Origin of the sequence: Haemophilus sp. HMSC066A11 (assembly GCF_001811665.1) — a bacterium.
Taxonomy (GTDB): domain Bacteria; phylum Pseudomonadota; class Gammaproteobacteria; order Enterobacterales; family Pasteurellaceae; genus Haemophilus; species Haemophilus influenzae.
Genome location: NZ_KV805856.1, coordinates 213,474 through 270,476, shown reverse-complemented (window position 1 = coordinate 270,476; position 57,003 = coordinate 213,474). Strand labels below are relative to the sequence as shown.

Annotated in this window: 59 protein-coding genes, 1 tRNA gene, 2 pseudogenes and 1 other annotated feature (1 of these 63 cut by a window edge); of the genes and pseudogenes, 43 read left to right on the top strand and 19 right to left on the bottom strand. The window is 37.5% G+C overall.

Annotated features, from left to right (window positions below; all coding sequences use genetic code 11):
• Nucleotides 1-11 carry the 3' end of a Cu(I)-responsive transcriptional regulator gene (cueR, locus tag HMPREF2813_RS02545; RefSeq protein WP_005648963.1) on the top strand. 376 nt of this gene lie to the left of the window's left edge, so the window shows 11 of its 387 coding nt (coding positions 377-387); its start codon lies beyond the left edge, outside the window; it ends in the stop codon at nucleotides 9-11.
• 13 nt (nucleotides 12-24) lie between these two features.
• On the opposite strand, the gene metJ is transcribed toward cueR, so the two are convergent.
• On the bottom strand, nucleotides 25-342 hold the full coding sequence (metJ, locus tag HMPREF2813_RS02540; RefSeq protein WP_005631186.1) for a met regulon transcriptional regulator MetJ: 318 nt from the start codon (nucleotides 340-342) through the stop codon (nucleotides 25-27).
• A 247-nt stretch (nucleotides 343-589) separates the two neighbouring features.
• On the opposite strand from metJ, the gene rho reads away from it, so the two are divergent.
• Complete coding sequence (gene rho, locus HMPREF2813_RS02535; protein ID WP_005648966.1) at nucleotides 590-1,852, top strand: transcription termination factor Rho; 1,263 nt, start codon at nucleotides 590-592, stop codon at nucleotides 1,850-1,852.
• A gap of 53 nt (nucleotides 1,853-1,905) precedes the next feature.
• Here rho and HMPREF2813_RS02530 read toward each other — a convergent pair whose 3' ends face one another.
• From HMPREF2813_RS02530 to HMPREF2813_RS02515, 4 genes are read right to left on the bottom strand one after another with little or no spacing between them, the layout of a single operon-like run.
• A complete protein-coding gene (locus tag HMPREF2813_RS02530; protein WP_014550482.1) occupies nucleotides 1,906-2,598 on the bottom strand; it encodes a prepilin peptidase in 693 nt (230 codons plus the stop codon).
• Nucleotides 2,595-3,812 carry a type II secretion system F family protein gene (locus HMPREF2813_RS02525; protein WP_014550481.1) on the bottom strand — a complete coding sequence of 406 codons (1,218 nt, stop codon included), beginning with the start codon at nucleotides 3,810-3,812 and terminating at the stop codon, nucleotides 2,595-2,597. The genes HMPREF2813_RS02530 and HMPREF2813_RS02525 overlap by 4 nt, the downstream gene beginning before the upstream one ends.
• Nucleotides 3,809-5,203, bottom strand: coding sequence for a GspE/PulE family protein (locus HMPREF2813_RS02520; protein ID WP_011271972.1), 1,395 nt, complete (start codon nucleotides 5,201-5,203; stop codon nucleotides 3,809-3,811). The genes HMPREF2813_RS02525 and HMPREF2813_RS02520 overlap by 4 nt, the downstream gene beginning before the upstream one ends.
• The gene (locus HMPREF2813_RS02515; RefSeq protein WP_011271973.1) at nucleotides 5,200-5,649 is read right to left on the bottom strand and encodes a prepilin-type N-terminal cleavage/methylation domain-containing protein; all 450 of its coding nucleotides are present in this window, start codon (nucleotides 5,647-5,649) and stop codon (nucleotides 5,200-5,202) included. The genes HMPREF2813_RS02520 and HMPREF2813_RS02515 overlap by 4 nt, the downstream gene beginning before the upstream one ends.
• 114 nt (nucleotides 5,650-5,763) lie before the next feature.
• Between HMPREF2813_RS02515 and ampD the strand changes: the two genes are divergently transcribed.
• The 6 genes from ampD to ruvX all read left to right on the top strand — a co-directional run bounded on the left by ampD (nucleotide 5,764) and on the right by ruvX (nucleotide 11,161).
• Complete coding sequence (gene ampD, locus HMPREF2813_RS02510; protein WP_014550480.1) at nucleotides 5,764-6,324, top strand: 1,6-anhydro-N-acetylmuramyl-L-alanine amidase AmpD; 561 nt, start codon at nucleotides 5,764-5,766, stop codon at nucleotides 6,322-6,324.
• Between the two features lie 622 nt (nucleotides 6,325-6,946).
• The gene (corC, locus tag HMPREF2813_RS02505; protein WP_005656283.1) at nucleotides 6,947-7,846 is read left to right on the top strand and encodes a CNNM family magnesium/cobalt transport protein CorC; all 900 of its coding nucleotides are present in this window, start codon (nucleotides 6,947-6,949) and stop codon (nucleotides 7,844-7,846) included.
• Between the two features lie 22 nt (nucleotides 7,847-7,868).
• Nucleotides 7,869-9,398, top strand: a complete 1,530-nt coding sequence (lnt, locus tag HMPREF2813_RS02500) for an apolipoprotein N-acyltransferase (RefSeq protein ID WP_080348255.1) — start codon at nucleotides 7,869-7,871, stop codon at nucleotides 9,396-9,398.
• Between the two features lie 49 nt (nucleotides 9,399-9,447).
• Complete coding sequence (rsmE, locus tag HMPREF2813_RS02495; RefSeq protein ID WP_005656289.1) at nucleotides 9,448-10,185, top strand: 16S rRNA (uracil(1498)-N(3))-methyltransferase; 738 nt, start codon at nucleotides 9,448-9,450, stop codon at nucleotides 10,183-10,185.
• Nucleotides 10,182-10,742: a YqgE/AlgH family protein gene (locus tag HMPREF2813_RS02490; protein ID WP_005656292.1), complete on the top strand. Its 561-nt coding sequence runs from the start codon at nucleotides 10,182-10,184 to the stop codon at nucleotides 10,740-10,742. The genes rsmE and HMPREF2813_RS02490 overlap by 4 nt, the downstream gene beginning before the upstream one ends.
• A complete protein-coding gene (gene ruvX / locus HMPREF2813_RS02485) occupies nucleotides 10,742-11,161 on the top strand; it encodes a Holliday junction resolvase RuvX (protein ID WP_005648994.1) in 420 nt (139 codons plus the stop codon). Before HMPREF2813_RS02490 ends, ruvX begins: the two co-directional genes overlap by 1 nt.
• 49 nt (nucleotides 11,162-11,210) lie before the next feature.
• Here the strand turns inward: ruvX and rdgC are convergent, their stop codons facing one another.
• A complete protein-coding gene (gene rdgC, locus HMPREF2813_RS02480) occupies nucleotides 11,211-12,119 on the bottom strand; it encodes a recombination-associated protein RdgC (protein WP_014550477.1) in 909 nt (302 codons plus the stop codon).
• Nucleotides 12,120-12,184: 65 nt separating this feature from the next.
• Between rdgC and proC the strand changes: the two genes are divergently transcribed.
• The 4 genes from proC (at nucleotide 12,185) to HMPREF2813_RS02460 (ending at nucleotide 15,550) form a co-directional block, all read left to right on the top strand.
• A complete protein-coding gene (gene proC, locus HMPREF2813_RS02475; RefSeq protein ID WP_014550476.1) occupies nucleotides 12,185-13,000 on the top strand; it encodes a pyrroline-5-carboxylate reductase in 816 nt (271 codons plus the stop codon).
• Nucleotides 13,000-14,166 carry a 3-phenylpropionate MFS transporter gene (locus tag HMPREF2813_RS02470; RefSeq protein WP_014550475.1) on the top strand — a complete coding sequence of 389 codons (1,167 nt, stop codon included), beginning with the start codon at nucleotides 13,000-13,002 and terminating at the stop codon, nucleotides 14,164-14,166. Before proC ends, HMPREF2813_RS02470 begins: the two co-directional genes overlap by 1 nt.
• Nucleotides 14,167-14,196: 30 nt before the next feature.
• The gene (xerD, locus tag HMPREF2813_RS02465; protein ID WP_048946765.1) at nucleotides 14,197-15,090 is read left to right on the top strand and encodes a site-specific tyrosine recombinase XerD; all 894 of its coding nucleotides are present in this window, start codon (nucleotides 14,197-14,199) and stop codon (nucleotides 15,088-15,090) included.
• Between the two features lie 172 nt (nucleotides 15,091-15,262).
• On the top strand, nucleotides 15,263-15,550 hold the full coding sequence (locus HMPREF2813_RS02460; protein WP_005659998.1) for a DUF5339 domain-containing protein: 288 nt from the start codon (nucleotides 15,263-15,265) through the stop codon (nucleotides 15,548-15,550).
• 51 nt (nucleotides 15,551-15,601) lie between these two features.
• Here the strand turns inward: HMPREF2813_RS02460 and ruvB are convergent, their stop codons facing one another.
• From ruvB to aspS, 6 genes are all read right to left on the bottom strand, one after another.
• Nucleotides 15,602-16,609, bottom strand: coding sequence for a Holliday junction branch migration DNA helicase RuvB (ruvB, locus tag HMPREF2813_RS02455; protein ID WP_005686749.1), 1,008 nt, complete (start codon nucleotides 16,607-16,609; stop codon nucleotides 15,602-15,604).
• Between the two features lie 7 nt (nucleotides 16,610-16,616).
• Nucleotides 16,617-17,231 carry a Holliday junction branch migration protein RuvA gene (gene ruvA, locus HMPREF2813_RS02450; protein WP_014550474.1) on the bottom strand — a complete coding sequence of 205 codons (615 nt, stop codon included), beginning with the start codon at nucleotides 17,229-17,231 and terminating at the stop codon, nucleotides 16,617-16,619.
• A 62-nt stretch (nucleotides 17,232-17,293) separates the two neighbouring features.
• The gene (gene ruvC, locus HMPREF2813_RS02445) at nucleotides 17,294-17,866 is read right to left on the bottom strand and encodes a crossover junction endodeoxyribonuclease RuvC (protein WP_011961738.1); all 573 of its coding nucleotides are present in this window, start codon (nucleotides 17,864-17,866) and stop codon (nucleotides 17,294-17,296) included.
• 46 nt (nucleotides 17,867-17,912) lie between these two features.
• Nucleotides 17,913-18,653: a YebC/PmpR family DNA-binding transcriptional regulator gene (locus tag HMPREF2813_RS02440; protein ID WP_005649034.1), complete on the bottom strand. Its 741-nt coding sequence runs from the start codon at nucleotides 18,651-18,653 to the stop codon at nucleotides 17,913-17,915.
• Between the two features lie 159 nt (nucleotides 18,654-18,812).
• On the bottom strand, nucleotides 18,813-19,289 hold the full coding sequence (gene nudB, locus HMPREF2813_RS02435; RefSeq protein WP_005686755.1) for a dihydroneopterin triphosphate diphosphatase: 477 nt from the start codon (nucleotides 19,287-19,289) through the stop codon (nucleotides 18,813-18,815).
• Between the two features lie 21 nt (nucleotides 19,290-19,310).
• Nucleotides 19,311-21,077, bottom strand: a complete 1,767-nt coding sequence (gene aspS / locus HMPREF2813_RS02430) for an aspartate--tRNA ligase (protein ID WP_014550472.1) — start codon at nucleotides 21,075-21,077, stop codon at nucleotides 19,311-19,313.
• 218 nt (nucleotides 21,078-21,295) lie between these two features.
• Here aspS and HMPREF2813_RS02425 point away from each other — a divergent pair, with 218 nt between their 5' ends.
• The 8 genes from HMPREF2813_RS02425 to priC all read left to right on the top strand — a co-directional run bounded on the left by HMPREF2813_RS02425 (nucleotide 21,296) and on the right by priC (nucleotide 26,846).
• Nucleotides 21,296-21,814, top strand: a complete 519-nt coding sequence (locus tag HMPREF2813_RS02425) for an isoprenylcysteine carboxyl methyltransferase family protein (protein ID WP_005649040.1) — start codon at nucleotides 21,296-21,298, stop codon at nucleotides 21,812-21,814.
• A 52-nt stretch (nucleotides 21,815-21,866) separates the two neighbouring features.
• Complete coding sequence (cmoA, locus tag HMPREF2813_RS02420; RefSeq protein ID WP_014550471.1) at nucleotides 21,867-22,592, top strand: carboxy-S-adenosyl-L-methionine synthase CmoA; 726 nt, start codon at nucleotides 21,867-21,869, stop codon at nucleotides 22,590-22,592.
• Between the two features lie 92 nt (nucleotides 22,593-22,684).
• Nucleotides 22,685-22,921, top strand: a complete 237-nt coding sequence (locus HMPREF2813_RS02415) for an antitoxin (protein WP_005656316.1) — start codon at nucleotides 22,685-22,687, stop codon at nucleotides 22,919-22,921.
• Entirely contained in the window at nucleotides 22,918-23,322 is a 405-nt protein-coding gene (locus HMPREF2813_RS02410; RefSeq protein WP_005659980.1) for a type II toxin-antitoxin system VapC family toxin, read from the top strand. The genes HMPREF2813_RS02415 and HMPREF2813_RS02410 overlap by 4 nt, the downstream gene beginning before the upstream one ends.
• Nucleotides 23,323-23,388: 66 nt before the next feature.
• Entirely contained in the window at nucleotides 23,389-23,796 is a 408-nt protein-coding gene (gene gloA / locus HMPREF2813_RS02405; RefSeq protein ID WP_014550469.1) for a lactoylglutathione lyase, read from the top strand.
• A gap of 73 nt (nucleotides 23,797-23,869) precedes the next feature.
• Nucleotides 23,870-24,559 (top strand): ribonuclease T, encoded by a 690-nt coding sequence (gene rnt, locus HMPREF2813_RS02400; RefSeq protein ID WP_005659978.1) that lies wholly within the window; start codon nucleotides 23,870-23,872, stop codon nucleotides 24,557-24,559.
• Between the two features lie 95 nt (nucleotides 24,560-24,654).
• Nucleotides 24,655-24,776 (top strand) — a sequence feature (His leader region).
• A 97-nt stretch (nucleotides 24,777-24,873) separates the two neighbouring features.
• Nucleotides 24,874-26,226 carry a Na+/H+ antiporter family protein gene (locus tag HMPREF2813_RS02395; protein ID WP_014550468.1) on the top strand — a complete coding sequence of 451 codons (1,353 nt, stop codon included), beginning with the start codon at nucleotides 24,874-24,876 and terminating at the stop codon, nucleotides 26,224-26,226.
• Nucleotides 26,227-26,258: 32 nt separating this feature from the next.
• Nucleotides 26,259-26,846, top strand: coding sequence for a primosomal replication protein PriC (gene priC, locus HMPREF2813_RS02390; RefSeq protein WP_014550467.1), 588 nt, complete (start codon nucleotides 26,259-26,261; stop codon nucleotides 26,844-26,846).
• Nucleotides 26,847-26,897: 51 nt separating this feature from the next.
• Here priC and HMPREF2813_RS02385 read toward each other — a convergent pair.
• Nucleotides 26,898-26,987: transfer RNA gene (locus HMPREF2813_RS02385), tRNA-Ser, on the bottom strand.
• A 210-nt stretch (nucleotides 26,988-27,197) separates the two neighbouring features.
• The gene (efp, locus tag HMPREF2813_RS02380) at nucleotides 27,198-27,764 is read right to left on the bottom strand and encodes an elongation factor P (RefSeq protein WP_005544066.1); all 567 of its coding nucleotides are present in this window, start codon (nucleotides 27,762-27,764) and stop codon (nucleotides 27,198-27,200) included.
• 37 nt (nucleotides 27,765-27,801) lie between these two features.
• Here efp and epmB point away from each other — a divergent pair, with 37 nt between their 5' ends.
• The 14 genes and pseudogenes from epmB to HMPREF2813_RS02310 all read left to right on the top strand — a co-directional run bounded on the left by epmB (nucleotide 27,802) and on the right by HMPREF2813_RS02310 (nucleotide 42,903).
• Nucleotides 27,802-28,818 (top strand): EF-P beta-lysylation protein EpmB, encoded by a 1,017-nt coding sequence (gene epmB, locus HMPREF2813_RS02375; RefSeq protein WP_005686766.1) that lies wholly within the window; start codon nucleotides 27,802-27,804, stop codon nucleotides 28,816-28,818.
• A gap of 98 nt (nucleotides 28,819-28,916) precedes the next feature.
• The gene (gene oapA / locus HMPREF2813_RS02370; RefSeq protein ID WP_014550466.1) at nucleotides 28,917-30,248 is read left to right on the top strand and encodes an opacity-associated protein OapA; all 1,332 of its coding nucleotides are present in this window, start codon (nucleotides 28,917-28,919) and stop codon (nucleotides 30,246-30,248) included.
• 59 nt (nucleotides 30,249-30,307) lie between these two features.
• The gene (locus HMPREF2813_RS02365; protein WP_005686770.1) at nucleotides 30,308-30,712 is read left to right on the top strand and encodes an MliC family protein; all 405 of its coding nucleotides are present in this window, start codon (nucleotides 30,308-30,310) and stop codon (nucleotides 30,710-30,712) included.
• Between the two features lie 2 nt (nucleotides 30,713-30,714).
• Nucleotides 30,715-31,425, top strand: coding sequence for a DNA repair protein RecO (recO, locus tag HMPREF2813_RS02360; RefSeq protein WP_005686772.1), 711 nt, complete (start codon nucleotides 30,715-30,717; stop codon nucleotides 31,423-31,425).
• Nucleotides 31,425-32,732, top strand: a pseudogene (gene rlmD / locus HMPREF2813_RS02355) (23S rRNA (uracil(1939)-C(5))-methyltransferase RlmD); the annotation flags it as partial. The gene recO and the pseudogene rlmD, both read left to right, overlap by 1 nt.
• 338 nt (nucleotides 32,733-33,070) lie before the next feature.
• Entirely contained in the window at nucleotides 33,071-34,498 is a 1,428-nt protein-coding gene (locus HMPREF2813_RS02350; protein ID WP_005686774.1) for an Eco57I restriction-modification methylase domain-containing protein, read from the top strand.
• A gap of 14 nt (nucleotides 34,499-34,512) precedes the next feature.
• A complete protein-coding gene (locus tag HMPREF2813_RS02345) occupies nucleotides 34,513-36,798 on the top strand; it encodes a sensor histidine kinase (protein ID WP_014550464.1) in 2,286 nt (761 codons plus the stop codon).
• Nucleotides 36,799-36,813: 15 nt separating this feature from the next.
• Complete coding sequence (locus tag HMPREF2813_RS02340) at nucleotides 36,814-37,431, top strand: hypothetical protein (protein ID WP_005632180.1); 618 nt, start codon at nucleotides 36,814-36,816, stop codon at nucleotides 37,429-37,431.
• Nucleotides 37,432-37,436: 5 nt separating this feature from the next.
• Nucleotides 37,437-38,018: an HNH endonuclease gene (locus HMPREF2813_RS02335; RefSeq protein WP_005632178.1), complete on the top strand. Its 582-nt coding sequence runs from the start codon at nucleotides 37,437-37,439 to the stop codon at nucleotides 38,016-38,018.
• A gap of 220 nt (nucleotides 38,019-38,238) precedes the next feature.
• Nucleotides 38,239-40,470: a GTP diphosphokinase gene (relA, locus tag HMPREF2813_RS02330; RefSeq protein WP_041174600.1), complete on the top strand. Its 2,232-nt coding sequence runs from the start codon at nucleotides 38,239-38,241 to the stop codon at nucleotides 40,468-40,470.
• A gap of 14 nt (nucleotides 40,471-40,484) precedes the next feature.
• Entirely contained in the window at nucleotides 40,485-40,841 is a 357-nt protein-coding gene (locus HMPREF2813_RS02325; protein ID WP_014550462.1) for a diacylglycerol kinase, read from the top strand.
• Nucleotides 40,842-40,923: 82 nt separating this feature from the next.
• The gene (gene mog / locus HMPREF2813_RS02320) at nucleotides 40,924-41,517 is read left to right on the top strand and encodes a molybdopterin adenylyltransferase (protein ID WP_014550461.1); all 594 of its coding nucleotides are present in this window, start codon (nucleotides 40,924-40,926) and stop codon (nucleotides 41,515-41,517) included.
• A gap of 1 nt (nucleotide 41,518) precedes the next feature.
• Entirely contained in the window at nucleotides 41,519-41,857 is a 339-nt protein-coding gene (glnB, locus tag HMPREF2813_RS02315) for a nitrogen regulatory protein P-II (RefSeq protein ID WP_005627040.1), read from the top strand.
• Complete coding sequence (locus HMPREF2813_RS02310; protein ID WP_014550460.1) at nucleotides 41,857-42,903, top strand: AI-2E family transporter; 1,047 nt, start codon at nucleotides 41,857-41,859, stop codon at nucleotides 42,901-42,903. The genes glnB and HMPREF2813_RS02310 overlap by 1 nt, the downstream gene beginning before the upstream one ends.
• A 40-nt stretch (nucleotides 42,904-42,943) precedes the next feature.
• On the opposite strand, the gene priA is transcribed toward HMPREF2813_RS02310, so the two are convergent.
• A complete protein-coding gene (gene priA, locus HMPREF2813_RS02305; RefSeq protein WP_014550459.1) occupies nucleotides 42,944-45,136 on the bottom strand; it encodes a primosomal protein N' in 2,193 nt (730 codons plus the stop codon).
• 84 nt (nucleotides 45,137-45,220) lie between these two features.
• Here priA and trmB point away from each other — a divergent pair, with 84 nt between their 5' ends.
• The 9 genes from trmB (at nucleotide 45,221) to HMPREF2813_RS02260 (ending at nucleotide 52,742) form a co-directional block, all read left to right on the top strand.
• On the top strand, nucleotides 45,221-45,961 hold the full coding sequence (gene trmB / locus HMPREF2813_RS02300) for a tRNA (guanosine(46)-N7)-methyltransferase TrmB (protein WP_042601804.1): 741 nt from the start codon (nucleotides 45,221-45,223) through the stop codon (nucleotides 45,959-45,961).
• 84 nt (nucleotides 45,962-46,045) lie between these two features.
• Nucleotides 46,046-46,390 (top strand): YggL family protein, encoded by a 345-nt coding sequence (locus HMPREF2813_RS02295; RefSeq protein WP_005691779.1) that lies wholly within the window; start codon nucleotides 46,046-46,048, stop codon nucleotides 46,388-46,390.
• Between the two features lie 205 nt (nucleotides 46,391-46,595).
• On the top strand, nucleotides 46,596-47,126 hold the full coding sequence (napF, locus tag HMPREF2813_RS02290; protein ID WP_042601802.1) for a ferredoxin-type protein NapF: 531 nt from the start codon (nucleotides 46,596-46,598) through the stop codon (nucleotides 47,124-47,126).
• A complete protein-coding gene (locus HMPREF2813_RS02285) occupies nucleotides 47,119-47,400 on the top strand; it encodes a chaperone NapD (RefSeq protein ID WP_005688960.1) in 282 nt (93 codons plus the stop codon). The genes napF and HMPREF2813_RS02285 overlap by 8 nt, the downstream gene beginning before the upstream one ends.
• 36 nt (nucleotides 47,401-47,436) lie before the next feature.
• The gene (gene napA, locus HMPREF2813_RS02280; protein WP_042601800.1) at nucleotides 47,437-49,920 is read left to right on the top strand and encodes a nitrate reductase catalytic subunit NapA; all 2,484 of its coding nucleotides are present in this window, start codon (nucleotides 47,437-47,439) and stop codon (nucleotides 49,918-49,920) included.
• 53 nt (nucleotides 49,921-49,973) lie between these two features.
• Complete coding sequence (gene napG / locus HMPREF2813_RS02275) at nucleotides 49,974-50,813, top strand: ferredoxin-type protein NapG (protein ID WP_014550455.1); 840 nt, start codon at nucleotides 49,974-49,976, stop codon at nucleotides 50,811-50,813.
• Nucleotides 50,813-51,676, top strand: coding sequence for a quinol dehydrogenase ferredoxin subunit NapH (napH, locus tag HMPREF2813_RS02270; RefSeq protein ID WP_011271996.1), 864 nt, complete (start codon nucleotides 50,813-50,815; stop codon nucleotides 51,674-51,676). The genes napG and napH overlap by 1 nt, the downstream gene beginning before the upstream one ends.
• Before the next feature lie 5 nt (nucleotides 51,677-51,681).
• Entirely contained in the window at nucleotides 51,682-52,125 is a 444-nt protein-coding gene (locus HMPREF2813_RS02265) for a nitrate reductase cytochrome c-type subunit (RefSeq protein WP_005649106.1), read from the top strand.
• Between the two features lie 14 nt (nucleotides 52,126-52,139).
• Nucleotides 52,140-52,742 carry a cytochrome c3 family protein gene (locus HMPREF2813_RS02260; protein WP_005649107.1) on the top strand — a complete coding sequence of 201 codons (603 nt, stop codon included), beginning with the start codon at nucleotides 52,140-52,142 and terminating at the stop codon, nucleotides 52,740-52,742.
• A 159-nt stretch (nucleotides 52,743-52,901) separates the two neighbouring features.
• Here the strand turns inward: HMPREF2813_RS02260 and adk are convergent, their stop codons facing one another.
• The 4 genes and pseudogenes from adk to HMPREF2813_RS02240 form a co-directional block, all read right to left on the bottom strand.
• Nucleotides 52,902-53,546 carry an adenylate kinase gene (gene adk, locus HMPREF2813_RS02255; RefSeq protein ID WP_005669073.1) on the bottom strand — a complete coding sequence of 215 codons (645 nt, stop codon included), beginning with the start codon at nucleotides 53,544-53,546 and terminating at the stop codon, nucleotides 52,902-52,904.
• Between the two features lie 84 nt (nucleotides 53,547-53,630).
• Complete coding sequence (locus HMPREF2813_RS02250; protein WP_041175040.1) at nucleotides 53,631-54,908, bottom strand: MFS transporter; 1,278 nt, start codon at nucleotides 54,906-54,908, stop codon at nucleotides 53,631-53,633.
• A 141-nt stretch (nucleotides 54,909-55,049) separates the two neighbouring features.
• Nucleotides 55,050-56,066: a UDP-glucose 4-epimerase GalE gene (galE, locus tag HMPREF2813_RS02245; RefSeq protein WP_015701587.1), complete on the bottom strand. Its 1,017-nt coding sequence runs from the start codon at nucleotides 56,064-56,066 to the stop codon at nucleotides 55,050-55,052.
• A gap of 172 nt (nucleotides 56,067-56,238) precedes the next feature.
• A pseudogene (locus tag HMPREF2813_RS02240) lies at nucleotides 56,239-57,003 on the bottom strand (alpha-2,3-sialyltransferase); the annotation flags it as partial.

The window sequence follows — 57,003 nt, the reverse complement described above, 5'->3', positions numbered from 1 at the left end:
TGAACGGATAAGTGAAAAGTGCGGTTAATATTCCCAGCTTTCTGGATCGACACCTAATTCACGCATAAGCACTTTGGCATCTTCAGGGATTTCATCATTACGCTCTTTCATTAAATCTGCATCGGTGGGTAAAGGTTGTCCTGTGAATGCGTGTAAGAATGCTTCACAAAGCAATTCACTGTTAGTTGCGTGACGTAAACTTTTTAATTGGCGGCGAGTGCGTTCATTCGTCAAAATTTCCAGTACTTTAATGGGAATAGATACTGTAATTTTTTTTACTTGCTCACTTTTTTTGCCGTGTTCTGCATAAGGGCTGATATATTTTCCGTCCCAATTCGCCATAATTTCCCTTAAGTGCTTATTGATAACCTTACAAATTGTCCGTATTCTAATTAAAAATCAAATAAATAACAATCTAGACGGCTAAACTTCCAAAATAAGTTCTTAAAAAAAGTGCGGTAATTTTTTATATTAAATGCTAATAAAAGCTAGACAGCGTAGGGTTTTAGTGGTAATTTACGCGCCATTCAAAGGGTGCAAGCCCACCATTCGAATAATCAATTCTTATTAATTCCAACATTTATTCATTATGCATTTAACAGAACTTAAAAATACGCCTGTTTCTGATCTTGTGAAACTCGGCGAGGAGCAAATGGGCTTAGAAAATTTAGCTCGTTTGCGTAAACAAGATATTGTCTTTGCAATCTTAAAACAGCACGCCAAAAGTGGCGAAGATATTTTCGGCGGTGGTGTGTTAGAAATTTTACCAGATGGTTTTGGTTTCCTTCGTTCTGCCGACAGTTCCTACCTTGCAGGCCCTGATGATATCTATGTTTCCCCAAGTCAAATTCGCCGTTTTAATCTTCAAACTGGTGATAAAATCGAAGGTAAAATTCGTCCACCAAAAGAAGGCGAACGCTATTTTGCACTTTTAAAAGTTGATCAAGTTAATGATGACAAACCTGAAGTGTCCCGTAGCAAAATCTTATTTGAAAACTTAACGCCATTACATGCTAACTCTCGTTTAAGAATGGAGAGAGGCAATGGCTCAACAGAAGATTTGACTGCCCGTATTTTGGATTTAGCATCCCCAATTGGTAAAGGTCAACGTGGTTTGATTGTTGCTCCGCCAAAAGCAGGTAAAACCATGTTGCTGCAAAATATTGCGCAAAGTATCACGCATAATTATCCTGATGTAGAGCTTATCGTGTTATTGATTGATGAACGCCCAGAAGAAGTGACAGAAATGCAACGTTCAGTAAAAGGCGAAGTGATTGCTTCTACTTTTGATGAACCCGCAACTCGTCACGTTCAAGTGGCTGAAATGGTAATCGAAAAAGCGAAACGTTCTGTAGAACATAAAAAAGATGTGGTCATTTTGCTTGATTCTATTACTCGTTTAGCGCGCGCTTACAATACAGTCACTCCAGCTTCAGGTAAAATTTTGTCTGGTGGTGTGGATGCTAATGCGTTGCATCGTCCAAAACGTTTCTTTGGAGCTGCACGTAATGTGGAAGAAGGCGGCAGTTTAACGATTATTGCAACAGCACTAGTTGATACTGGTTCGAAAATGGATGAAGTTATTTTCGAAGAATTTAAAGGTACAGGTAATATGGAATTACACCTTTCTCGTAAAATTGCAGAAAGACGCGTATTCCCAGCCATTGACTTTAAACGCTCTGGTACTCGTAAAGAAGACTTACTCACAACAGCGGACGAATTACAAAAAATGTGGATTCTTCGTAAGATTCTTAATCCAATGGATGAAGTGGATGCAATGGAATTCTTGATTGATAAGCTGATGATGGCGAAAACCAACGAAGAGTTTTTTGAAGTGATGAAACGTTCGTAAAAGTAACCGCACTTTTATGAAGAACAAGGGGAAAATATTATGTTTTCCCCTTTTTAATATCCGTAATATTTGACGAAATAAATGATGACAGCTGATAAGTTCATAAAAGGGGCAAAAGGTATAAATTCTTTTTTCTTTTTATGAATAAGCGAAAAACATATTCCAAGAACTGAGGCTAATAATAAAAAGTGCGGTAAGGTTTCTAAATGAATAAAACTTCCTAATGCCATTGCTAGCCAATAATCTCCCCGTCCAAAGGCTTCTTTTCCGTAATAGAATTTTGCAATCCAATAGATTGCGTAGAAAACAATAAAAAAACTTGCCGCACTTTTTATGCTTTCAGATAACGTAAGCAATGAAAAATTATTGTCTGCTCCAAATAAACCGATTGTAAGTAGCCATAAACAGAGTGTAGTAGAAATAAGTTGATAGTGCCAATCAAGATAACTGATTGCCCAAAGGATAAGAAGTGTGAGCCCTAGCCATATAGCGAAAGTAGAGTCCTTGAAGGCAATTTGTAAAAATATAAATTCTACCCCAACATTTAAAAAATACCTCAAAATATGACCGCACTTTTTTTGTTGAATAGAGGAAACGCTAGGCTGAAATGACAGAAAGTTTTGTGGAAATAATTCAATATAAGTCGCATAAATCTCTTGCTGTAAACGGGTAATAAAACCAGATAGGTAGAACCACAATGCGATCCCTAAGATACCGCCTAATAAAAACATTGTGAAGTAAATCATTGAATAACAGAGCCCATATTAAAGATAGGTAAATACATTCCCATCATAATAATTCCAATCAGACTGCCGATAATTACCATCATTAATGGTTCTAGCATTTGTGAGAGTAAGTCAATTTGATGATTAAGTTTTTCTTGGTAATTATCCGCAATATGCTCTAGCATCAAAGCGAGTTTTCCGCTTTGCTCGCCAATTTGTAACATTTGTTGTGCTTCCATCGGGAAAAGATCGCTACTTACACTATCAGAAAACGCATAGCCTTGAGAAACCCATTGTAAAATTGACCGGACTTCTTTATCTAATATGATGTCATTTACAAGCGTCTTGGTTTGCCACGTTTGTGTGCGAGGGAGAAAACTGTCTAGTGCTTGATTAAGCGGTACGCCAGCCTGTAACATAATTTGTAAACTGTGACTAAAGTTCACTAAACGTGAAAGTTTTTGAATTGTGCCAAAAATAGGCGTGATAGAAATAAGTTGATTTTTCTTTTGATGAAACCAAGTCTGGCGTTTTAGATAAAAGTAATAAAATAGAACAAAACTCAAAGCGAAAAATAGCAAAATGCCAATATTTTGCTTAAGAAAATTGGATATAGAGAGCAATATTGCAGTTATTGTTGGTAATTCGGCATTGTTGCCACTGTACATTTCAGCAAATTGAGGTACGATAAAAAGCAGTAATGCGAGTGTCAATAATAGAGAAATTCCCAATACCATTGAGGGATATAACATAATTTTCTGTAATTTGCGTTGTAAAGCCAAAGATTGACTACGGTGCGTGGCTATTTTTTTACAAACTACGGCAAGTTTTCCTGTCATTTCTCCCACTTGAATCAGTTGAATTTCTTGTTGTGTGAGATATTTTCCTTGTTGTTCAATGGCTTGTGAGAATGCTAAGCCAGATTCAATGGATTGAAGCAGTCGTTCAAGCCATTTGTTGAGCATAATTTGAGTACAATTTTGTTGCAAAATTTGTAGGCTGTTTTTTAACGGAATTACGGACTGTAGCAATGTCGCTAATTGATTGAGTAATTCACTGATTTCTGAATTTTTGGGTTTTGCCCCAAATTGCCAGTTTTGTTGTAATTTGATGTGAGTAAGCCCGCGGCTTATTAACTGAAAGTGCGCTTGTTGTTTCGTATCCGCAATAATTGAGCCTTTTTGTTTCTGATTTAATGCGTTACTACCTTGATAATAAAAGAGTTTTTTAGTCATGAGTTTTTACCTAACACACGTTCAATTTCTTTCTCATCTGTTATGCCTTGGCTAACTTTTTCCAAACCACTCTCTCGTAAATTCTCAAAATCCGTTTGATAGCCATTCTGTTGCCAATGTAGAAATTGATACACGCCGATTCGCCCTCGATAACCTTGATGGCAATCACAAGAATTTATTAAATTTCCACCGCACTTTGGACAGATTTTTCGTACAAGACGCTGTGCAATGACGAGTAGTAAACTGTTTTCAATTTCATGTTGTTGAATACCGAGTTGTTGTAAGCGAGAAATGGCAGATATTGCATCATTGGTATGTAAAGTTGAAAGCACCAAATGTCCCGTTTGAGCGGCACGTAGTGCAATCCTTGCACTTTCTTCATCTCGAATTTCACCTAGCATAATGATGTCGGGATCTTGACGTAAAAAAGCACGCAATAGACGGCTAAAATCTAATCCAATCTGCGGATTAATTTGGCTTTGAATAATACCATCAAGTTCAATTTCAATGGGATCTTCAGCGGTCATAATATGTTTATCAGGCGTATTTAGCCACTGAAGTGCGGTGTAAAGCGAGATACTTTTCCCACTTCCTGTGGGGCCGGTTACTAAAATTAATCCTTGTGGCTGGCTAAGTGAGCGTTGAAATGCTTGTTGCTGATTTTCGGTCATACCCAGTTCAGCAAAGCTAAGTTCTACAGGTTTATTTTGTTGCGCTCGCAACACGATTTTTTCGCCCCAATGGGTTGGTAAGGTTGAAAGGCGAAAATCAAGAATATCGGAAAAAGTGGTTTTAAATTGAAATCGTCCATCTTGTGGAAGTCGATTTTCACTAATATCTAATTTAGCCAGTAATTTTAAGCGTGAAATAATACGATTGGCGAATATTTTGCTTATTAAGGGTTGTGGTTGTAAAACACCATCAATTCTAAACCGCACTTGAAACTGATCAGCCAAGGTTTCTAAATGAATATCAGAGGCATTTTTTTGTAAGGCAGATTCAAAAATCTGATTAAGTAAGCGGATAACAGGTTCATCATCTTCTTGTTCAAAATGGGTTTCTTGATGTTGATAGAATTTAACTTGCTCTTCCACTTGCATTTGGTGCGGAGTAAGTTGTTGTAACAGTTCTTTGAGTTGGCTGCTTTCTAACAAAATTGGTTCGACAGGTTTTCCTGTTATAAACGCAATGGTTTCACAAGCTGAAAGATTGGAGAGAGAATCAACCCCTAGCCAAAGACGATTATTTTCTTCTTTAAGTGGCAAAGCAAAATACCGCAAGAGCAAGGATTGTTGCTGCTGATTGCGTTCCCATAAATCTGGCGAGATCGTAAAGATCTCGCCATTTTGAGCGGTTACACGCTGAGTATGAAGTAAAGCATAGCTCGTCATTGTGTGACACTTCCGCAAAAATTTGCTGGAAATAAAGAGGCATCCGTTCCTTTGCAAGTTGTTGTCCAAGTTACACCTGTTGCAGCATTACCTGTAGCTTGCAAAATATATTCCATATTTGCCAATGTGCCATCCCCTTTTACTGTTATTGCACCGTTGCTTGTTGTCACTGATTTTACATAGCCTTTTGCTGTGGTTATATCTGCTGCAATACCATTTTTTCCACCCGTACAGTTTGTTGTTTCATTTGTGCTATATACACATAATTCCACATCAGCCTTATAAGGCGCTGACGCTTGCAGTAATTCAGATACCGCTGCTTTTTTAGTATAATTTTGATAAGAGGGAATTGCGATAGTGGCTAAAATAGCAATAATTGCAATCACAATCATTAGCTCTATTAATGTAAACCCTTTTTTCAAGGTTTGCTGTGTTGTTAGTTTCATTCATTTTCCTTTTATTAAGCCTTTGTTAGCGACGACATTGTGAAAAGGAAAAATTTGTTTGTAAAATTGACCGCACTTTTTCTGCGATCCTGATCGTAAAAAAAGGAAAAAAGTATGCAAAAACTAAAAGATATTGAACAAGGTATATTGGATTGTCGGCAAATTCAGTCACCTCACTTCGATAAACGCCCAAATCCACAGGATATTTCCTTATTGGTTATTCATTATATTAGTCTGCCACCAGAACAATTTGGCGGCGGATATGTGGATGATTTTTTTCAAGGAAAATTAGATCCTAAGATCCATCCTTATTTTGCAGAAATTTATCAAATGCGTGTTTCAGCACATTGTTTGATCGAACGAAATGGGCGAATTACGCAATATGTCAATTTTAATGATCGCGCTTGGCACGCAGGCGTATCTAATTTTCAAGGACGAGAAAAATGTAATGATTTTGCCATTGGAATTGAGCTGGAGGGGAGTAATGAACAGCCTTTTACCGACGCTCAATATTTTTCATTGCAAGAGCTTACTAACGTAATAATGAAAAGTTACCCGAAGATTACGAAAAATCGAATTGTTGGACATTGCGATATTTCGCCAGGACGTAAGATCGATCCTGGTCAATATTTTGATTGGGAACGTTATTTATCCAGTGTAAAACAAACTGTATAAAAATTAAACATCAAATTTTGATGTATTCTGTGTATTATAAATACGTTCACTCTTTTAATTTTAACTAGTTGAATTAAAAGGAATAAATTTAAATCTGAAATTTTATTAAAAAAGTTAATTTGAGTTATACAGCATTATAGATTTTCTCAACCACAATTTTATCCACAGAAATATTGAATAACTCAAAGAGATGATAAAAAGATCTTTTGTGAATAAAACTGTTTTAAAAATTGTATTTTTTTACCGCACTTTCTTCCATTTTTGAATGTGAAAAGTGCGGTTTATTTTTGTTTAAGACCTTTTGGTTGGAAATAACCCTATTTATTTTGAAGTTTGATGTGATAAGGATCTTTGCCTGTTTTTACGAGATCAATTCACAATCAGAAATCCGTTATTCACAATGTTATCCACAACATAGGTACTTTTCGTCATATAAACAAAATAAGAATATTTTGTTGTCTAGAATTTTCCCCTCTCCGTAAAATTGTGTATTCTTAACCGCACTTTAGGTTCAAACCCAATGTGCGGTTATTTTTATTGATTTTCCTCTTTTCGCTTTTTGCGATTTTTTCTAAAATGTGATACTTTTTCGCCGTCAATAAGACATCAAACACAAATCAATATGAACGACGAACAGCAAAATTCAAACCAACCTGAAAATACGAAAAAGCCTTTTTTCCAATCTTTATTCGGTCGCTTTTTTCAAGGCGAACTAAAAAATCGTGAAGAACTTGTGGAAGTGATTCGCGATTCAGAACAAAACGATTTAATTGATCAAAATACGCGTGAAATGATTGAAGGCGTGATGGAAATTGCGGAACTTCGTGTTCGTGATATTATGATTCCTCGTTCACAAATTATTTTTATTGAAGATCAACAAGATTTAAATACTTGTTTAAACACAATTATTGAATCCGCACATTCTCGTTTTCCTGTGATTGCCGATGCCGATGACCGCGATAATATCGTGGGCATTTTGCACGCAAAAGATTTATTAAAATTTTTACGTGAAGATGCCGAAGCGTTTGATTTATCTTCATTATTGCGCCCCGTCGTGATTGTGCCAGAAAGCAAAAGAGTGGATCGTATGTTAAAAGATTTTCGCTCTGAGCGTTTCCATATGGCCATTGTGGTGGATGAATTTGGTGCAGTGTCAGGGCTTGTTACCATTGAAGATATTTTGGAACAAATTGTTGGCGATATTGAAGATGAATTTGATGAAGAAGAGATTGCGGATATTCGTCAGCTTTCTCGTCATACTTATGCTGTGCGTGCACTCACCGATATTGATGATTTCAATGGGCAATTTAATACGGATTTTGATGATGAAGAAGTGGATACCATTGGCGGTCTGATTATGCAGACTTTTGGTTATTTACCAAAACGTGGGGAAGAAATTATTTTGAAAAATCTTCAATTTAAAGTGACTTCTGCAGATAGTCGTCGATTAATTCAACTTCGCGTGACAGTGCCAGATGAACATTTGGCAGAAATGAATAATGTAGATGAAAAATCTGAATAGGATTTTATTATCAATTAAATTTATGAATAAATATTTAACTTATTTTATTGCTTTTATATCGGGTTTAGTCGGTGTTTTTGCCTTTTCGCCATTTGATTATTGGCCTTTAGCCTATGTGTCTTTACTCGGTTTACTTTATGTCGCTAAAAATCCTAAAAAATCCACCGCACTTTTATCCACTTTCTTGTGGGCGATGGGATTTTTCTGCTTTGGAGTAAGTTGGCTTAATGTTAGTATCCATCAATTTGGCGGTGCGTCTTTAGGGGTAAGTTATTTCCTTGTCGGTTTGCTTGCGGCTTATCTTGCCCTATATCCAATGCTTTTTACCTATTTAGTTCAGCGTTTCAAAGTGCAAAGTGCGGTAATTTTTGCCGTGATTTGGACATTGACAGAATTTTTACGGGGTTGGATTTTTACTGGTTTTCCTTGGCTTCAATTTGGTTATACACAAATTGACAGCCCATTTTATGGTATCGCCCCGATTTTTGGGGTAACAGGATTGACATTCTTTACCCTTTGGGCAAGTGCGGTCATTTTTAATCTCGTTTCCTCTTTGTTTAAAACGAAAAATTTTAAATTAGTTTTAGCGAATGCTTTGTTATTGATTATTGTAGGGGGATTAAGTGCTTATTCATCGCGAATTCACTTTGTAAAATCTGTTGAAAATAAGGCAATTTCAGTCACGCTTGCGCAAGGCAATATTGAACAAAATCTTAAATGGGATCCTAATTATTTCTATTCTACTTTGGCAATTTATCAAAAATTAATCGCAGAAAATCTTGGTAAAACCGATTTAATTATTTTGCCTGAATCAGCCTTGCCAACCCTTGAAAATACAATTACACCATTTTTTGAAAAATTAGAGCATGCTGCTAAAGAAACTAAAACGGAGATTATGATTGGAACGGTATTCCAAGATACAAAATCTGGTAAGTTATTAAATTCAATTATGACTACTGGAAACCCAGATTTTCCTTATAAACCAGATACGCCAAATCGTTATAATAAACATCATCTCGTGCCTTTCGGGGAATATGTTCCGCTAGAAAGTATTTTACGACCGCTTAATTCAGTGTTTAATTTACCAATGTCAGCATTTCAAAGTGGAGAGGCTGTTCAACCCTCTTTAATCGCAAAAAAACGTGCTTTTTCGCCAGCAATTTGTTATGAAATTATTTTCGGCGAGCAAGTGCGACAAAATTTGAAACAAGATACGGATTATTTGCTCACCTTATCTAATGATGCGTGGTTTGGCGATTCTATTGGGCCTTGGCAACATTTACAGATGGCAAGAATGCGCGCTTTAGAATTAGGCAAACCGCTTATTCGTGCAACAAATACGGGGATTTCAGTTTTTGTTGATGCGCAAGGTAAGGTATTAGCACAAGCCCCGCAATTTATTGAAACAACTTTGACTTATAAAATTGCACCTGCGGAAGGCAAAACCCCTTATTCTGTGTTAGGAAATATGCCTTTGTATGCTTTATCTTTATTGTTTTTACTCTTGCACAGTATGATGGCGTTTATTCGTCGTAAGATGAATATCTTATAAAAACACCAGTTAAAATGACCGCACTTTTTCATTCATATAAATAAACATTATGCGCATACCAAGAATTTATCATCCAATATCCCTTGAAAATCAAACTCAATGTTATCTTTCAGAAGATGCGGCAAATCACGTTGCTCGAGTGTTAAGAATGACAGAAGGCGAACAGCTTGAACTCTTTGATGGTTCTAATCATATTTATCCAGCAAAAATTATTGAGTCAAATAAAAAGTCCGTAAAAGTAGAGATTTTGGGGCGTGAGCTTGCGGATAAAGAATCCCATTTAAAAATCCATTTAGGACAAGTGATTTCTCGCGGAGAACGAATGGAATTTACTATTCAAAAATCCGTAGAATTAGGGGTAAATGTGATTACGCCATTATGGTCAGAACGCTGTGGCGTAAAACTTGACGCAGAGCGGATGGATAAAAAAATCCAACAATGGCAAAAAATTGCGATTGCAGCTTGTGAGCAATGCGGTCGTAATAGCGTACCAGAAATTCGTCCCTTAATGAAATTGCAAGATTGGTGTGCAGAAAATGATGGTGCATTGAAATTGAATTTACATCCACGCGCGCACTATTCTATTAAAACCTTACCGACTATTCCTGCTGAGGGTGTTCGTTTATTAATTGGCTCGGAAGGTGGATTATCAGCACAAGAAATTGCCCAAACTGAACAGCAAGGATTTACTGAAATTTTATTAGGAAAACGTGTTTTACGCACTGAAACTGCATCACTTGCAGCGATAAGTGCATTGCAAATTTGTTTTGGGGATTTAGGCGAATGATGGAATTACAAGGAAAATTTTTGATCGCAATGCCACATTTAGACGATTATTTTAATCGCACGGTGGTGTTTATGTGTGAGCATAATGAACAGGGTTCAATGGGTTTGGTAATTAATCAGCCGACAGATTTAAGCATTGCGGAACTTTATTCAAAACTCAATTTTATGATGAAAAATGACCGCACTTTTGGTAATGAAATGGTGGTTGCGGGTGGCCCTGTGCATACAGAAAGAGGGTTTATTTTACATAAGAATACGCTTAATGCTTTTCAACATACTTACAAAGTCACAGAGGAACTTTCAATGACAACCTCCGCTGATGTGGTGGAAACGCTAGGTTCAACTTTTGCACCTGAAAAATATCTTGTTGCGCTAGGATGTTCAAGCTGGGGGGCTGGTCAGTTAGAAAAAGAAATCAGAGATAATGCGTGGTTGGTGGTGTCATCTAACGATCAAATTTTATTTGATATGCCCTATGAAGATCGTTATGCTGCAGCCAATCAGTTACTTGGTATTCATCCTTATAATTTTGCGTTAGCGCAAGTAGGGCATAGTTAATGGGAATTACCGCTCTGGCTTTTGATTTTGGCACTAAAAGTATCGGTTGTGCCATAGGACAAAGTATTACTGGTACAGCACAGGCCTTACCCGCTTTTAAGGCGCAAGATGGCATCCCAAATTGGGAAGCGATCGAAAAATGTTTGAAAGAATGGAAACCAGATGTTGTCATTGTTGGTCTTCCTTTAAATATGGACGGAACAGAACAAGATCTCACTCTACGTGCTCGTAAATTTGCAAATCGTTTACAAGGTCGTTTTGGCGTTAATGTTCATTTACAAGATGAACGATTAACCACCACGCAAGCTCGTAGTGAGATTTTTGAACGTGGTGGTTTTAAAGCATTAAAAAAAGGTAAAATCGATGGAGTGTCAGCTTGTTTAATTTTAGAGAGCTGGTTTGAATACGCTGAATATTAGATTAACATTGTAAAAATAAACTTCATTTTAGAATGATTAAAGCGCGATTTTATAATCTCGCTTTTTCGCCACCAAATTCATCTAATAAATTTTCGGTGAGTTTGGCTAAAATACCAGTCATCAGTACAAAATCTGCATCGAAACGCTGTGCAAAATCTTCTTTCAGAATATCATCATTTTTTTCCCGTACAGTATCTGCAAATTTTAAACGTTTGAGGGTGCAATCTTCGTTAAAAACGAAAGTTAAGGTATCCTCCCATTCTAAGGCTAATTTACTTACTACTTTTTTGCCATCTTGCAGAAGAGCGAGAATTTCTTCATTTTCTAAAGGTTGTTTTTTACAACGGATAACGCTGTCTTCCTGACTGCCACGAAGCTCGGCTTCTTCTAATGCAAGTAACCAATGCGGTAAAGTATCTTGAAGGATCCAATTGGTTAAAATCGTGCTGGGTTCATTAGCAAAGGCTAAAGGCACGACAGGGAGCGAACCTAAGGATTTACGCAGTAATGCGAGCGCATCTTCCGCGCGTTTACTTGATGCGGCATCAACATGAACAAGATTATTTTCCGTATCAATCCATAGCGCCGTATGCTGATTTTTACTAAACGCACGAGGCAATAAATTCATCACGACATCATCTTTTAATGTTTGTTTTTCTACCTTTTTAAGTTTGCGATTTTCTTTTTGTTCAAGGCTTTCAATGCGGTCATCTAATTCACGTTTGACCACATTTGCCGGCAAGATTTTTTCTTCTTTTTTGGCGATTAATAGAATTTGTTTTCCAACAGAAAAATAGAGTAAATCAGAACCTCTTAATGGAGCAGACCAGCCAAATTTACTTTGATCTTGAGCGCCGCAAGGATGAAATTGACAATCTTCCAGTTGAGTTTGTAGCTGTGCAAGATCCCAATCTAGGGGTTTAGTCAGTCTATAAGTCATTAAATTTTTGAACCACATCGTAACACTTCCTTCAATATAGGGTAGAATGTGCGGTATTATAGCCCATAAAAGTAGGAAAAACGATGCAACACAAATTGATTGCCTTTATTGGTGGCGGCAATATGGCACAAGCTATTATTCTTGGATTATTGAAACAAGGTTATCCTGCCGAGCAAATTATTGTGAATGATCCGAATGAAGAAAAAAGAGCATTTTTTGCCAATCTTGGCGTGGCAACTTCAGAAAATAATGTGGAAAGCGTAATTAAAGCGGAAGTTGTATTGCTTGCGGTAAAACCTCAAATGATGGCTGAAGTTTGTTCGCCACTAAGTGCGGTGGATTTTTCCGATAAATTGTTAATTTCCATTGCTGCGGGTATTTCAACTGAACGCTTGAACGCATTAATTCCAAGCCTAAAATCGATAGTGCGCGTCATGCCAAATACGCCCGCATTAGTGGGCGAAGGTATGGCGGGTTTATTTGCACCGAAAAATACGAGTGAAAATTACCGCACTTTTGCACAAGACTTATTGGGAGCAGTGGGAAGAACGGTTTGGGTGAATGATGAAACTCAAATGCACGCAGTCACTGCCGCGTCAGGAAGTAGCCCAGCCTATTTCTTTTTAATGCTGGAAGCGATGCAGAAAGCCTTAATCAAAATGAATATAGATGAGAAAACTGCCCGTGAATTAGTCCAGCAAGCCATGCTTGGTGCAGCCAAAATGGTGACAGAAAATCCGCAAATTGCGCTTTCAACTTTACGAGAAAATGTCACCTCGAAAGGTGGCACCACTGCGGCAGCGTTAGCAGTATTTGACGCACAACATTTTAATCAAACAATAGAGCAAGCTATGCAGGCTTGTTTGTCTCGTTCACAAGAAATGGAAACTTTATTCTGATGCAAGTTCGTCCTTTTTATTGGCTCGCACTGAGCTTTCTGGGTTACTACTGCGCTTATGGCGTGTTTTTGCCGTTCTTCCCCGCATGGTTGAAATCGCAACAATATGGTGAAGAAATGATTGGTTTGGTGATCGGGAGTGCTTATATTTTCCGATTTGCGGGCGGATTATTTTTTTCATCGCTGATTAAAAAAGCCAATCATATTATTAGTTCCTTACGCCTATTGGCGTTAGCATCGGCCATTATTATGGCGGCTATGAGTTTAGTTGCACATAATTTTTGGTTGTTGTTTATTGCTATCGGTTTGTATGCTTCTGTGAATTCAGCAGGAATGCCGATTGGGGATTCGTTAGCATCCACTTGGCAACGCCAAATCGGCTTGGATTACGGCAAAGTCCGTTTGATTGGTTCTTCTGCCTTTATCCTTGGCGTGGTGGTTTTTGGTGGAATGATTGGCTGGGTTGGCGAGCAAAATATCGTGTGGATTTTAACCGCACTTTTATCTTTCTATACCATCATTCAGCTTTTAAAACCCACCATTCCCCCAAAAGATGAAATACCTGAAGATGGCGTTCAAAATGATGTTGGTTTTATTGCTTTACTGAAAAATCCGATGACATTACGAGTCATGGTTGCAGTGGGACTGATTCAAGGCTCTCATGCGGCTTATTATGTTTATAGCACGATTTATTGGACAAGCATTGGGATCTCCGTTTCACAAACTAGCTTACTTTGGGGAATTGGGGTATTGGCAGAAATCGTATTATTTTTCTTCTCTCGTCGCTTATTTCAAAATATTTCTATCAGTGTGCTGCTTTATATTTCTGCGTTTGCGTGCGTTGGACGCTGGGCTGTAATGGGATATATTGAAGATTTTTGGTTGATATTCTTATTGCAACTTATACATAGTTTTACTTATGCCGTTTGCCATTATGCGATTGTTCGCTATATCACCACGCAACCGCAAAGCCATATTGCGAAGTTACAAGGTTTGTATAATGGTTTATCCAATGGTGTGCTCATTGCCATTTTCACCGCGATTGCTGGCATGATTTATCCAACTTCGCCAGCGATGACATTTGTATTTATGAGTATCATCGCGGCGGCTGCATTTTTTGTGATTCCACGCAAGTTAAATGCCTTTTTGATTGTTCAGCATAAATAGGACGCATCGCTTTCCTTGTAGAAAAGTAATATGAAAAATCTTGCACTTATTGATTTGTTCCTTAACGAATATTGGATTGAAAAAGGGCTTTCAGAAAATACCGTTCAATCTTATCGTTTGGATTTAACCTCACTTTGTGATTGGTTGGATAAAAACGACTTGTCTTTGGAAACCTTAGATGCTGTTGATTTACAAGGTTTTCTGGGTGAACGTTTGGAGAAAGGTTACAAAGCCACGAGCACTGCGCGAATGTTAAGTGCAATGCGTAAACTTTTCCAATATTTATATCGGGAAAAATATCGAGTGGATGATCCAAGTGCGGTGCTAAGTTCGCCTAAATTACCCAGTCGCTTGCCAAAATATTTAACCGAGCAACAAGTGTCAGATTTGCTCAATACGCCAGATGTTGAAGTCCCTTTGGAATTGCGTGATAAAGCAATGTTAGAGTTGCTTTATGCGACTGGGCTTCGTGTCACGGAGTTAGTTTCGCTTACGATTGAAAACATGAGCGTGCAACAAGGCGTGGTGCGAGTGATTGGTAAAGGGAACAAGGAACGTATTGTGCCAATGGGGGAAGAAGCTGCTTATTGGGTTCGTCAATTTATGCTTTATGGTCGTCCTGTTCTCTTAAATGGGCAGAGTTCTGATGTTGTGTTTCCAAGTCAGCGCACACAGCAAATGACTCGTCAAACTTTCTGGCATCGTGTAAAACATTATGCCATTCTCGCGGATATTGATGCTGATGCACTTTCTCCTCACGTTCTTCGCCATGCTTTTGCCACCCATTTAGTGAATCACGGTGCGGATTTACGCGTGGTGCAAATGTTGTTGGGGCATACAGATTTATCTACAACACAGATTTATACTCACGTGGCAAAAGAAAGATTGAAACGATTGCATGAAAGATTTCATCCTAGAGGATAATTTCGGGGTAAATTTTTATAGTTTTAAAGATTGATTGTGGATTTCTTATTGATTAATTAATTTGACACGCATCACAAATTTTGAATAAAAAATTAGACAGCTCAAGCATATTTTGCTATCTTGCGAAGAATTTCGACATTTGTTCTATCGAAAAGTAATTTTGGATTCTAAAATGAAAAAAATCACGCTTTTTTTTACCGCACTTTTATGCTTATTTTCAACTTCTGTTTTAGCCGAATCTAATTCAATGCCTAAACAATGTGAACAACTATTTAAAGAAACAGAGAATTTGATTGCCCAAGCAGAAAAACAACCTGGAACCCACATTCAAGTAAATAAAATCAAAAGTAAACTAAACCAAAGCAAACAACAAATTCTTCAAATGGAATTAGCGACTCAGTTAAAAAGTTGTGAAGTGGGTTTAGCAAAATTAAGTAATTTGAAAAGTTATAGTGAGTAATTAAAAAAGCCTTATTGAGTACAATAAGGCTTTTTTAGTGGTTAAATTTATCTAGTCTGATAATTTCTGCAAACCAAAATGACGATAAGTTTGTGATGTTGCAATACGACCTCTCGGCGTTCTTTGTAAAAAACCCTGTTGAATCAAATAAGGCTCTAACACATCTTCAATGGTATCACGTTCTTCGCCAATTGCAGCAGCAAGATTATCTAGCCCTACAGGGCCACCATCAAAACGCTCAATAACTGCAGACAACAACTTTCTATCTAAATAATCAAATCCAGCATCGTCTACATCTAGCATTGAAAGTGCTTGTTTTGCCACCTCTACAGAAATTACTCCCCCATTACGCACATCTGCATAATCACGCACACGTCGTAATAAACGGTTTGCAATTCGAGGCGTGCCTCGTGAACGACGAGCCACCTCGAAAGCGGCTTGTTGTTCTAATTCAAGATTTAAACAGCCCGCACTTCTTGCAACGATAGATGTTAAATCTTCTACAGAATAAAACTCCAAACGTTGCACAATACCAAAACGATCACGCAATGGAGAAGTCAAAGAACCCGCTCTAGTGGTCGCGCCAACCAAAGTAAAAGGGGGCAAATCTAATTTAATGGAACGAGCAGCGGGTCCTTCGCCAATCATAATATCCAACTGATAGTCTTCCATTGCTGGATAAAGGACTTCTTCAATAGCAGGGGAAAGTCGATGGATTTCATCAATAAATAACACATCATGCGGTTCAAGATTGGTTAGCATTGCAGCCAAATCGCCCGCTTTTTCTAACACAGGCCCTGACGTCGTACGAATATTCACGCCCATTTCATTTGCCACAATATTAGCAAGCGTTGTTTTTCCCAAACCAGGAGGGCCAAAAATCAATAAATGATCTAAGGCATCTTGACGTAGTTTGGCTGCCTTGATGAAGATATCCATCTGCTCGCGTACTTGCGGCTGCCCAACATAATCCGCTAATAGTTTAGGACGAATAGCACGGTCAATAACATCTTCATCAACCTTAGCTTGCCCGCTAATAATTCTATCTGCTTCAATCATATTTTTCCTACAATGCGGCTTTTAATGCTTCACGAATAACTTGTTCACTGGTTAATGCAGGTTTAGCAACGCGTTTTACCATTTTTTCTGCTTCTACAGGTTTATAACCTAAAGCAATCAAGGCTGAAATTGCTTCATCAGATGAACTTTCCGAGTGGGATTCAATAGATGGGGATAATGGAATATGCGTACTTTCTACAAAGAAATCGCTTTGTTTTACGCCTTTAAATTTACCTTTGAGTTCAACTAACAAACGTTCAGCTGTTTTTTTGCCAACACCTGGAATTTTAGTGAGTTTAGAAAGTTCTTCTCTCTCTATTGCATAGGCAAATTGTTCGACCGACATGGCGGATAAAATCGCTAAGGCTAATTTAGGCCCCACCCCATTTGTTTTAATTAATTCACGAAATAAAGTGCGGTCTGTTTTCTGGGCAAATCCAAAGAGTAAGTGAGCATCTTCACGAACAACAAGATGGGTGAATAAAGTTGTTTCTTGTCCAATTTCTGGTAAATCATAGAAACTCGTCATAGGCAAAAGCAATTCATAGCCTACGCCTTGCACATTAAGTAAAATTTCTGGAGGTTGTTTTTCTAAAAGAATGCCTTGTAAGCGACCGATCATAATTCTTCCGAATGATAAAAAACTTAACGCATAGAATAAAATAAAACTGGACGAACATCCAGTTAAATTTTTAATCTAAAGCGTCCTCGGCTATATCTGGTCTTTAAAAGTGCGGTCATTTTTTCTTGCGTTTCTGTCATTTTCACAGAATTGGCAATATGCAAAGAGTGTTGAATAGAATGCGCGTGTGTAATCGCGATAGCCAACGCATCCGCAGCATCGGTTTGAGGTTTATCAGACAACTTCAAAATACGAGTCACCATTTCTTGCACTTGCACTTTATCTGCGGAACCAATGCCCACCACTGTTTGTTTTACTAAACGTGCGGCATATTCAAAAACAGGTAGATCATGATTTACTGCAGCAACAATCGCCGTACCGCGAGCCTGCCCGAGTTTCAAAGCAGAATCCGCATTCTTAGCCATAAACACTTGCTCAATCGCAAACATATCTGGTTGAAATTGCGTGATGATTTCAGTTACTCCAGCATAAATGCGTTTCAAACGGGTTGGTAAATCTTCAACTTGAGTACGAATTGCACCACTACCGAGATATTCTAAATGTCTTCCTGTTTGACGAATCACACCGTAGCCAGTTACGCGAGAGCCTGGGTCAATACCTAAAATAATGCTCATAATTTCTATAAAAAATGGGTAATTAAATTACCCATTTATTGCATTATTAAAGTTGAGATGCCACTTCGTCACAGATTTCTCCGTTGTGATATACGTTTTGTACGTCATCACAATCTTCCAACATATCAATTAAACGAAGTAATTTTGGTGCAGTTTCAATATCAAGATCAACGGTTGTTGATGGAATCATCGTTACTTCAGCTTCTTGTACTTTAAAACCAGCTGCTTCAATGCCATCGCGCACTGAACCTAAATCTTCCCAAGCAGTATAGATTTCAAATGAACCATCATCTTGTGGTTGAATATCATCAGCACCCGCTTCGATTGCCGCTTCAGTTAAGGCATCTTCATCCGCTTCTGCGATTAAGATTAAACCTTTTTTGCTAAATAAATAACCCACAGAACCTTCTGTTCCCAAGTTACCACCACATTTAGTAAAACTTGGGCGCACTTGTGAGATCGTACGGTTTGCATTATCACTTAAACATTCCACCATAACCGCTGTACCACCTGGACCATAACCTTCATAGATTTTGGTTTCCATATTGGTGTCATCGCCACCACCTACGCCACGATCAATAGCGCGGTTGATAGTATCGCGCGTCATATTATTGCTAAGTGCTTTATCTACTGCTGCACGTAAACGCGGGTTAGCACTCACATCGCCACCACCAATTTTAGCTGCGGTAACAAGTTCACGAATTAATTTAGTAAAAATTTTACCGCGTTGTGCATCTTGTGCTGCTTTGCGGTGTTTAATATTAGCCCACTTACTATGACCTGCCATTTTATTTCCTTCTGTTTTGATCTTATTGATCTTGATTTAATTAAACGTTTTGACCTAGGCTAGGTATAGCCTAGGTTAGTAAAAGTGTTACCCCGTTGGGAGTGGATGTAGCTTTTCCCAAAAGAGAACCGCTATCACCATAATTAGCTGTGATTATACTTACCTACGGAGATTAAAAAGATATTTTTTAATAGCTTCCGCATTATTCTGGGATTTCGTCATTTCTACTGCTTTTTTCGCCGATATCCAGCAAAAATCTAAATGCTCACTCAATACTGGCATAAATTCTTTTTCCACCTCACACAAAAACCAATGTTCTTTGCAATGAGTAATATTCGGTGCGTATTTATAGCGGAAATGTGGAAAAATTTCAAATTCTATGCTCTCATTGCAATCAAAAAGTGCGGTGGAATTTTCCGAAATTTCTAACCGCACTTCTTCCCATAGCTCACGAATTGCTGTTTTTTTTGGTGTTTCACCACTTTCAATGGTGCCAGTAACAGACTGCCAAAAATCAGGATCATCTTGGCGTTGGAGCATTAAAACTCTGTTTGTATCTTTAGTGTAAATTACAACGAGAACAGATTGATTATTTTTGTATTGCATCATTAAAAATGCGGTCAAATCTGACCGCACTTCATTCCTAATATTTCAAACTTATTCTGCTTTAACGACAGAAATTGCCAACTCTTCCAACGCTTGCGGATTTGCAAAACTCGGGGCTTCTGTCATTAAGCACGCTGCTGCCGTAGTTTTAGGAAAAGCAATCACATCACGGATATTTTCAGTGCCTGTTAAAAGCATGGTTAAACGGTCTAAACCAAATGCTAAACCAGCATGCGGTGGAGTACCAAATTTTAACGCATCTAATAAGAAACCGAATTTCTCTCGTTGTTGTTCTTCGTCAATACCAAGAATACGGAACACAGTTTGTTGCATTTTCGGATCAAAAATACGCACAGAACCACCACCCACTTCGTAGCCGTTGATGACCATATCGTAAGCATTGGCTACCGCACTTGTTGGATCAGCCTCTAATTGCTCTGGGCTGAAATCTTTTGGTGAAGTGAATGGATGGTGCATTGCTGCAAGATTACCTTCTTCATCACGTTCAAACATTGGGAAATCAATGACCCAAAGCGGTTTCCATTCGTCTAAACGAGTTAAGCCAAGATCACGACCTAATTTCAAACGTAACGCGCCCATTGCATCAGTGGTAGTTTGCCATTTGTCTGCACCGAAGAATAAAATATCGCCAGTTTGTGCATTCACACGTTCTGCTAACGCTTTCCATACCTCTTCATTTAAGAATTTCGCAATCGGACTTTGCACGCCTTCAAGACCAGCATTAATATCGTTTACTTTTGCCCAAGCCAAGCCTTTTGCACCATAAATACCAACAAATTGTGTATATTCATCAATTTGTTTACGAGTAATTTCTGCACCATTTGGTACTCGAATGACTGCAACACGGCCATTTGGATTGTTTGCTGGCTCATTAAATACTTTAAATTCAACATCTTTGACAATATCTGCTACATCTACCATTTCTAATGGGTTACGCAAATCTGGCTTATCAGAACCGAAACGACACATTGCTTCTTGCCAAGTCATCACTGGGAACTTACCTAAATCCACACCGATGGTATCAAGCCATAAGCCGTGCACCATACGTTCCATAATTTCGCGGACTTCTGGCGCAGTTAGGAAAGAAGTTTCCACATCGATTTGAGTAAACTCAGGCTGACGGTCTGCTCGCAAATCTTCATCACGGAAACATTTTACGATTTGATAATAGCGGTCAAAACCAGACATCATTAAAAGCTGTTTGAAAAGCTGTGGTGATTGCGGCAATGCATAGAATTTGCCTTTATGCACACGGCTTGGCACTAAATAGTCACGCGCACCTTCTGGCGTTGCTTTGGTAAGCATTGGGGTTTCAATATCAAGGAAACCATTATCATCCATGAAACGACGCACAAAGCTGGTGATTTTTGCACGAGTTTTCAAACGTTGAGCCATTTCTGGACGACGTAAATCTAAATAACGATATTTTAAACGTTGTTCTTCAGTATTGTTTTGGTTAAAGTCGAGAGGCAACACATCAGAAGCATTGTAAACACGCAATTCTTTCGCTAACACTTCCACTTCACCTGTTGCCATATTTTTATTGATTTGGTTTTCAGGACGCGCAATCACTTCACCTTTAATTTGAATACAAAATTCATTACGTAACCCAGCAGCCGCTGTCAATGCATCTTGATATTTCGGATCAAAACAAACTTGCACAATGCCATCACGATCACGCATATCAATAAAAATCAAGCCACCTAAATCACGACGGCGGTGAACCCAACCGCTTAATGTTACATCTTGTCCGATATTGTTACGGTTTAATGCTCCGCAATAATGTGTACGCATCATTTCAAAATCCTTTGTACTCTTTTAATTATGCTCAAAAATCTGTCGCAATTATAGCGGAAAACCAAGAGAGATAAAAAGTTTATTTATGCTGACAAATCAATCAAAAAAGCAAAGAAAAGTAATAAATGTTCAAAATAAAGGCTTTTTTGTGCCATATCATCAGATTTTTTGTTATATTATGCGGCTTGTTGAGATTAAATTACGTTAAGGATAACCACATGTTATTTATCAATATTACTTTTGCCTGTATTTTAGCGATCCGTTTTTACAGTCTGTCTATTTCAATTCGTCATGAAAAAGCACTCATTGCAAAGGGTGCAATACAGTATGGTAAACGCAATTCCACACTGTTGTCCATTGCCCATGTTGCATTTTATTTTGCGGCGATCATTGAGGCTAATAAGCAAAACCTGTCATTCAATAGCACTTCACAAATAGGGTTGGCAATTTTAATTTTTGCTATTGCAATGCTATTTTATGTGATTTATGAGCTAAAAGAGATTTGGACAGTAAAAATTTATATTTTACCAGAACATCAAATTAATCGCTCTTTCTTGTTTAAATACGTACGTCACCCAAATTATTTCTTAAACATCATTCCCGAATTAATTGGCTTATCGCTTTTCTGTCAGGCTAAATATACCGCATTGGTTGGACTACCTATTTATTTGCTTATCTTAGCCGTGCGTATTAAACAAGAAGAGAGTGCCATGTCGCATTTATTTCCTAAATCATAATTTATAAATTTCTTCTAAAATAACGACTCTTTCTCTCTGCCTTTAACACATTATGGTAAAAGATACTCTATTTTCTACCCCCATTGCTAAATTGGGGGATTTCATCTTTGACGAAAACGTTGCTGAAGTCTTTCCAGATATGATTCAACGCTCCGTACCTGGCTATTCCAACATTATTACGGCAATCGGTATGCTGGCAGAACGTTTCGTCACGGCTGATAGTAACGTTTATGATCTAGGTTGCTCACGAGGAGCTGCCACACTTTCTGCACGTCGAAATATTCATCAACCCAACGTAAAAATTATTGGTATCGATAATTCTCAACCGATGGTTGAACGTTGTCGCCAACATATTGCGGCATATCATAGTGAGATACCAGTAGAAATTCTCTGTAATGATATTCGCCACGTTGAAATTAAAAATGCCTCAATGGTCATTCTCAACTTCACCTTGCAATTTTTACCGCCTGAAGATCGCGTGGCATTGCTTATCAAAATCTATGAAGGTTTAAATCCAAATGGCGTGCTCGTGTTATCAGAAAAATTCCGTTTTGAAGATACTAAAATTGATCATTTACTCATTGACTTGCACCACCAATTCAAACGTGCCAACGGTTATAGCGAACTTGAAGTGAGTCAGAAACGTACCGTACTTGAAAATGTGATGCGTACAGACTCTATCGAGACACACAAAGTGCGGTTAAAAAACGTAGGATTTTCACAAGTAGAACTTTGGTTCCAATGCTTTAATTTTGGTTCGATGATTGCAGTTAAATAAAACAACGGTAATTTGATCTTCTTGCTTGCATACAGCAATTGAAATGATTAGTATATACTTATTAAATGCACAGTATATACAGGAGGGTAAATATGCTTGCTAAAGTGTTTCAAAGTGGTAACAGCCAAGCTGTTCGGATCCCGATGGACTTTCGTTTTGACGTCGATACCGTAGAAATTTTCCGAAAAGAAAATGGGGATGTGGTATTACGCCCAGTTTCTAAAAAAACAGATGATTTTCTTGCGTTATTTGAAGGATTTGATGAGACCTTTATTCAAGCACTTGAAGCGCGTGATGATTTACCGCCTCAGGAGCGAGAAAATTTATGATTTATATGTTAGACACCAATATCATTATTTATTTAATGAAAAATCGCCCCAAAATTGTTGCCGAACGAGTATCACAATTATTGCCTAATGATCGCTTAGTTATCAGCTTTATTACTTATGCTGAACTTATTAAAGGCGCCTTTGGTAGTCAAAATTATGAGCAATCAATACGAGCAATAGAATTACTTACTGAACGAGTAAATGTACTATATCCCAATGAACAAATCTGTTTACATTATGGCAAATGGGCAAATACACTCAAAAAACAAGGGAGACCTATCGGAAATAATGATCTATGGATTGCTTGTCACGCATTGAGTTTAAATGCTGTTCTTATTACACATAATGTAAAAGAATTTCAGCGTATTACAGATCTTCAGTGGCAAGATTGGACAAAATAGATAATTCTGATTTTTTATTTTACTTATGACATAATCTGTTTAACTCAACTAAAAAAGGACAAACCGATGCAAATTTTACACACTATGTTACGCGTGGGCGATTTAGATCGTTCAATCAAATTTTACCAAGATGTTTTAGGTATGCGTTTATTACGCACCAGTGAAAACCCAGAATACAAATATACGCTGGCTTTTTTAGGTTACGAAAATGGCGAAAGTGCGGCAGAAATTGAATTAACATACAACTGGGGCGTAGATAAATATGAACACGGCACTGCATATGGACATATCGCTATCGGCGTAGATGATATTTATGCGACTTGTGAAGCCGTTCGCACGAGCGGTGGTAACGTTACTCGCGAAGCAGGGCCAGTTAAAGGTGGCTCAACCGTCATTGCTTTTGTTGAAGATCCCGATGGTTATAAAATTGAATTTATCGAAAACAAAAGTACTAAATCTGGTTTAGGCGACTAAAGTGCGGTCAATTTTTATTGTATTTTTAATAACGTAGGGCTTCCTACGTTATTTTATTTTTAAGAGATAGATTATGTCCGATTCTCAAGAAATCCCTTATCACAACCAATTAAAAAATCGCTTTCGTGGCTATTTCCCCGTCATTATTGATGTTGAAACTGCAGGTTTTGATGCAAAAAAAGATGCGTTACTCGAACTAGCCGCCATCACATTAAAAATGGATGAAAACGGTTATTTACATCCTGATCAGAAATGCCATTTTCATATCGAGCCTTTTGAAGGCGCAAATATTAATCCAGAATCCTTGAAATTTAATGGTATTGATATTCACAATCCACTACGTGGCGCGGTGTCTGAACTTGATGCAATCACGGGATTATTTCAAATGGTGCGTCGAGGACAAAAAGATGCGGATTGCCAACGTTCTATCATTGTGGCGCACAATGCCGCTTTTGACCAAAGCTTTGTGATGGCCGCCGCTGAACGTACTGGCGTAAAGCGTAATCCCTTCCATCCTTTTGGCATGTTTGATACCGCAAGTTTAGCAGGATTGATGTTTGGTCAGACTGTTCTCGTTAAAGCCTGTCTTGCTGCAAAAATTCCATTTGATGGGAAACAAGCCCATTCAGCGCTATATGATACCGAACGCACGGCGAAATTATTCTGCTATATGGTCAATCATTTAAAAGATTTAGGTGGCTTCCCACACATTGCTTCTGAACTAGAACAGGAAAAAACAACTGAAAAAGAGACCGCACTTTAAGAAAAAATAAAAAACTGGTTGCAATCGTTTTATTTTTCCAGTAGTTTAAAAGCAATTCTTATTTGGAGATAAAAAATGAACATTATCCGTCGTCACCATCATCACCATTCAACTGAATAATCTTTCAGGTTTTTGGTGTGCTTGGAAGATTTCTTCCGAGCTGACAGGATAATAAAAATCTTACCCCTCGGAAGGCAACTTTCGAGGGGTTTTGTTTTATTTACGATATAGGAGGCATTAATTTAGCGTTATTCTTTATTCAATAAAAATTTTAAAGTAAAGTATTTATCATTTAATTTACAAGGAAAAACACAATGTTATCAAACCCTGTTGTTATCTCAATCATCGTTTTGCTGGCACTTAGTTTGCTACGCATCAACGTTATTATCGCACTGGTGATTGCTGCGCTTACCGCAGGATTTATCGGTGATTTAGGTTTAACTAAAACCATCGAAACCTTTACAGGTGGCTTAGGTGGCGGTGCTGAAGTCGCAATGAACTATGCAATGCTTGGTGCGTTCGCCATTGCTATTTCTAAATCAGGTATTACTGATTTAATCGCTTATAAAATCATCACAAAAATGAATAAAACACCAACTGCTGGCAATTTAACTTGGTTCAAATATTTCATTTTTGCGGTGTTGGCATTGTTTGCCATATCTTCTCAAAACTTACTTCCAGTGCATATTGCCTTTATTCCAATCGTTGTACCACCGCTGCTTTCAATCTTTAACCGTTTAAAAATTGATCGCCGTGCAGTAGCTTGCGTACTTACATTTGGTTTAACTGCTACCTATATGTTATTACCAGTGGGCTTTGGAAAAATCTTTATCGAAAGTATTTTAGTTAAAAACATTAATCAAGTAGGTGCGACCTTAGGTTTACAAACAAATGTAGCGCAAGTTTCTTTAGCAATGTTGTTACCTGTTATTGGAATGATTTTAGGCTTACTCACAGCCGTATTTATTACCTACCGTAAACCACGTGAATACAATATCAATGTTGAAGAACCAACAACTAAAGATATTGAAGCTCACATTGCTAATATTAAACCAAAACAAATTGTTGCAAGTTTAATCGCGATTGTCGTGACCTTCGCGACACAATTAGTCACAAGTTCAACTATCATTGGCGGTTTAATTGGCTTAATTATTTTCGCACTATGTGGCATTTTCAAACTAAAAGAAAGCAACGATATTTTTCAACAAGGCTTACGCTTAATGGCAATGATTGGCTTTGTAATGATTGCTGCTTCAGGTTTTGCAAATGTGATTAATGCCACCACTGGCGTAACAGATTTAGTACAAAGCCTAAGTTCTGGTGTTGTGCAAAGTAAAGGTATTGCCGCATTATTAATGCTTGTCGTTGGTTTATTAATTACAATGGGTATTGGATCATCATTCTCTACAGTACCGATTATTACATCAATTTACGTACCACTCTGTTTATCTTTTGGTTTTTCTCCGTTAGCAACAATTTCTATTGTAGGTGTAGCGGCGGCTTTAGGAGATGCAGGTTCGCCCGCATCAGACTCAACATTAGGCCCAACATCAGGCTTGAATATGGATGGCAAACACGATCACATTTGGGATTCTGTTGTACCTACCTTTATTCACTATAATATTCCATTATTGGTATTCGGCTGGATTGCAGCAATGTACCTTTAACGATTATAATCCCCCACTTGGGGGATTTTTTTATGACTGTTCAACAACTTATCCAACGCTTAGATCAAAAAGTTCAACAACTTTATCAGAGCAACTTGCCACAAGAAGAAAAAATCTTCGCCAAATTTGACCGCACTTTATTTAGTGAAAACGGACAAACTGTTGCCTTTTATCTAAAGGAAATTAATCAAACCCTTGATAAAATAAAATCCCTACAATCTGAAAATCCTGATCATTACATCTTCATTACCAAACGCTTACTTGCCCAATGTACTGCGCTATCAGAAGCACTCACGCATAAAAATAAGCCTTTTATCATTAACACGAACTCCATTCCACCGCAGTCGCAAAAAAAATCTCAACATAGCATTCATAAATTACCACCAAGAGAACGCCTAGAAAAATATTACGAAGCACGAGAACAATTGAATAATCTTTATCGACAGCATAAAGATTTAGCACAAGCTGAAAAAAATAATGATGAAAAAATACGTTATGCTCAACTTGCAGAAGTTTATAAAAAACGCCAGCAAAAATGCCAAGATGCAATCGATCTTTTAGAAGAATATTTGGTGTTTAAAGAAGAAGTGGAAAACCGTGAAAATACGGAAAACAAATGATTAGAAATAAAAAAACTAATTCTTCCGAATTAGTTAGCTCGTAAAAATTGATGGCGGAGGAATAGGGATTCGAACCCTAGGAGGGCGTAAACCCTCGCCGGTTTTCAAGACCGGTGCCTTCAACCACTCGACCATTCCTCCGTGATTTAATGCGCGTGAATAATACGTTCTCTAATAAAAACCGTCAAGTAGAAATAATCTCATTTTTATCAAGTGATTATTTTTACCACAGCTTATAAAAAATGCCTTTCCTATTTATGAACGGAAAGGCATTTTTATTGAATGAATTTCAGTGCTTTTTATTACTACAATATATCGCAGAAATTAACCGCACTTTTGTCATCTAAACAATTATTTTACGCGAGAGACGTATTCGCCAGAGCGGGTATCAACTCTGATAACTTCGCCGATTTGGACGAAAAGAGGCACTTTTACGACTGCACCAGTGCTTAATGTTGCAGGTTTACCGCCAGTGCCTGCGGTATCGCCTTTAAGACCTGGGTCTGTATCGACGATTTCTAATTCAACAAAGTTTGGTGGCGTAACAGTAATTGGCGCACCATTCCATAAAGTCACGATACAATCTGCTTGGTCTAATAACCATTTTTCTGCATCACCTACGGCTTTTGCATCTGCAGAGTACTGTTCAAATGTTTCTGGGTGCATAAAGTACCAGAATGCATCGTCTTTGTATGAATAAGTTAAGTTAAGATCCATAACATCAGCCGCTTCAACCGAAGTGCCAGATTTAAAGTTTACATCTAATACTTTGCCTGAAATTAATTTACGAATACGAGTACGAGTGAATGCCTGACCTTTGCCTGGTTTTACAAATTCATTTTCAACGATGACACAAGGTTCACCGTCTTGCATAAATTTTAGACCTGGTTTGAAATCACTGGTAGTATATGTAGCCATATTTGAAATATCCTAAAAATGAGAGATGGTTTGAAAAGTGCGTATTTTAACCCAAGAACCCGTCATTAGAGAAGAACAAAATTGGCTCACAATTCTAAAAAATGCCATTTCAGATCCTAAATTATTGCTAAAAGCCTTAAATTTACCAGAAGATGATTTTGAGCAATCCATTGCTGCGCGGAAACTTTTTTCTCTTCGTGTGCCACAACCTTTCATTGATAAAATAGAAAAAGGCAATCCGCAAGATCCCCTTTTCTTGCAAGTGATGTGTTCTGATTTAGAGTTTGTGCAAGCGGAGGGATTTAGTACGGATCCCTTAGAAGAAAAAAATGCCAATGCGGTGCCAAATATTCTTCATAAATATCAAAACCGCTTGCTCTTTATGGCAAAAGGCGGTTGTGCGGTGAATTGTCGTTATTGCTTCCGCCGACATTTTCCTTACGATGAAAACCCAGGAAATAAAAAAAGCTGGCAACTGGCGTTAGATTACATTGCGGTGCATCCTGAAATTGAAGAAGTGATTTTTTCAGGTGGCGATCCTTTAATGGCGAAAGATCACGAATTAGCGTGGTTAATAAAACATTTGGAAAACATACCGCACTTACAGCGTTTGCGTATTCACACCCGTTTGCCTGTTGTGATTCCGCAACGGATTACTGATGAATTTTGCACTTTATTAGCAGAAAGTCGTTTGCAAACAGTTATGGTGACACACATTAATCATCCGAATGAAATTGATCAAATTTTTGCTCATGCGATGCAAAAATTAAATGCCGTGAATGTCACGCTTTTGAATCAATCTGTTTTGCTAAAAGGCGTGAATGATGATGCGCAAATTCTAAAAATATTGAGCGATAAACTTTTTCAAACAGGCATTTTGCCTTATTACTTGCATTTGCTGGATAAAGTGCAAGGGGCGAGCCATTTTCTGATTAGCGATATTGAAGCTATGCAAATCTATAAAACCTTGCAATCTCTGACATCTGGCTATCTTGTTCCTAAACTTGCACGAGAAATTGCGGGCGAGCCAAATAAGACTTTATACGCAGAATAAGATCCGATAAAATACACATAATTTTTTCGCCGCACTTTTGGGCTTCTCAATTTTGTGGCTAATTAATATGAATAAGAACAAGCATCAGAGGCAATCCAGTGAATTCTATGGATAAAAATGAACAATCATCTCAAAATGAATTAGATTTAGGGCTTAGTCAAGAGCCAATTACACCAAAGAAAACAATTCAGCCAAGTTCGTCAATTTTAGGTAAAACAAAAGGGTTATTTGCCAAAAAAAATCACGTGCAAACTAACTTTCAGCAACGTAAAGAACCTACTTTTGGCAATTCATCAACGCAAGAAAATGATCCTTTAATTCCGAGTGAAAATTTGAAAACAGTGCAAAAGCCTGTTCTTCAAACTTCTTCCACAGAAGAAAATATTTCTGCGGTTGATGAAGAAATCAGTGCTGAAAATAACGCGGATGAACCCGTCGAAAAGGCTGAAAAACCTATTTTAGCTCAACCAGAAAAATGGAAAATATTACAAGTATTGCCAGCAAAACATCGCCGTTTATTTATGGCTATTTTTGTGTTGGTGATTTTATTGATTATTTTCTTCGCATTAAAACCAAGTTCTGACACCGTTGAGTCTTTTACTCAATCTAACAGCAATGAAATTCCTGTGCAGTTCCAATCGTTAGATCAAAGTCAGCCAGTGGAAACCACGATTTTAGATAATCCTCCTGCACAAAATCAAATGGCTGCAGAGCAAGCCAACCAACCTGAATCTGCGCCAAAAGCAGAGGAAGCGGCGAATAATACGACGGCTCAAAACCAATCAGTAGAAAATACGCCAATGCAACAAAATGTTGTTCAAGCTCCAAGTCAAATGCCAAATGAAATGGCTGCGGCATCTGTTATGCCTATGCCACCAGCTCAAGCGGAACAACCTCAAATGCAACCTGTACAAACGCAAGCAGAACAGCCAAAACCAACCGTGCCTGTTCAGCCGATGAAAAAAGCGGTAGAGCCACAAGTTGTGCATAAAGATACAGCGAAAAAAGAAGTGAAAGTGGCAGAGAAAGCACAGGCTCCATCAAAAGCAACGGAACAAAGCGTCGCTAAAACCGCAGGAAAAGCACCGATTGTTGAAGCCAAACCTGTTCAAGTTAAAAAAGAAAAGAAAGTTCAAATCGTTGATGCAAAACCTGTGAGTAAATCTACAGCTTCTCGCCTTGCTGCAAAAACATTAACTGTGCCGAAAGGTGTTTCACTGATGCAAGTCTTCCGTGATAATCAACTTAATATTTCCGATGTAAACGCAATGAGCAAAGCGGCAGGGGCGGGAAATGTTTTAAGTAGCTTTAAATCTGGCGATAAAGTAACGGTATCTGTGAATAATCAAGGGCGAGTAAATGAAATGCGTTTATCTAATGGCGCGCGTTTTGTTCGTCAGTCTGATGGTTCTTATCAATATAAAAAATAATTTTTTGGGCGAGCAATCGCCCCTTTTTCTTTTTAAGTTCTTTTCTCAAGGTAGGATTTATGTTGAAAAAAACATCTCTTATTTTTACCGCACTTTTGCTGGTTGGCTGTGCACAAAATGCGAATGTGACAACGCCCCAAGCGCAAAAAATGCAAGTAGAAAAAGTGGATAAAGCCTTACAAAAAGGCGAAGCTGACCGATATTTATGTCAAGATGATAAAGTTGTTCGTGTTGTACACGCCACGCATAAAAAATACAAAAAAAATTTGCATTATGTTACCGTCACTTTTCAAGGCGTATCAGAAAAACTAACCTTAATGATTTCTGAACGTGGAAAAAATTACGCTAATATTCGTTGGATGTGGCAAGAGCGTGATGATTTCAGTACGCTAAAAACAAATCTTGGCGAAATTTTAGCAACGCAATGTGTGTCACAAACAAGTGAACGCTTATCTGGACAATAATCGTGCAAAGCGAACTTCAACGTGGTTTTGTTTTGCATCGTCGCCCTTATAGTGAAACGAGCTTATTGGTGGATTTATTCACTGAAGAAAGTGGACGTTTAACCGTGATTGCAAAAGGGGCGCGCGCAAAGCGTTCATCTTGGAAATCGGTTTTGCAACCTTTCACACCTTTATTGTTGCGTTGGACGGGAAAAAGCACATTGAAAACCCTCACTAAAGCTGAACCCGCCGCAATTACACTGCCTTTACAACAAATCGCCCTTTATAGTGGATTTTATGTAAATGAATTACTCACTCGTGTTATTGAGTCTGAAACTCCAAATCCTGCGCTTTTTCAACATTATTTAAAATGCTTAACTGGCTTGGCAACGGAAACTAACGTTGAGCCAACGTTGCGTCTTTTTGAATTTCAACTTTTACAAATTCTCGGTTACGGCGTGGATTTTCTGCATTGTGCTGGTTCTGGCGAGCCAGTGGATTTCTCAATGACATACCGTTATCGTGAGGAAAAAGGTTTCGTTGCGTCTTTAGTGAAAGATAATCTCACGTTTTACGGTAGAGATTTGTTAGCCTTTGAAGCCCTTGATTTTTCCGATGATGCGGTACGTCAAGCAGCAAAACGCTTCACTCGTATTGCGCTGAAACCTTATCTTGGCGATAAACCATTAAAAAGCCGAGAGTTATTCACTCAAAATATTTTACTTTTAAAATAATGGTTCTTCTTTATACCCCAAAGCAAAAAACAAACAATGTTCAAACCATTACGGCTGATATTCTTGATTTAGATTATCAAGGTTTAGGCGTGGCGAAAATTAATGGTAAAACTTGGTTTATTGAAAATGCGCTGCCGCACGAAAAAGTGGAATGTCGTATTCTGGAGGATAAACGCCAATATGGGCATGCTACGGCAAAAAAATGGCGAGTAAAAAGTTCTGAACGTTTAGAACCTAAATGTGCTCATTTTATGCGTTGTGGTGGTTGCCAAGGACAGCATATTCCTATTGAAATGCAGAGAAAAGCGAAAGAATCTGCATTGTTTAAACGATTAAGCAAATTACAGTCAGAACCGATTTCATTTCAACCTATGATTTGCGGCGATGCTTGGGCGTATCGTCGTCGTGTGCGTTTGAGTTTATGGTTTAATCCAAACACAAAACAAATCGACATGGGCTTTCGTCAGAAAAATACCAACGATTTAATACCCGTTCAATCTTGCGAAGTAGCAGAACCTGCAATTAATTATTTACTGCCTAAATTAACCGCACTTTTAGAAAAATTTTCAGCACCGAAACAGCTTGGGCATATTGAATTGGTGGCTGCCGATAATGGCGTCGCAATGTTGTTACGTTACACGAAAAACCTTGCGGAAATTGACCGCACTTTATTGCTCAAATTTGCTGAACAAGAAAAGTTAATGCTGTTTTTACAAAGCGACAAAGGCATTGAACAAATCTATGGCGATGCGCCTTATTATCAATTTTCTGATGGCATAAAATTACATTTTGATATTCGTGATTTTATTCAAGTAAATCGTGCATTAAATGAACGTATGGTCAATACAGCGTTGGATTGGCTTGAATTGAGCCAACAAGATTGCGTGCTAGATTTATTTTGCGGCATGGGAAATTTTACGCTTCCTCTTGCCAAACGCGTGAAAAGTGCGGTAGGAATTGAAGGCGTTTTTGAAATGGTACAAAAAGCGGCGCAAAATGCCGCAAGAAACCAAATCAAAAATATTGAATTTTTCCAAGCCGATCTTGACCAATCCTTTGTTGAACAACCTTGGGATAATCAGTCGTTCAATAAAATTTTGCTTGATCCTCCACGCAGTGGCGCAGCTTTCGCGTTAAATGCTTTGTGCGAGCTGAAAGCAGAGAAAATTTTATATGTGTCTTGTAATCCTGCAACATTAGTGCGCGATGCGGAAATTTTATGTGATTTTGGCTACAAGATTGAAAAAAGTGCGGTGATAGATATGTTCCCTCATACGGGGCATTTGGAGACGGTAGTACTATTGTCCAAACTCGATGTCGATAAGCATATAGATGTTGAAATTAAGCTGGATGAGCTTGATTTGACAAGTGCTGAAAGCAAGGCTACTTATGCACAAATCAAAGAATATATATTGGAAAAATTCAATTTAAAGGTTTCGACACTCTATATTGCACAGATTAAAAAGAAATGTGGTATTGAATTAAGGGAGCATTATAATAAATCAAAAAAAGAGAAACAAGTTATTCCACAATGCACACCGGAAAAAGAGGAAGCTATCATGGATGCTTTAAGGCATTTTAAGATGATCTAATAGAAAAGATACTAATTCAAGTTAAAAATTATATGGTAAAGGAGAGTGAATGTATGGAAAGTATTAATGTTGAATGTCAGGTATTTACTCCTCGCAATATTGTCATTGAGATATTAAATCAAGCTGGATATATAGAAAAGCTATATGGGAAAAAGGTCCTAGAAAATTCTTGTGGTGATGGAGCTTTTCTCGTTGAAATTGTTGATAGATATATAGTAGATTGCTTAAAACAAAATTTTACTAAAAATAAGATAATCTATGGATTGGAAAATGATATATATGGAAATGAAATAGATGAAAAACACAAAACAAATTGTATAGATAATTTAAATAAGGTAGCACAAAAATATAACATTGATTATGTTAAATGGAATATTGTTCAGAATGATTTTTTGAAAAGCTTTATTAGTGAAAAATTTGACTTTATTATTGGAAATCCGCCGTATATAACATATTCAGATCTGAATAAAACTACAAGATCTTTTATTAAAAAAAATTTTACAGTTTGTTCAGAAGGGAAACCAGACTATTATTATGCTTTTATTGAAAGATCTATTAAAGCATTAGCAGATGATGGTAAATTGGCTTATCTGATTCCTAATAACATTTTTAAGAATAGATTTGCAGATAGATTGCGCGTTTTTATGTTACCTCATTTATCAGTAATAGTTGATTATACAACAGAAAAACTATTTGAAAATAAATTAACTTCGTCTGCTATTATTATTTGTAATGGTACACAGCACAATAACGATATCCGATATGTAGATAAGGTGAAAAAGCGAGAAATAAAAATGCATAAAAATAATTTAACGCATAAGTGGATTTTCAGAAAAAAAGAAGTTGCTAAAGAAAACAAGAAAAGAAAATTTGGTGATGATTTTAATGCGATGTGTCCTATTGCCACGTTATTAAATGAAGTATTTATACTAAAAAAATATGAAGAGTGTGATGAATATATATTGGTTAATGGATATAAAATTGAAAAAACGATATTAAGAGAGGCTGTTAGCCCACGATCATTACAGTATGGCCGAAAAGAATTTTTGATTTTTCCATATTCTTATAGAGATAATAATATATTGCGTTATGAGGAATTAGGGTTTATACAAGAATTTCCAGGAGCATACAGCTATTTAAAATTTTTTATTGAAAAATTAAATAAGCGTGATAAAGATGAAAATGCAAAATGGTTTGAGTTTGGAAGATCACAGGCATTAAGTCGTCTTAATCAAGAAAAGTTATTGTTATCTACTTTGATAACAGAAGAAGTTAAAATACATCACATTTCTCGAAATCAAGTTCCATATTCTGGGATATGTATATATCAAAAAGGAGATTTGTCATTAGAAATTGCAGAAAAGATTTTGAAAAGTGATGATTTTTTAAATTATGTTTATGATATAGGGATTAATGCTAGTGGAACAACAATGAGGATTACAGCAAGAGATGTTATGAATTTTGAATATACTTTGGATTAGGAAGGGAAATAACCATGGCGAAGATATCATTCAATGTAGATGCTTATACAGCTCGTTTAATAGGACGAGAAAATGTATCAAAATTAAACGGTGCCATAATTGAATTAGTTAAAAACACATATGATGCAGATGCTACGATTTGTGTCTTGTATTATGAAAAAACAACTAATTCGTTATATATCGCAGACAATGGCTGCGGTATGACAAAGGATGTCATTATAAAACATTGGATGACTATTGGAAGATCGACAAAAAAGAAACAATTTATTAGTAAATCAGGTCGAGTACAAACTGGAGCAAAAGGAATTGGAAGGTTTGCTTTAGACAGGATATCTGATACATGTGAAATGTTTACTGTTTCTGCGGAAGGAAAGTTAATTTGGAAGGTTGATTGGGAGGATTTTTCAAAGAGTGATAATATTACAGATGTAACAGCAGATTTATATGAACCAACTTTATCAATAGATGGGTTTCTTGATGAAGTTATAAATTACGAAGTAAAAAATATAATATTAAATAACTTAAAAAACACGGGAACTATTTTTAGGTTAACTTCTTTAAGAGACTCATGGAATGATAATGTTATAAAAAAAATCAAGGACGATTTAATAACATTAATACCATATGAAATGAAAAATGAATTTCAAGTATATTTTTTTGATGAAAAAAGTTCTGCCGAAGATGCGGAGGTATTAAATATTACAAATGCTTTTTCTTATGATTATAAAATCAGATTTAATGTTCTAAGTGATGGAGACACTCATATTGAGATACATAGAAATGAATTTGACTTTGGAGATAGATTTGATGAAATAATTACACAAGCTGAATTCACCTCAGAAGATGAACAGTATTTTAAAGGAAAATGTATTTGTATAGAAACAAACTTTGCGCAGATGTTACCAAAACGTGGGGAGCAGTTGAAAAATACGATAGGAGAATTTTCTGGAGTTTTGTATTTTGAAAAGGTGACTTATTCCAAAACAGATGCAGAAAGATATTTCTACAAAACATCTAATAATCGTAATATTAAAAGCGATATTTTTGGAGGAATTAAAATATATAGAGATGGTTTTAGGGTGAGGCCTTATGGAGAACCTAAAACATCTGATTATGATTGGCTACTGATAGCGGGTAGAAAAAACAAATCCCCTGCTGCACCTTCCCACCAAACAGGCGCATGGCGTGTTAATACTGATCAAATAATTGGATCAATTTTTATTTCTCGTATGAATATTACATTACCAGATCAATCCAACAGAGAAGGTATTGTAGAAACAAAGGAATTCATATTGTTAAAAGAATTTTTAATTAATGTGATTCAGGAATTTGAAAAAGACAGACAATATGTTTTTCGTAAGTTAGATGCTCGCTATGATAAAATAATGGAAGCTGCAAGGATACAAGATGAAATTAATAAGAAGGCAGAAGAAGCAAAAGCAGCAAGAGAAGAGAAGAAATTTTTAAGTGATAGCAAGGATTTTAATCAAGAGCTACAATTATCTAAAATCTCAATAAATCCAGAAGAGGCTAAAATTGTTTTAGATCATAAAGATACAGTTATTAGAAACTTAGAAGATGAGAATAGATTGCTAAGAACATTAGCTACAACGGGTATAGTCACTAACACTTATGTCCACGAAATTAAAGATATAACTCATAAGCTAAGCAGAAAGATTGTTATGGCTAAAGAAGCTTTGGAATTAGATAGTGACTTGCAAGCTGGGTTAAAATATGTAACTGAAGCTAATGTAATGAGAGAATCATTAAATTCATGGTTCAAGGTAACAATAGGTTCTGTAACACGTGATAAAAGAACTATGAAAAAAACAGATTTAAATCTTCTGATATCACAGACTGTAAAGTTATGGAAAGAAACACTTAAAAACGTTTCAATAGATTTAGAATTTCAAGGATCAGAAATACAATTAAAATGTTTTCCTTATGATATTGAAAGCATTTTTAGTAATCTGATTGCTAATAGTGTTAGTTCTTTTGAATCCTATTTTTCAGACAATAAGAGTATAAAAATTGTAGTATCTGACTTAGAAAAAGAAATTATTATCAAATACAGCGATTCTGGACGAGGGTTATCTCTTGCCTATAAAAATAATCCAAGGAAAATATTAGAACCTATGGAAAGTGATAGAAGAAATGAAATGGGAGAAACTATTGGCACTGGTATGGGGATGTGGATTATAAATAGAACTGTTGCTGACTATAATGGAAGTATAGATTTATCCTATAATTCGAAATATACTTCTGGATTCTATGCCACTATAAAATTAATAAAGAAATAGAAGTGGAGGACTGACATGTATAGAATAGGATTTATTGATGATGATCAAGATTCATATGAGGATTATCGAGTACGTTTAGCAAGAAAAGATATTGAATTACTATATCCAAATGGCATTACTGAAATGCCAGAAATGATAGAGTGGCTTTTATCTAATGGTATTAAATGTTTTATTATAGACTATAAACTTAACAATAAATTTAAGTTTTTGGGAACTGAATTAATTGCTTACATAAATGCGAAAGTCCCTGATTTACCATGCTTAATATTAACTAATTACCCTGAAGAATCAATACGTGAGAATTTAGTAATTATAAATTTGATTGAAGATAGAAATGTTTTAGCTGCAGATGATATAGAAGAATTTGTAAAAAAAATCAAACAGGCTGTTGATGTTTTTGAAAATAGGTTACGTAAATATCATATCGACTATGAGGAACTGCTCAAAGCAAAGAAAAATGGTTCTATATCAGCAATAGAAGAGGAACAATTTATAGATCTGTATAAATTATTACGCGCATATGGTGAAGTAGATGACTTGCCAATTCAGCTTTTAAGTAGCGAAGTTAATCAGAAAATTGATGAAATACTTGGAAGAGTAAATATTTTGGTAGAGAAAGTCGAAAACAGGTAAAAGTTATGCGAATACATGGAGAAAATGAAATTAGTAGAAGCATTGGTGTAAATCAAGAAAATGACTATAAAAAATATGTTCCTCAGTTGAGAGAAGACTTTAAACATATATGCGGTTATTGTGGTAAACCTGAAGAGGTTACAACAAAAGGTTTTGAACCAGATCATTTCGTTCCAGATAGAATAGATTCAAGTAGAAAACTTGATTATTCAAATTTAGTATATTCTTGTTTCACATGCAATAGAAAGAAACTTGGCAAATGGCCAACAAAAAATAAAGATAAACCCAATGATGGAAATGTTGGATTTGTAGATCCGGCATTAAAAGAGTATGACTTACATTTAGGCAGAGATAAAGATGGTAATATTGAATTCTATACAAATGTTGGAGAATATATGTATAAGAATGCGTTTAGGTTTGATATACGGCCGATGAAGGAAATATGGAAAATTAGTCAATTGATTAATGCAAAGGAAAATTTACTGAAAATCAAGGATAAGCTCACATCAGAGGAATTGATAAAATATTTAGAATTAGATAAGGCTATAGAGGAGTTGAAGAAAATATTATTCGAAAAAAAAGAGTAATCAGATATGATTGCAGTTTTGACTAGCCATTAAAGCTATGAAATTGATGATGTATCATGATATAAATTTATATAAAAACAAATGTTGATATATTAGTGTATATACGATATGTGGAATCGATAACCTTATTCACTACAAAATAACTCGATTATTCGGTACAATGTCCGCCCAAAATAGAAGCAACAGGAAGTTGCTTGCTCTTCATCAACAAGGGGGTATTATGGTTGCTGTTCGTGGTTCTCATTTGTTAAATCCGCAGAATTTTGTGATTGAACAATGGTGCACTGGCTTAAAACTAGCAGAACAAACAGAAAAAAGTTTGATCGATGCGTGGTATTACGCACGTGATTTAATGAATGCCTACCCCGATGAAATGAAGAATGCGACCTTAATGCTGCAGTCTGGCGTGGAAATGGTAGAAATTTTGCACGAACTTAATATGGATGCGGAAACATTGCTTACTGCCATGTTGTTTCCTATTGTTGCAAATAAATTAACAGACTGGGAAAGTCTAAAAGAAAAATTTGGTGCGAAAATTACTAAATTACTTAAAGGCGTGTTGGAGATGGATAATATTCGCCAACTTAATGCCAGTCATTCCGCTAACGCTCTGCAAGTGGATAATGTTCGCCGTATGTTGTTGGCGATGGTGGACGATTTCCGCTGCGTGATCATCAAACTTGCCGAACGTATTACTTTCTTGCGTGATGCAGAGCATCGTTGTGCAGAGGAAGACAAAGTCCTTGCCGTCAAAGAATGTTCTTATATTTATGCCCCTCTTGCCAATCGTCTTGGAATTGGTCAGTTGAAATGGGAGTTAGAAGATTACTGCTTCCGTTATCTCCATCCTGAACAATATCGCGCTATTGCTAAATTATTACAGGAACGTCGTCTTGATCGTGAACATTACATTGCTGATTTCGTCAGTGAGTTGAGCAGTTATTTACGTGAAAATATCAAACAAGTGGAAGTGTACGGCCGTCCGAAACATATTTACAGCATTTGGCGCAAAATGCAGAAAAAGAATCTTGAGTTCAGCGGTTTATATGATGTAAGAGCGGTCAGAATTATCGTGCAAAAATTGCAAGATTGTTACACCGCACTTGGGATTGTTCATACTCAATTTAAACACTTACCCAAAGAATTTGACGATTATGTAGCTAACCCGAAACCGAACGGTTATCAATCTATTCATACTGTTGTTTTAGGTAAAGGTGGCAAGCCAATTGAAGTACAAATTCGAACCCAACAAATGCATGATGATGCAGAGTTAGGTATGGCGGCACACTGGAAATATAAAGAAGGCAATACAGGCAGTATGTCTGCCTATGAAGAAAAAATTGCGTGGTTGCGTAAATTGTTAGCTTGGCAAGATGATATTACGGATTCTGGCGAAGTGATGGCAGAGTTGCGTAGCCAAGTGTTTGATGACCGTGTATATGTGTTTACGCCAAAGGGCGAAGTGGTGGATTTGCCAACGGGATCTACACCATTAGATTTTGCTTATGCCATTCATAGTGAAATTGGTCATCGCTGTATCGGGGCAAAAGTGGCAGGGCGTATTGTGCCATTTACCTATCAGCTACAAATGGGCGATCAAATTGATATTATTACCCAGAAAAATCCGAACCCGAGCCGTGACTGGCTAAACCCAAATTTAGGATTTACTCACACCGCAAAATCTCGAGCCAAAATTCAAGCGTGGTTTAAAAAACAAGATCGCGATAAAAATATTCCAGCGGGTAAAGAATTACTCGATAATGAACTCGCGCTTTTGAATTTAAGTATTAAGCAAGTGGAACCTTATGCGTTACCACGCTATAACTTGAAAAATTTGGACGATCTTTATGCGGGCATTGGCAGTGGTGATATTCGTTTAAATAACTTAATCAATTTCTTGCAAAGTAAATTGATTAAAGTGACTGCTGAAGAGGCTGATCAAGAAATTTTACGTCATGTTGCTAACAAAAGTGCGGTCAATTCTCAGCAGAAATCTGAAAAGAACAATGGCTATGTGATTGTGGAGGGTGTGGACAATCTTATGCATCATATTGCGCGTTGCTGCCAGCCGATACCAGGCGATGCGATTGTTGGCTATATTACAATGGGACGTGGTATTTCTATTCACCGAGCGGATTGTGAACAATTCTTAGATTTGCAAGCGGCTCATCCAGAACGCATAGTGGAATCAATTTGGGGCGAAAATTACGCAAGTGGTTTCCATATTAATATCCGTATTGTGGCAGGGGATCGCAATGGCTTATTGCGTGATATTACGACGGTTCTGGCAAATGAAAAAATTAGCGTATTAGGGGTCTCAAGCCGTGCTGATACCAAAAAACAGCTTGCTACCATTGATATGGAAATTGAACTCCATAATGTTGAAAGTTTAAGTAAAATATTGGCTCGATTAGCAAAATTAGATGATGTTATCGAAGCGAAACGTTTATAAAAATAGGAAAGTTTATGTATAAAAAAAAGGAGCTAACTCATTTAATCAATTCCACTAAATATTCATTACAGGGCTTAAAAAGTGCGTTTAAAAATGAAACGGCTTTTCGCCACGAATGTTTTCTTGCCTGTATTTTAATTCCTCTTGCGTTCTTTTTAGGCGAAACAAAAATTGAAATTATCTTGATGATTTCTTCTGTTTTGCTTGTGATGGCGTTAGAACTTTTAAACAGTGCGGTGGAGGCTGTTGTAGATCGCATTGGTACAGAACGCCACGAACTTTCAGGTCGTGCGAAAGATCAAGGTTCTGCATCGGTATTTATTGCCCTTTGTATTGTCGGTATCGTTTGGGGCGGAATCTTATTCTTCTAGCCCTTCAAAAGTGCGGTAAGTTTTTACCGCATTTTTGATTTATTCAATCACGTCAAAATCATTTATAAAAATAAGGAAAAATATGACCGCACTTTTAAAAATTGGTCTTGTGTCTGTTTCAGATCGTGCATCAGCAGGCGTATATCAAGATCAAGGCATCCCAGAGTTACAGGCTTGGTTAGAACAAGCGCTTGTCGATCCTTTCCATTTGGAAACAAGATTAATTCCCGATGAACAGCCAGTTATTGAACAAACATTAAAAGAACTGGTGGATGAACAAGGTTGTCATTTAGTGCTGACAACTGGTGGAACAGGGCCAGCAAAACGCGATGTAACGCCTGATGCCACCCTTGCGGTAGCAGATCGAGAAATGCCGGGTTTTGGCGAACAAATGCGTCAAGTGAGTTTGCATTTTGTGCCTACCGCAATTTTATCCCGCCAAATGGGCGTGATTCGTAAGGAAAGTCTGATTTTAAATCTTCCGGGTCAGCCTAAAGCGATTAAAGAAACCTTAGAGGGCGTGAAAGATAAAGAGGGAAATGTGCTTGTAAAAGGCATTTTTAGTGCGGTGCCTTATTGTTTGCAACTGATTAACGGCTTATATATTGATACCAAGCCTGAAATCATCGAAAGTTTCCGTCCTAAATCTGCAAGACGTGAAAATCTGGAGAAATAGCATGAAAAAAATCGAAGCAATGATTAAACCCTTTAAATTAGACGATGTGCGAGAAAGTCTTTCAGATATTGGGATTTCAGGTATGACAATCACGGAAGTACGCGGATTTGGTCGCCAAAAAGGTCATACAGAACTTTATCGTGGTGCGGAATATATGGTGGATTTTCTGCCGAAAGTGAAATTGGAAGTGGTAGTTCCTGATGAGCTTGTGGATCAATGTATTGAAGCCATTATTGAAACGGCACAAACAGGCAAAATCGGCGACGGCAAAATTTTTGTTTATAACGTTGAGCGAGCGATCCGCATTCGCACGGGCGAAGAAAACGAGGATGCGATTTAGTGCAAAATAATTTAAATTTACACCGCACTTTGCTTGGCATTGCTGCGGTAATTATTATCTTAGCTGGCGTAAAATTGGCGGCAGAAATTGTCGTGCCATTCTTGCTATCGCTATTTATCGCGATAATTTGCTCACCGATGATTAAGGCGATGACCCAACGCCGCGTCCCGCATTGGTTAGCCATTACTTTACTTTTCGTCTTGATTTCTTTGGTATTTTTCTTCTTAGTCGGGTTGATTAACAGCACAGCAAGAGAATTTACCCAATCTATTCCACAATATAAAATTTTGCTTTCACAACGCATAAATGATTTGACTGCTTTATCGCAACGTTTCAATTTGCCTTTCACGCTTTCGCGTGAAACCATCCAAGAAAATTTTGACCCAAGCATCATTATGAATTTTGTGAGCCGAGTATTGCTGAATTTCTCTGGTGTGGTGAGTAATGTGTTTGTTTTAGTGTTGGTCGTGATTTTTATGCTTGCTGAAGCGCCAACGATGAAACATAAATTTGCTATGGTGATTAGTTCAACTCCTCATGATGCAGCCAAAGAAGAACGCCATATTGACCGAGTTTTGCAAGGCGTAATTGGTTATCTTGGAATTAAAAGCATCACGAGCTTACTGACTGGTGTTGGGGTATTTATTTTGTTGGAAGCCTGTGGCGTTCAATATGCCATTTTGTGGGCAACCTTGAGTTTCTTGTTGAATTATATTCCGAATATTGGTTCTATCATTGCGGCTATTCCGATTATTGTGCAAGCCTTATTACTGAACGGTTTTGGCATTGGCTTTGGCGTGGCAATTGGTGTTATTGCGATCAATATGGTTGTCGGTAACATTATTGAGCCTAAAATGATGGGACAACGATTAGGGCTTTCAACCTTAGTGGTGTTCCTTTCATTATTGTTTTGGGGATGGTTACTTGGAACAGTGGGAATGCTACTGTCTGTTCCTTTGACGATGGCATTAAAAATTGCCTTGGAGTCCAGTCCCAATACAGCGAAATATGCCTGTCTATTGGGGGATGTCGAAGATTTCAAATAGATTTTAGAGATAAAAATGCGGTGAATTTTCACCGCATTTTTTATGATAAGTCTTGCGGATCAACGTCCAAAATTAACCGCACTTGGCTGTTTTTTTCAAGTTCGGCTTGTTGATATTCTCTCAATACTTTTTGCAACGTGATTCTTGACGGATGCTGCAATAATAACTGCCAGCGATATTGCCCTGCTTTTTTGCTGAACGGTGCAGGCATTGGGCCAAGCATTTGTAATCCCGTAATTTGCTTCGATTGAAAAAAATCTGCAATTTGGCTTAAGCAATTTTCTGCAAGATCAGAATGTCGAGCCTGTGCTTTGAATAACGCCTGAAAAGTAAAAGGCGGCAATCCCATTGAATGGCGTAATTGTAAGGTTTCTTTTGCAAAAGCTTGGTAGCCCTTTGCCAATAAAGTGGTAAGCAAAGGATGATCTGGATAATGTGTTTGTAGCACAACTTCACCTTGTTTATCGGCACGTCCTGCTCGTCCAGCAACTTGAATATAAAGTTGAGCTAAACGTTCTTCTGCACGAAAATCCAGTGAAAATAATGCACTATCTACATTCACTAAGGCAACGAGAGTAACATTCGGAAAATGATGTCCTTTCGCAAGCATTTGTGTGCCAATCAAAATTTGGCTTTTGCCTTGTTGAATATCTTCTAAATAACCTTCCAATTTTCCTTTACGCGCCGTGCTATCGCGGTCGATTCGCGCTACAGAATAATGAGGAAATAGCGTTTTCAAGGTTTCTTCTAATTGTTCTGTGCCGAGACCAGTAGTAACTAAATGGGTAGAACCGCAATCGCCACATTGGCGAGGAATAGTTTTTTGTGCGCCACAATGATGACAACGCAATACATTTTGATGCTGATGATAGGTATAAGGTTTTTCACAATGAGGGCATTGTGCAATCCAACCACATTCATGGCAAAGCAATACGGGCGCAAAGCCACGACGATTTAAGAAAAGCAACACTTGATTGCCTTTTTCGAGGTGGGCTTTCATTCGTTCCAACAAGGGTTTTGAAAGCCCGTTTTGTATATTTTGATTTTTCAAATCAATAACGAAATGACGAAGTGCGGTAGAATTTCCCGCTCTTTTTGATAAAACTAAATGTTGGTATTTGCCGTTTTGTACATTATTAATACTTTCTAAACTTGGCGTGGCAGAACCCATTAATACTGAAATGTTCAGTTTTTGAGCAAGCACGATTGCTAAATCTCGTGCATGGTAACGCCAACTGTCTTGCTGTTTGTAAGACGCGTCCTGTTCTTCGTCCAAAATAATTGCACCAAGATTAGAAAATTGCGTGAACAATGCCGATCTCGTGCCAATCACAATAGCACTTTGTCCAGAGCGGGCTCGATCCCATACATAAAGCCGTTGCGTATCGGTTAAATTAGAATGCAGTACATCAATTTCTACATTAAAACGTGCTTTAAAACGTTGCACCGTTTGAGGTGTTAGCCCGATTTCGGGTACAAGCACTAATACTTGCTTACCCGATTTTAAAATTTCTTCAATATATTGCAGATAAATTTCTGTTTTACCTGAACCAGTCACCCCATCGAGCAGCCATACGTTGAAGCCAGAATGAAAGAGCAGTTGGCTGAAGGCTAAGGCTTGCTGCTTATTTAAGGTTAAACGATTTTCAGCATTGACAATTGGGTTATTGCCTAATCTTTGTTGCCAGCTTAGGGGATTTGTTTGGATAGTAATTTCCTCAATAAACCCTTTGGCTTTTAAGGCAGACCAAATGGCAGAGGAAAAATCATTATTGCCTTTTTCAAGATCAGTTTCAGATAAGTATTGTAGGGCTTCAGCTTGCTTTTTCGAGCGTTTTAATTCGCCTTGTTCAAGGGTATTTTTCCCCGCATCCGTAATTCGCCAAAAAGTGCGGTCATTTTTTACCGCACTTTCGCCGTTACGCAATTTCACAGGCAAGGCTTGAAATAACACATCGCCTAATCCCGCTTGATAATAATTTGCTGCCCAATGAAGCCAATCCCAATAAATGGGCGTAAAAAGTGGGGCTAAATCCAATGGTTGAAGAATAGCCTTGAGTTTATCCTCTGGCACGTCCGATTTTGTCGGAAAATCAGCCACAATGGCGACACGTTTTTGGGTGCCAAAAGGCACAAGAACACGCATACCGATTTGTAATGAAACATCATCGGGGACGAAATAATCAAATAAACGAGGAAGCGGCACAGCCAGTGCCACTCGGACAATTTTCATAATCAACCTTGGGAAAAAATTTGCCCTATTATACGAGAAAAATTGGTATAATCGCCGCCAATTTTTTTCACGAACAAGATTTTTATGACACAAACTTTTGCTGATCAAAAACGTAAAACCGTTGAAACCGCAGAATTTACCGAAGATGGCCGCTATAAGCGCAAAGTCCGTAGTTTTGTGCTCCGCACAGGTCGTTTGAGCGAATTTCAAAGAAATATGATGAATGATAACTGGGGAACACTTGGTTTAGATTATCAAACGGAACCTTTTGATTTTGCTAAGATTTATGGCAATGATAATCCAGTTGTATTAGAAATTGGCTTTGGAATGGGAAAATCGCTTGTGGATATGGCTTTTGCTAATCCTGACAAAAATTACCTTGGCATTGAAGTTCATACTCCTGGCGTTGGTGCTTGTATTGCTTATGCAGTGGAAAAAGGCGTAACGAATTTACGCGTGATTTGCCACGATGCAACGGAAATTTTACGTGACAGTATTGCAGATGGTGCGCTTGGCGGTTTGCAGTTATTTTTCCCCGATCCTTGGCATAAAGTAAAACATCATAAACGTCGTATTGTTCAACCGCACTTTGTGACACAAGTTATACAAAAATTAGGTGAAAATGGTTTTATCCATATGGCGACAGACTGGGAAAATTATGCAGAGCAAATGCTAGAAGTATTAAGCGCAAACACCGATTTAGTGAACACCTCGAAAAATGGTGATTATATTCCAAGACCAGATTTTAGACCTTTAACTAAATTTGAAGCCAGAGGTCACAAACTTGGACACGGTGTTTGGGATTTATATTTTGTGAAGAAATAAGCGGATTTTAACTAAACCCAATACCTAATTTATGAATTTAATATAAAATATGCGTTTGAATATAACCTTAATAGGAGAAATACAATGTCTAAATCTTACAATCAACGCCAACGCAAAAAACTTCATCTTGCGGAATTTCAAGAACTGGGTTTTCTTGTAAATTTCCAATTTGTAGAAGGCACTGCGATTGAAACTGTAGATGAAACCGTTGATCGTTTTATTAACGAAGTGATTCAACCAAATGGTCTAGCTTATGAAGGTAGCGGTTATTTACATTGGGAAGGTTTAGTTTGCCTAGAAAAAATTGGCAAATGCGATGAAAGCCACCGTGAAACTGTGAAAAAATGGTTAGAAACAAATGGTTTGCAACAAATTGAAGTAAGCGAATTATTTGATATTTGGTGGGAATATCCAACAAAAGTAGAATAATCTAAATTGAAAACAGCATAGTCAAAATTGCTATGCTGTTTTGTTTTAATCCCTTGCAAAATTCATTAAACCTTAGATTTTTTGATCTATAACAAATAAAGTTCAAATAATTGACAAACTACCTATTTTGGGTTGTTCTCATTCATTCATCGTAAACACATAATCCTTCATCTACAGAAGCATTCAGAAATATTTTAAAGACATTATGACCGTTGAAAATTTACCTCGCAGACAATTTTTACGCGGTAAATTTTCAACATTGAGCTGTTTAGAAAATAATCAAAAACAGAATTTTGTGGGTATTAGACCGCCTTGGTCAGTGGAAAATTCTATTTTTGTAGCACAATGTACGCGCTGTGGCGACTGTCTTTCTGTCTGTGAAACCAATATTTTGGTAAAGGGCGATGCTGGTTTTCCTGAAGTGCGTTTTGATAATGGCGAATGTACTTTTTGTGGGAAATGTGTAGATGCCTGTAAACAGCCTATTTTTTATCCTCGTGACCAGTTACCTTGGTCACATAAAATCGACATTGGCGTAGCTTGTTTAACATTGCACCGTATTGAATGCCGAACTTGCCAAGATAATTGTCCAGCTAATGCGATTCGTTTCAAATTACAAATGGGTGGCGTAGCACAACCTTTAGTTAATTTCGATGCTTGTAATGGCTGTGGGGCTTGTGTACAAGGCTGTCCTGTGAATGCAATAACAATGAGCGATCTAAAACAAAATGAATAATACAAATTTAATATCAGAAAATGCGAGAGATTGGCACGTTGTTGGATTGATCGTGCAAGGTAATCCAAAAAAATTATCAGCAATTCAAACCGCACTTTTAGCGATTGAGCATACTGAAATTCCGACTTTTGATGAAAAACTTGGAAAATTTGTGGTGGTAATGCAATCGAACGATCAGCATCTCTTGCTTGAAAAAATGGAAAGTGTGAAAGATATCGACGGTGTGATTAATGTATCGTTGGTGTATCACGAGCAAGATGAACAAAATAAATAGTTTTAAAATCAAACGTTTAACGTGGGGGAAAACGCAATGAATTTAAGTCGTCGAGACTTTATGAAAGCCAATGCGGCTATGGCAGCCGCAACGGCAGCGGGGCTAACCATCCCAGTCAAAAATGTGGTTGCGGCTGAATCCGAAATTAAATGGGACAAAGCAGTATGTCGTTTCTGTGGTACTGGTTGTGCAGTATTAGTTGGTACTAAAGATGGACGTGTTGTGGCATCTCAAGGGGATCCTGATGCAGAAGTAAATCGTGGTTTAAACTGTATTAAAGGTTATTTCTTGCCAAAAATTATGTACGGTAAAGACCGTTTAACGCAGCCACTTTTACGTATGACAAACGGAAAATTTGATAAGAACGGCGATTTTGCACCTGTTTCTTGGGATTTTGCGTTCAAAACAATGGCTGAAAAATTCAAAGAAGCGTTCAAAAAGAACGGTCAAAATGCAGTAGGTATGTTTAGTTCTGGTCAGTCTACCATTTGGGAAGGCTATGCGAAGAACAAACTTTGGAAAGCAGGTTTTCGTTCTAACAACGTAGACCCGAATGCGCGTCACTGTATGGCATCGGCGGCAGTTGCGTTTATGCGTACCTTCGGTATGGATGAACCTATGGGTTGTTATAACGACATTGAACAGGCAGATGCTTTTGTTCTTTGGGGATCAAATATGGCGGAAATGCACCCAATTTTGTGGTCGCGTATTACTGATCGCCGTATTTCTAATCCTGATGTTCGTGTCACTGTACTTTCTACTTACGAACATCGTAGTTTTGAACTTGCCGATCACGGTTTGATATTTACACCGCAAACTGATTTGGCAATTATGAACTACATCATCAATTATCTTATTCAAAATAATGCGATTAATTGGGATTTTGTTAATAAACATACCAAATTTAAACGCGGAGAAACGAATATTGGCTATGGTTTACGTCCAGAGCATCCATTAGAAAAAGACACGAATCGTGCAACAGCTGGGAAAATGCACGATTCTTCTTTTGAAGAATTAAAGCAACTTGTATCAGAATATACAGTGGAAAAAGTATCGAAAATGTCTGGGTTAGATAAAGTCCAGTTAGAAACTTTAGCGAAACTTTATGCTGATCCAACGAAGAAAGTGGTTTCCTACTGGACAATGGGCTTTAACCAACATACACGTGGTGTGTGGGTAAACCAATTAATCTACAATATTCATTTACTTACTGGAAAAATTTCAATCCCAGGTTGTGGGCCATTTTCATTAACTGGTCAGCCTTCTGCTTGTGGTACGGCGCGTGAAGTAGGTTCATTCCCTCATCGTTTACCTGCCGACTTAGTGGTAACTAATCCGAAACACCGTGAAATTGCTGAACGTATTTGGAAATTACCAAAGGGGACGGTTTCTGAAAAAGTGGGGTTACACACAATTGCACAAGACCGTGCAATGAATGATGGCCAAATGAATGTGTTATGGCAAATGTGTAACAATAATATGCAAGCAGGGCCAAACATTAATCAAGAGCGTTTGCCAGGCTGGCGTAAAGAAGGCAACTTCGTGATTGTTTCAGATCCTTATCCAACTGTATCCGCACTTTCTGCTGACTTAATTCTTCCAACGGCAATGTGGGTGGAAAAAGAAGGGGCTTACGGCAATGCAGAACGTCGTACCCAATTCTGGCGTCAGCAAGTCAAAGCACCGGGCGAAGCAAAATCAGACTTATGGCAATTAATGGAGTTCGCAAAATACTTCACGACGGATGAAATGTGGACAGAAGACTTACTTGCACAAATGCCTGAATATAGAGGTAAAACTTTATATGAAGTGCTCTTCAAAAATGGTCAAGTAGATAAATTCCCATTGAGCGAACTTGCTGAAGGTCAATTAAACGATGAATCAGAATATTTTGGTTACTACGTTCACAAAGGTTTATTTGAAGAATACGCTGAATTTGGTCGCGGTCACGGTCACGATTTAGCTCCATTTGATATGTATCATAAAGCGCGTGGTTTACGTTGGCCAGTTGTGGAGGGTAAAGAAACCTTATGGCGTTACCGTGAAGGCTATGATCCGTATGTTAAAGAAGGGGAAGGCGTGGCTTTCTACGGTTATCCTGATAAGAAAGCGATTATTCTTGCGGTGCCTTATGAACCACCAGCTGAGTCACCCGATAATGAATACGATTTATGGTTATCAACAGGTCGTGTTCTTGAACATTGGCATACGGGGACAATGACACGCCGTGTACCAGAATTGCATCGAGCATTTCCAAATAATTTAGTATGGATGCACCCATTAGATGCACAAGCACGTGGTTTACGTCATGGCGATAAAATTAAGATTTCATCTCGTCGAGGCGAAATGATTTCTTATTTAGATACTCGCGGACGTAATAAACCACCTCGTGGCTTAGTATTTACCACTTTCTTTGATGCAGGTCAGCTTGCAAATAGCTTAACCCTAGATGCGACAGACCCAATTTCAAAAGAAACCGACTTCAAAAAATGTGCGGTAAAAGTGGAAAAGGCTGCGTAAAAACCATGTAAAAATCAACCGCACTTTATTTCTCCCATCAATAAAAGAGGAAGATGAAAGTGCGGTTAAAATCTAAAAAGAAAATGAAGCAACCCGCACTTAATCCTGAACGTAGAAAATTTCTTAAAGAAGCAACCCGTACTGCGGGTGGTTTAGCTGGCGTTGGGATTTTGTTGGGATTGCAGCAAAATCAAAGTCTTGCGCGCGAAGGTGTGCCATTACGCCCTCCATTTGCTTTGCAAGATGCGAAAGCGTTTTCTGCCGCTTGTATTCGTTGCGGACAATGTGTTCAAGCCTGTCCTTATGACATGCTGCATTTAGCCTCTTTATTATCGCCAGTAGAAGCGGGAACGCCGTATTTTATTGCGCGTGATAAACCTTGTGAAATGTGTCCTGATATTCCTTGCGCAAAGGCCTGTCCTAGTGGTGCATTAGATCGTCAAGCAACAGATATTAATGAATCGCGTATGGGGCTGTCAGTACTGTTAGATCACGAAACCTGCTTAAATTATCAAGGATTACGTTGTGATGTTTGTTATCGAGTTTGTCCATTAATCGATAAAGCGATTACATTGGAAACACAACATAATCCACGTTCTGATAAGCATGCCTTATTTATTCCAACAGTACATTCTGATGCCTGCACGGGATGTGGAAAATGTGAGCAAGCTTGTGTGTTAGAAGAGGCTGCGATTAAGATTTTACCAATGGATCTGGCAAAAGGTATGTTAGGTAAACATTATCGTTTAGGTTGGGAAGAAAAAGCGAAAGCTGGCCATTCTCTTGCACCTAAAGATATGATTTCATTGCCAACTCGAACACCAGACGGAACAACTGTAATTCCTGAACCAGCAGAACCCGTGCTTGCGCCTATTTTAGGGAGTGGCAAATAATGGCAAATGCACCAAAATTTGCAGGGAAAGAGGCTCGAGAAAAATGGGGCTGGTGGTATGCAAACCGCTTTTTGTTTTGGCGTCGATTAAGCCAACTTAGCATTCTTGCGATGTTTTTGAGTGGCCCTTATTTTGGCGTGTGGATTTTAAAAGGTAATTATAGTGGTAGTTTATTACTCGATACTATTCCACTAAGTGATCCTCTAATTACCGCTGAAAGCTTGGCTGCAAGACATTTACCAGATGCTCTCACTTTAATTGGTGCTGCAATTATTGTGTTATTTTACGCAGTACTCGGCAGTAAAGTGTTTTGTGGTTGGGTATGCCCACTAAATGTTGTGACTGACTGTGCTGCGTGGCTTCGCCGTAAGTTAGGCATTCGCCAAACAGCAAAAATTTCGCGCGGTTTACGTTATGGTATTCTTGTGCTTATTTTACTAGGCAGTAGTGTCAGCGGAATGTTGCTTTGGGAGTGGGTTAATCCAGTGGCTGCTCTTGGTCGCGCCTTTGTATTTGGTTTTGGTGCAACAGGCTGGTTATTACTTGTTATTTTTCTTTTTGATTTATTGATTGCTGAACACGGCTGGTGTGGACATCTTTGCCCAATTGGTGCTGCTTATGGTGTGATTGGTGCAAAAAGTTTAATCCGTATTAAAGTGATTGATCGCGCTAAATGCGATAATTGTATGGATTGTTACAATGTTTGTCCCGAAGCCCAAGTGCTACGTTCGCCTTTACACGGAAAAAAAGACGAAAGCCTACTAGTGCTTTCCAAAGATTGCATCAGCTGCGGACGTTGTATTGACGTTTGCGCTGAAAAAGTTTTTAAATTTTCGACCAGATTCGATCATTCAGGGGAGTGATTAATATGACTAAACAGGTATCTAAAATTTTAGCGGGATTATTTACCGCACTTTTTGCTGGCTCACTGATGGCATCTGATGCACCAGCAGTGGGAAAAGATTTAACTCAAGCGGCAGAAAATATTCCACCCGCATTTCATAATGCACCGCGTCAAGGCGAATTACCCGCATTGAACTATGTAAATCAGCCTCCAATGGTTCCACATAGTGTGGCAAACTATCAAGTGACAAAAAATGTAAATCAATGTTTAAATTGCCACAGCCCAGAAAATTCTCGTTTGAGCGGTGCAACTCGAATCAGCCCAACTCACTTTATGGATCGTGATGGAAAAGTAGGTTCAAGTTCATCGCCACGTCGTTATTTCTGTTTACAATGTCACGTTTCTCAAGCAAACGTAGATCCTATTGTTCCAAATGATTTCAAACCGATGAAAGGTTACGGAAACTAATTTAAGAGGTCTATATGTCTGAGAAAAAACCAAATATCTTAAAGCGTTTCTGGCAATGGTTTAGAAAACCAAGCCGTATGGCGATAGGTACAATTATTATCTTATCGGCTATTGGCGGTATTCTTTCTTGGGTTGGTTTTAACTATGGTTTAGAAAAAACCAACACTGAACAGTTCTGTGCAAGCTGCCATATGCAAGATGCTTATCCAGAATATTTACATAGCGTGCATTATCAAACTCGTACTGGTGTGGGGGCAAGTTGTCCAGATTGTCACGTACCACACGAATTTGGTGCAAAAATGAAACGTAAAATTATTGCAGCTAAAGAAGTATATGCGCACTATACTGGAAAAGTGGATACCTTAGAAAAATTCAATGCGCATCGTTTAGAAATGGCTCAAAATGAATGGGCGCGTATGAAAGCTAACGATTCTAAAGAATGTCGTAATTGTCATAATGTAGATCGTATGAACTTCAATGATCAACGTTCTGTGGCGGCACGTATGCACCAAAAAATGAAAACTGAAGGTAAAACTTGTATCGACTGTCACAAAGGTATTGCACACCAATTACCTGATATGAGTGGCGTTGAGTCAGGCTTCAAAGACGAGAAGTGATTTTCTAAAAATAGGCTGAAAAAATACCGCACTTTTTTCAGCCTATTATAAATTTGGGTAGTTTATAAAAAAATCTGCACTTTAATTCGCTGATTTATTCAGCCTTTAAGGTGCAGATTAATTATATTTTCTAAAGTGCGGTTAATTTTTAGATTATTTTTAGCCTAAGATTTTATCTAACTCTTGGCTAACTTCTTCTACTTTTTGTGTACCGTCTAAACGGAAATATTGAGTATTCCCCGCTTTCGCTTCTGCTTGGTAATAATCAATTAATGGGCTAGTTTGTTTATGATATACGGCTAAACGATCTAATACAGTTTCTGGTTTATCGTCTGCACGAATAATTAAATCTTCGCCTGTTACATCATCTTTACCTTCCACTTTTGGTGGATTATAAACGATGTGGTAAGAACGACCAGACGCTTGGTGTACGCGACGGCCACTCATACGTTCAACAATCACTTCGTCTGGCACATCAAATTCTAAAACAAAGTCAATTTTAACACCTGAATCTTTCAGTGCATCCGCTTGTGGAATAGTACGAGGGAAACCATCTAACAAGAAACCATTTGCACAGTCAGCTTGAGCAATACGATCTTTTACAAGAGCAACGGTTAATTCATCTGGTACTAATTTACCTTCATCCATTAATGCTTTAGCTTGTTTGCCAAGTTCAGTCCCCGCTTTGATTGCAGCACGGAACATATCACCAGTTGAAATTTGCGGGATACCAAATTTGTTCATAATAAATTGTGCTTGAGTGCCTTTACCTGCACCCGGTGCACCTAAAAGAATAATTTTCATAAAAAATCTCCATTAATACAAAACGTGATTAAGATACTGATAAAGCATAGTGCGGTCAAATTTTTTATAATTTTTACCGCACTTTTATACTGAGCTGGTCTTATTATTTTTTTGCTTCCAAGGTGCTACCCAAAATAAACAAAGCATGCCGGGAATCGCTAAAAATAAACAAAACCAAAAATACTGATAATACCCCACTGCTCCCACAACATAACCAGAAAGTATACCTAAAACTTTACTTGGCAAAGCTGAAAGGCTTGTAAAAAGTGCAAGCTGTGTTGCAGTATAAAGAGGATTACTCTCACGCGCCATAAAAGCCACAAAAGCTGCGGTACCAAGTCCAACGCCGATATATTCTGCTGCAATCACAACACCTAGTTTCCATAACTCGGCAGATGTAATAACATCAAAATGACCGAAAGCAGACAACCAAATAAACCCACCAATTGTTACCATTTGTACAAGCCCAAATAGCCACAATGCACGGTTAATACCCAGTTTTAGCATTATCATACCACCAGCAAGCCCAGATAAAATGCTTGACCAAAGTGAAGTACTTTTTACAACAATAGCAATATCCTCTTTGCTAAATCCCATGTCATAAATAAATTTGGTTTGTAACGTTGTGGCAAAAGAATCCCCGAACTTATACAAAAACAAAAATAGTAAAAAACCGATAGCCTGAATGACGCCCTTACGCTGGAAAAATTCTTGTAATGGAATCCAAAATGCTTGATAGAACGGCTGATTAGTTTGCTGCATGTCTATTTTTGGCTCTTTTGCTAAAAATAGTGTCATGAAGATGCCTGCTAACATACAAAGTGCGGTCCACAAAAAGACGGTTTCCCAAGGATAAATCGCCGCCAAATATAGCGATAATCCACCAGGAATTAATCCCGCAATTCGATAAGCATTAATATGAATAGTGTTTCCTAAACCTAATTCATGATCACTCAAAATTTCACGACGATACGCATCCAACACGATATCTTGTGTAGCTGAAAAAAAGGCGATAAGCAACGCAATATTTGCTACTGTACCCAGTTGTGTGAGCGGATCAAACAGGCTAATGATGTAAAGTAAAATCAATAATGCCACTTGTGAAAGCAGCATCCAGCTACGACGACGCCCTAAAAAACTCGGGAAATAACGATCCAATAATGGTGCCCACAAAAATTTCAAGCCATAAGGCAACATCACACCCGTTACTGCGCCAATAAGCTCAATTGAAAGATGTTTATCTGTCAGCCAAACAGGCAACATTTGCAATAACACAAATAATGGCAAACCAGAATTAAAACCTGTGAAGGCGCAAATTAACATCTTGCGCGTAAAAATTTGGGAAGAAAAGGAATTTGACATAAAGTGCGGTTAATTTTGGTTGTATTTTAGAAATTTCGCCTTTCAATTAAAGGATTTTTGTAAAAATTAGGGGATTTTTAATCATTCCCCCAATGTTTAGCATTCTTCTTCCTAAAAAAGAAAAACAAATATTAGAGAATATTAATCTCTATACCCTTTTGAATTATTTTTCTGCCAGTTCCACGTGTCTTGCATCATTTTTTCAAGACCACGTTCTGCCACCCAACCAAGCTCTTTTGCAGCTAAACTAGGATCAGAATAGCAAGTGGCAATATCGCCAGAGCGGCGTTCTACAAGTTTATATGGAATTGTAATATTGTTGGCTTTTTCAAAGGCTTTTACCATATCTAATACGGAATAACCATGGCCCGTACCAAGATTATAAATATGTAAGCCAGCGTCATTTTCATGACGTTGAAGCGCTTTTAAATGCCCCACAGCTAAATCCACTACATGAATATAATCACGCACACCTGTTCCATCATGAGTGTCGTAATCACTACCAAATACAGAAAGTTGTGCTAATTTACCGATAGCAACTTGGCTAATATAAGGTAATAAATTATTTGGAATACCATTTGGATCTTCACCAATCAAGCCACTTTCATGCGCCCCAACTGGATTAAAATAACGCAAGATAGTCATGCTAAATTTTGGTTCCGCTTTTGCTGTATCGCGTAAAATCTGCTCAACCATATATTTAGATGTACCATAAGGGTTGGTTGTACCGCCGACTTCACAATCCTCTGTAATTGGAATAATTTTTGGATCGCCGTAAACCGTTGCAGATGAGCTGAATACAAAGTTCCAAACACCCGCTTTTTTCATTTCTTGAATTAATACAAGGGTGCCAGCGACATTGTTCATGTAATATTCTGTCGGCTTTTGAACACTTTCCCCTACGGCTTTTAACCCTGCAAAGTGAATAACCGAGTTAATCTCATTTTCTGCAAAAATTTTTTGTAACAAAGCACGATCTAAAATATCGCCTTCATAAAACTTTGCTTCTTTGCCTGTAATTTGTTTTACACGCTCAAGGGATTTTGGCGATGAATTGCAAAGATTATCTAATACTACCACCTCTTTGCCAACATTTAATAATTCTACAACTGTGTGAGAACCGATATAACCAGCGCCACCCGTCACTAAAATGGCCATAATGATTTCCTTGTTAATTATTGAGACTAAAAAATTATATCACTATTTTGTGTGGTAAGAATGGTGATTTTCAATAAAATAAAAAACCTGTTGCTAAAAAGTATTGTTGTAGCGAGTGAGATAACCTCTCATATTTAGGGCTATGTCCATTAGTTGTGTGATATAAGGTTATCTAATCCCATTTTCTTGATTTTAAGGCGTGTTTTATATCATTAGGTAAACGTAATATATCCCAGATCAACCGAAAAATCAGATTTTGGTAAATTCTTGGTTTGGAATATATACCAATTTTTTATATACAAACTTCGGCGGAATTAAAATATCTTGTGTGTAATTTTTCTTTTCTTCGAGAATAAAAGTAATTGGGTTATTCAGTGGTGATAAAGGAAAATAATTACATAGAGGACTTTCTGGCGAAATGCAATAAATATTTACTCCATAATGTTTTTGTAAAAAATAAAGTGCATTTAAATCATATTCCATAGAATGGATATCGCTTTGACTTTTATTTTGTGAAAAAGAAGGTAATAATTTAATAATATTTTCTTTTTGATGATGAAATGCGTAAGGATTCCCTTTTTCTTGATAAAAATCAATACCTGTTAAATAAAGATCTTTATAACCCATTACAGTTGCCACTGCACACATATAAACGCCTGATGTAATTCTCTTATTTTCATATAATTCGTTATATTGTAAATAGGCATCAAAGGCGGGTAGCTTGTTTAAATAATAATGTCCAATATCAACTTGTGTTAGTAATTTTTGTACATTTTTAATTTTCTTGCCAAGAAAATAATGATCTTCAAAATAAAATTGATTGCAACGGAAAACATCATAATCTTTAGGTAATAAACTATAGTCAATTGATTTTAAACTTGTTCCATTACCTGCAATAATGACAGACTTTGATTGATTGATTGATTGATTGATTGAT

Excerpts from the sequence above, each read along its gene's own strand:
- metJ (WP_005631186.1), bottom strand. The coding sequence starts at position 342 with ATGGCGAATTGGGACGGAAAATATATCAGCCCTTATGCAGAACACGGC.
- ampD (WP_014550480.1), top strand. The coding sequence starts at position 5,764 with ATGCAAAAACTAAAAGATATTGAACAAGGTATATTGGATTGTCGGCAA.
- HMPREF2813_RS02520 (WP_011271972.1), bottom strand. The coding sequence starts at position 5,203 with ATGACGAGCTATGCTTTACTTCATACTCAGCGTGTAACCGCTCAAAAT.
- xerD (WP_048946765.1), top strand. The coding sequence starts at position 14,197 with ATGAAAAATCTTGCACTTATTGATTTGTTCCTTAACGAATATTGGATT.
- ruvA (WP_014550474.1), bottom strand. The coding sequence starts at position 17,231 with ATGATCGGTCGCTTACAAGGCATTCTTTTAGAAAAACAACCTCCAGAA.
- HMPREF2813_RS02440 (WP_005649034.1), bottom strand. The coding sequence starts at position 18,653 with ATGGCAGGTCATAGTAAGTGGGCTAATATTAAACACCGCAAAGCAGCA.
- glnB (WP_005627040.1), top strand. The coding sequence starts at position 41,519 with ATGAAAAAAATCGAAGCAATGATTAAACCCTTTAAATTAGACGATGTG.
- gloA (WP_014550469.1), top strand. The coding sequence starts at position 23,389 with ATGCAAATTTTACACACTATGTTACGCGTGGGCGATTTAGATCGTTCA.
- HMPREF2813_RS02515 (WP_011271973.1), bottom strand. The coding sequence starts at position 5,649 with ATGAAACTAACAACACAGCAAACCTTGAAAAAAGGGTTTACATTAATA.
- ruvB (WP_005686749.1), bottom strand. The coding sequence starts at position 16,609 with ATGATTGAAGCAGATAGAATTATTAGCGGGCAAGCTAAGGTTGATGAA.
- adk (WP_005669073.1), bottom strand. The coding sequence starts at position 53,546 with ATGAAAATTATTCTTTTAGGTGCACCGGGTGCAGGTAAAGGCACTCAA.
- HMPREF2813_RS02335 (WP_005632178.1), top strand. The coding sequence starts at position 37,437 with ATGCGAATACATGGAGAAAATGAAATTAGTAGAAGCATTGGTGTAAAT.
- HMPREF2813_RS02250 (WP_041175040.1), bottom strand. The coding sequence starts at position 54,908 with ATGTCAAATTCCTTTTCTTCCCAAATTTTTACGCGCAAGATGTTAATT.
- HMPREF2813_RS02345 (WP_014550464.1), top strand. The coding sequence starts at position 34,513 with ATGGCGAAGATATCATTCAATGTAGATGCTTATACAGCTCGTTTAATA.
- napF (WP_042601802.1), top strand. The coding sequence starts at position 46,596 with ATGACCGTTGAAAATTTACCTCGCAGACAATTTTTACGCGGTAAATTT.
- relA (WP_041174600.1), top strand. The coding sequence starts at position 38,239 with ATGGTTGCTGTTCGTGGTTCTCATTTGTTAAATCCGCAGAATTTTGTG.
- proC (WP_014550476.1), top strand. The coding sequence starts at position 12,185 with ATGCAACACAAATTGATTGCCTTTATTGGTGGCGGCAATATGGCACAA.
- HMPREF2813_RS02425 (WP_005649040.1), top strand. The coding sequence starts at position 21,296 with ATGTTATTTATCAATATTACTTTTGCCTGTATTTTAGCGATCCGTTTT.
- HMPREF2813_RS02325 (WP_014550462.1), top strand. The coding sequence starts at position 40,485 with ATGTATAAAAAAAAGGAGCTAACTCATTTAATCAATTCCACTAAATAT.
- rnt (WP_005659978.1), top strand. The coding sequence starts at position 23,870 with ATGTCCGATTCTCAAGAAATCCCTTATCACAACCAATTAAAAAATCGC.
- lnt (WP_080348255.1), top strand. The coding sequence starts at position 7,869 with ATGAATAAATATTTAACTTATTTTATTGCTTTTATATCGGGTTTAGTC.
- ruvX (WP_005648994.1), top strand. The coding sequence starts at position 10,742 with ATGGGAATTACCGCTCTGGCTTTTGATTTTGGCACTAAAAGTATCGGT.
- priC (WP_014550467.1), top strand. The coding sequence starts at position 26,259 with ATGACTGTTCAACAACTTATCCAACGCTTAGATCAAAAAGTTCAACAA.
- napA (WP_042601800.1), top strand. The coding sequence starts at position 47,437 with ATGAATTTAAGTCGTCGAGACTTTATGAAAGCCAATGCGGCTATGGCA.
- HMPREF2813_RS02490 (WP_005656292.1), top strand. The coding sequence starts at position 10,182 with ATGATGGAATTACAAGGAAAATTTTTGATCGCAATGCCACATTTAGAC.
- corC (WP_005656283.1), top strand. The coding sequence starts at position 6,947 with ATGAACGACGAACAGCAAAATTCAAACCAACCTGAAAATACGAAAAAG.
- priA (WP_014550459.1), bottom strand. The coding sequence starts at position 45,136 with ATGAAAATTGTCCGAGTGGCACTGGCTGTGCCGCTTCCTCGTTTATTT.
- rdgC (WP_014550477.1), bottom strand. The coding sequence starts at position 12,119 with ATGTGGTTCAAAAATTTAATGACTTATAGACTGACTAAACCCCTAGAT.
- galE (WP_015701587.1), bottom strand. The coding sequence starts at position 56,066 with ATGGCCATTTTAGTGACGGGTGGCGCTGGTTATATCGGTTCTCACACA.
- efp (WP_005544066.1), bottom strand. The coding sequence starts at position 27,764 with ATGGCTACATATACTACCAGTGATTTCAAACCAGGTCTAAAATTTATG.
- cmoA (WP_014550471.1), top strand. The coding sequence starts at position 21,867 with ATGGTAAAAGATACTCTATTTTCTACCCCCATTGCTAAATTGGGGGAT.
- HMPREF2813_RS02350 (WP_005686774.1), top strand. The coding sequence starts at position 33,071 with ATGGAAAGTATTAATGTTGAATGTCAGGTATTTACTCCTCGCAATATT.
- HMPREF2813_RS02460 (WP_005659998.1), top strand. The coding sequence starts at position 15,263 with ATGAAAAAAATCACGCTTTTTTTTACCGCACTTTTATGCTTATTTTCA.
- trmB (WP_042601804.1), top strand. The coding sequence starts at position 45,221 with ATGACACAAACTTTTGCTGATCAAAAACGTAAAACCGTTGAAACCGCA.
- rho (WP_005648966.1), top strand. The coding sequence starts at position 590 with ATGCATTTAACAGAACTTAAAAATACGCCTGTTTCTGATCTTGTGAAA.
- HMPREF2813_RS02265 (WP_005649106.1), top strand. The coding sequence starts at position 51,682 with ATGACTAAACAGGTATCTAAAATTTTAGCGGGATTATTTACCGCACTT.
- napG (WP_014550455.1), top strand. The coding sequence starts at position 49,974 with ATGAAAGTGCGGTTAAAATCTAAAAAGAAAATGAAGCAACCCGCACTT.
- HMPREF2813_RS02365 (WP_005686770.1), top strand. The coding sequence starts at position 30,308 with ATGTTGAAAAAAACATCTCTTATTTTTACCGCACTTTTGCTGGTTGGC.
- rsmE (WP_005656289.1), top strand. The coding sequence starts at position 9,448 with ATGCGCATACCAAGAATTTATCATCCAATATCCCTTGAAAATCAAACT.
- HMPREF2813_RS02525 (WP_014550481.1), bottom strand. The coding sequence starts at position 3,812 with ATGACTAAAAAACTCTTTTATTATCAAGGTAGTAACGCATTAAATCAG.
- HMPREF2813_RS02530 (WP_014550482.1), bottom strand. The coding sequence starts at position 2,598 with ATGATTTACTTCACAATGTTTTTATTAGGCGGTATCTTAGGGATCGCA.
- HMPREF2813_RS02395 (WP_014550468.1), top strand. The coding sequence starts at position 24,874 with ATGTTATCAAACCCTGTTGTTATCTCAATCATCGTTTTGCTGGCACTT.
- mog (WP_014550461.1), top strand. The coding sequence starts at position 40,924 with ATGACCGCACTTTTAAAAATTGGTCTTGTGTCTGTTTCAGATCGTGCA.
- HMPREF2813_RS02410 (WP_005659980.1), top strand. The coding sequence starts at position 22,918 with ATGATTTATATGTTAGACACCAATATCATTATTTATTTAATGAAAAAT.
- HMPREF2813_RS02285 (WP_005688960.1), top strand. The coding sequence starts at position 47,119 with ATGAATAATACAAATTTAATATCAGAAAATGCGAGAGATTGGCACGTT.
- HMPREF2813_RS02340 (WP_005632180.1), top strand. The coding sequence starts at position 36,814 with ATGTATAGAATAGGATTTATTGATGATGATCAAGATTCATATGAGGAT.
- ruvC (WP_011961738.1), bottom strand. The coding sequence starts at position 17,866 with ATGAGCATTATTTTAGGTATTGACCCAGGCTCTCGCGTAACTGGCTAC.
- HMPREF2813_RS02470 (WP_014550475.1), top strand. The coding sequence starts at position 13,000 with ATGCAAGTTCGTCCTTTTTATTGGCTCGCACTGAGCTTTCTGGGTTAC.
- HMPREF2813_RS02415 (WP_005656316.1), top strand. The coding sequence starts at position 22,685 with ATGCTTGCTAAAGTGTTTCAAAGTGGTAACAGCCAAGCTGTTCGGATC.
- HMPREF2813_RS02260 (WP_005649107.1), top strand. The coding sequence starts at position 52,140 with ATGTCTGAGAAAAAACCAAATATCTTAAAGCGTTTCTGGCAATGGTTT.
- aspS (WP_014550472.1), bottom strand. The coding sequence starts at position 21,077 with ATGATGCGTACACATTATTGCGGAGCATTAAACCGTAACAATATCGGA.
- HMPREF2813_RS02295 (WP_005691779.1), top strand. The coding sequence starts at position 46,046 with ATGTCTAAATCTTACAATCAACGCCAACGCAAAAAACTTCATCTTGCG.
- napH (WP_011271996.1), top strand. The coding sequence starts at position 50,813 with ATGGCAAATGCACCAAAATTTGCAGGGAAAGAGGCTCGAGAAAAATGG.